General features: G+C 73.6%; 50 protein-coding genes and 2 tRNA genes (2 of these 52 only partly in view). 17 read left to right on the top strand and 35 right to left on the bottom strand.

The genetic code is table 11. The features are described 5' to 3' along the window. A protein-coding gene (locus OU787_RS15830; RefSeq protein ID WP_030457572.1) for a N,N-dimethylformamidase beta subunit family domain-containing protein crosses the window boundary here: on the top strand, positions 1-1,388 show its 3' portion. Its footprint begins 154 nt before the window's first position; only the last 1,388 of its 1,542 coding nucleotides appear in the window; the start codon falls outside the window, past its left edge; the stop codon is at positions 1,386-1,388. Positions 1,389-1,446: 58 nt separating this feature from the next. After that, on the top strand, positions 1,447-2,346 hold the full coding sequence (locus tag OU787_RS15825; protein WP_030457571.1) for a phosphoribosylaminoimidazolesuccinocarboxamide synthase: 900 nt from the start codon (positions 1,447-1,449) through the stop codon (positions 2,344-2,346). A 31-nt stretch (positions 2,347-2,377) separates the two neighbouring features. On the opposite strand, the gene OU787_RS15820 is transcribed toward OU787_RS15825, so the two are convergent. From OU787_RS15820 to OU787_RS15790, 7 genes are all read right to left on the bottom strand, one after another. Continuing rightward, positions 2,378-2,992: a response regulator transcription factor gene (locus OU787_RS15820; protein ID WP_030457570.1), complete on the bottom strand. Its 615-nt coding sequence runs from the start codon at positions 2,990-2,992 to the stop codon at positions 2,378-2,380. Continuing rightward, a complete protein-coding gene (locus OU787_RS15815) occupies positions 2,989-4,230 on the bottom strand; it encodes a sensor histidine kinase (protein WP_268659720.1) in 1,242 nt (413 codons plus the stop codon). Before OU787_RS15815 ends, OU787_RS15820 begins: the two co-directional genes overlap by 4 nt. Before the next feature lie 47 nt (positions 4,231-4,277). Beyond that, on the bottom strand, positions 4,278-5,090 hold the full coding sequence (locus tag OU787_RS15810; protein ID WP_268659719.1) for an ABC transporter permease: 813 nt from the start codon (positions 5,088-5,090) through the stop codon (positions 4,278-4,280). Then, positions 5,087-6,076 (bottom strand): ABC transporter ATP-binding protein, encoded by a 990-nt coding sequence (locus OU787_RS15805; protein ID WP_268659718.1) that lies wholly within the window; start codon positions 6,074-6,076, stop codon positions 5,087-5,089. Before OU787_RS15805 ends, OU787_RS15810 begins: the two co-directional genes overlap by 4 nt. 217 nt (positions 6,077-6,293) lie before the next feature. After that, positions 6,294-6,369: transfer RNA gene (locus OU787_RS15800), tRNA-Gly, on the bottom strand. Between the two features lie 52 nt (positions 6,370-6,421). Further along, positions 6,422-6,494: transfer RNA gene (locus tag OU787_RS15795), tRNA-Gly, on the bottom strand. Between the two features lie 151 nt (positions 6,495-6,645). Further along, positions 6,646-6,963: a histone-like nucleoid-structuring protein Lsr2 gene (locus OU787_RS15790; RefSeq protein WP_014136949.1), complete on the bottom strand. Its 318-nt coding sequence runs from the start codon at positions 6,961-6,963 to the stop codon at positions 6,646-6,648. 422 nt (positions 6,964-7,385) lie between these two features. On the opposite strand from OU787_RS15790, the gene purS reads away from it, so the two are divergent. Genes purS through purL form a run of 3 tightly spaced genes read left to right on the top strand, consistent with a single transcriptional unit; the run spans position 7,386 to position 10,569 of the window. Continuing rightward, positions 7,386-7,640 (top strand): phosphoribosylformylglycinamidine synthase subunit PurS, encoded by a 255-nt coding sequence (purS, locus tag OU787_RS15785; protein WP_268659717.1) that lies wholly within the window; start codon positions 7,386-7,388, stop codon positions 7,638-7,640. Next, on the top strand, positions 7,637-8,314 hold the full coding sequence (purQ, locus tag OU787_RS15780; RefSeq protein WP_268659716.1) for a phosphoribosylformylglycinamidine synthase subunit PurQ: 678 nt from the start codon (positions 7,637-7,639) through the stop codon (positions 8,312-8,314). The genes purS and purQ overlap by 4 nt, the downstream gene beginning before the upstream one ends. After that, entirely contained in the window at positions 8,314-10,569 is a 2,256-nt protein-coding gene (gene purL / locus OU787_RS15775; RefSeq protein WP_268659715.1) for a phosphoribosylformylglycinamidine synthase subunit PurL, read from the top strand. Before purQ ends, purL begins: the two co-directional genes overlap by 1 nt. A gap of 173 nt (positions 10,570-10,742) precedes the next feature. Here the strand turns inward: purL and OU787_RS15770 are convergent, their stop codons facing one another. Beyond that, positions 10,743-11,804: an iron-containing redox enzyme family protein gene (locus tag OU787_RS15770; protein WP_268659714.1), complete on the bottom strand. Its 1,062-nt coding sequence runs from the start codon at positions 11,802-11,804 to the stop codon at positions 10,743-10,745. Between the two features lie 476 nt (positions 11,805-12,280). Here OU787_RS15770 and OU787_RS15765 point away from each other — a divergent pair, with 476 nt between their 5' ends. Continuing rightward, entirely contained in the window at positions 12,281-13,093 is an 813-nt protein-coding gene (locus tag OU787_RS15765; RefSeq protein ID WP_268659713.1) for a maleylpyruvate isomerase family mycothiol-dependent enzyme, read from the top strand. A 3-nt stretch (positions 13,094-13,096) separates the two neighbouring features. Here OU787_RS15765 and OU787_RS15760 read toward each other — a convergent pair whose 3' ends face one another. From OU787_RS15760 to OU787_RS15745, 4 genes are read right to left on the bottom strand one after another with little or no spacing between them, the layout of a single operon-like run. Then, on the bottom strand, positions 13,097-13,963 hold the full coding sequence (locus OU787_RS15760) for a nucleic acid/nucleotide deaminase domain-containing protein (RefSeq protein ID WP_268659712.1): 867 nt from the start codon (positions 13,961-13,963) through the stop codon (positions 13,097-13,099). A gap of 17 nt (positions 13,964-13,980) precedes the next feature. Next, the gene (locus tag OU787_RS15755; protein ID WP_268659711.1) at positions 13,981-14,673 is read right to left on the bottom strand and encodes an SUKH-4 family immunity protein; all 693 of its coding nucleotides are present in this window, start codon (positions 14,671-14,673) and stop codon (positions 13,981-13,983) included. Positions 14,674-14,710: 37 nt separating this feature from the next. Beyond that, complete coding sequence (locus OU787_RS15750; protein ID WP_268659710.1) at positions 14,711-15,658, bottom strand: nucleic acid/nucleotide deaminase domain-containing protein; 948 nt, start codon at positions 15,656-15,658, stop codon at positions 14,711-14,713. Then, entirely contained in the window at positions 15,655-16,452 is a 798-nt protein-coding gene (locus tag OU787_RS15745) for a WXG100-like domain-containing protein (protein WP_268659709.1), read from the bottom strand. The genes OU787_RS15750 and OU787_RS15745 overlap by 4 nt, the downstream gene beginning before the upstream one ends. Before the next feature lie 829 nt (positions 16,453-17,281). On the opposite strand from OU787_RS15745, the gene OU787_RS15740 reads away from it, so the two are divergent. After that, positions 17,282-18,313 carry a hypothetical protein gene (locus tag OU787_RS15740; protein ID WP_268659708.1) on the top strand — a complete coding sequence of 344 codons (1,032 nt, stop codon included), beginning with the start codon at positions 17,282-17,284 and terminating at the stop codon, positions 18,311-18,313. A gap of 270 nt (positions 18,314-18,583) precedes the next feature. On the opposite strand, the gene OU787_RS15735 is transcribed toward OU787_RS15740, so the two are convergent. The 3 genes from OU787_RS15735 to fbaA all read right to left on the bottom strand — a co-directional run bounded on the left by OU787_RS15735 (position 18,584) and on the right by fbaA (position 21,341). Further along, a complete protein-coding gene (locus tag OU787_RS15735) occupies positions 18,584-19,423 on the bottom strand; it encodes a DUF3152 domain-containing protein (protein ID WP_035953559.1) in 840 nt (279 codons plus the stop codon). 300 nt (positions 19,424-19,723) lie between these two features. Then, a complete protein-coding gene (locus OU787_RS15730) occupies positions 19,724-20,149 on the bottom strand; it encodes a DUF3151 domain-containing protein (RefSeq protein WP_030457556.1) in 426 nt (141 codons plus the stop codon). Positions 20,150-20,318: 169 nt separating this feature from the next. Continuing rightward, complete coding sequence (fbaA, locus tag OU787_RS15725) at positions 20,319-21,341, bottom strand: class II fructose-bisphosphate aldolase (RefSeq protein ID WP_030457555.1); 1,023 nt, start codon at positions 21,339-21,341, stop codon at positions 20,319-20,321. Positions 21,342-21,609: 268 nt separating this feature from the next. On the opposite strand from fbaA, the gene OU787_RS15720 reads away from it, so the two are divergent. Then, positions 21,610-22,338, top strand: coding sequence for a DedA family protein (locus OU787_RS15720; protein ID WP_268659707.1), 729 nt, complete (start codon positions 21,610-21,612; stop codon positions 22,336-22,338). 98 nt (positions 22,339-22,436) lie between these two features. Here the strand turns inward: OU787_RS15720 and pyrE are convergent, their stop codons facing one another. The 14 genes from pyrE to OU787_RS15650 form a co-directional block, all read right to left on the bottom strand. Beyond that, the gene (pyrE, locus tag OU787_RS15715) at positions 22,437-22,973 is read right to left on the bottom strand and encodes an orotate phosphoribosyltransferase (RefSeq protein WP_123554101.1); all 537 of its coding nucleotides are present in this window, start codon (positions 22,971-22,973) and stop codon (positions 22,437-22,439) included. Between the two features lie 31 nt (positions 22,974-23,004). After that, positions 23,005-23,886 (bottom strand): CoxG family protein, encoded by an 882-nt coding sequence (locus tag OU787_RS15710; RefSeq protein WP_268659706.1) that lies wholly within the window; start codon positions 23,884-23,886, stop codon positions 23,005-23,007. 217 nt (positions 23,887-24,103) lie between these two features. Beyond that, a complete protein-coding gene (locus OU787_RS15705) occupies positions 24,104-25,789 on the bottom strand; it encodes a spermidine synthase (protein ID WP_268659705.1) in 1,686 nt (561 codons plus the stop codon). Between the two features lie 79 nt (positions 25,790-25,868). Next, positions 25,869-26,456, bottom strand: coding sequence for a DUF2617 family protein (locus OU787_RS15700; protein ID WP_051816437.1), 588 nt, complete (start codon positions 26,454-26,456; stop codon positions 25,869-25,871). 377 nt (positions 26,457-26,833) lie between these two features. Continuing rightward, positions 26,834-28,084, bottom strand: coding sequence for an MFS transporter (locus OU787_RS15695; RefSeq protein ID WP_268659704.1), 1,251 nt, complete (start codon positions 28,082-28,084; stop codon positions 26,834-26,836). Beyond that, positions 28,074-29,048: a glycosyltransferase family 2 protein gene (locus OU787_RS15690; RefSeq protein WP_030457548.1), complete on the bottom strand. Its 975-nt coding sequence runs from the start codon at positions 29,046-29,048 to the stop codon at positions 28,074-28,076. The genes OU787_RS15695 and OU787_RS15690 overlap by 11 nt, the downstream gene beginning before the upstream one ends. A 9-nt stretch (positions 29,049-29,057) precedes the next feature. Further along, positions 29,058-30,023 (bottom strand): dimethylarginine dimethylaminohydrolase family protein, encoded by a 966-nt coding sequence (locus tag OU787_RS15685; RefSeq protein ID WP_268659703.1) that lies wholly within the window; start codon positions 30,021-30,023, stop codon positions 29,058-29,060. After that, on the bottom strand, positions 30,020-31,348 hold the full coding sequence (locus OU787_RS15680; protein WP_268659702.1) for a hypothetical protein: 1,329 nt from the start codon (positions 31,346-31,348) through the stop codon (positions 30,020-30,022). The genes OU787_RS15685 and OU787_RS15680 overlap by 4 nt, the downstream gene beginning before the upstream one ends. Beyond that, positions 31,345-33,243, bottom strand: a complete 1,899-nt coding sequence (locus OU787_RS15675) for an alpha-galactosidase (protein WP_268659701.1) — start codon at positions 33,241-33,243, stop codon at positions 31,345-31,347. Before OU787_RS15675 ends, OU787_RS15680 begins: the two co-directional genes overlap by 4 nt. Positions 33,244-33,438: 195 nt before the next feature. Beyond that, a complete protein-coding gene (locus tag OU787_RS15670; RefSeq protein WP_268659700.1) occupies positions 33,439-34,608 on the bottom strand; it encodes a pyridoxal phosphate-dependent aminotransferase in 1,170 nt (389 codons plus the stop codon). 69 nt (positions 34,609-34,677) lie between these two features. Next, positions 34,678-35,994: a DUF4419 domain-containing protein gene (locus OU787_RS15665; RefSeq protein WP_268659699.1), complete on the bottom strand. Its 1,317-nt coding sequence runs from the start codon at positions 35,992-35,994 to the stop codon at positions 34,678-34,680. Positions 35,995-36,125: 131 nt separating this feature from the next. Then, on the bottom strand, positions 36,126-36,686 hold the full coding sequence (locus tag OU787_RS15660) for a YbjN domain-containing protein (protein WP_030457543.1): 561 nt from the start codon (positions 36,684-36,686) through the stop codon (positions 36,126-36,128). A gap of 179 nt (positions 36,687-36,865) precedes the next feature. Next, the gene (clpB, locus tag OU787_RS15655; protein ID WP_268661871.1) at positions 36,866-39,469 is read right to left on the bottom strand and encodes an ATP-dependent chaperone ClpB; all 2,604 of its coding nucleotides are present in this window, start codon (positions 39,467-39,469) and stop codon (positions 36,866-36,868) included. An 84-nt stretch (positions 39,470-39,553) separates the two neighbouring features. Continuing rightward, positions 39,554-40,501, bottom strand: coding sequence for a LysR family transcriptional regulator (locus tag OU787_RS15650; RefSeq protein WP_268659698.1), 948 nt, complete (start codon positions 40,499-40,501; stop codon positions 39,554-39,556). Positions 40,502-40,571: 70 nt separating this feature from the next. On the opposite strand from OU787_RS15650, the gene OU787_RS15645 reads away from it, so the two are divergent. From OU787_RS15645 to OU787_RS15615, 7 genes are all read left to right on the top strand, one after another. Further along, the gene (locus tag OU787_RS15645; RefSeq protein WP_030457540.1) at positions 40,572-41,672 is read left to right on the top strand and encodes a C4-dicarboxylate ABC transporter; all 1,101 of its coding nucleotides are present in this window, start codon (positions 40,572-40,574) and stop codon (positions 41,670-41,672) included. A gap of 701 nt (positions 41,673-42,373) precedes the next feature. Next, positions 42,374-43,621 (top strand): LuxR family transcriptional regulator, encoded by a 1,248-nt coding sequence (locus OU787_RS15640; protein WP_268659697.1) that lies wholly within the window; start codon positions 42,374-42,376, stop codon positions 43,619-43,621. Continuing rightward, positions 43,614-44,687, top strand: coding sequence for a helix-turn-helix transcriptional regulator (locus tag OU787_RS15635; protein WP_268659696.1), 1,074 nt, complete (start codon positions 43,614-43,616; stop codon positions 44,685-44,687). The genes OU787_RS15640 and OU787_RS15635 overlap by 8 nt, the downstream gene beginning before the upstream one ends. Next, positions 44,680-45,714, top strand: a complete 1,035-nt coding sequence (locus OU787_RS15630; RefSeq protein ID WP_268659695.1) for a LuxR C-terminal-related transcriptional regulator — start codon at positions 44,680-44,682, stop codon at positions 45,712-45,714. Before OU787_RS15635 ends, OU787_RS15630 begins: the two co-directional genes overlap by 8 nt. After that, positions 45,711-46,664, top strand: coding sequence for a LuxR C-terminal-related transcriptional regulator (locus OU787_RS15625; RefSeq protein WP_268659694.1), 954 nt, complete (start codon positions 45,711-45,713; stop codon positions 46,662-46,664). The genes OU787_RS15630 and OU787_RS15625 overlap by 4 nt, the downstream gene beginning before the upstream one ends. After that, a complete protein-coding gene (locus tag OU787_RS15620) occupies positions 46,661-47,674 on the top strand; it encodes a LuxR C-terminal-related transcriptional regulator (protein ID WP_268659693.1) in 1,014 nt (337 codons plus the stop codon). Before OU787_RS15625 ends, OU787_RS15620 begins: the two co-directional genes overlap by 4 nt. Next, the gene (locus OU787_RS15615; protein ID WP_030457534.1) at positions 47,671-48,636 is read left to right on the top strand and encodes a LuxR C-terminal-related transcriptional regulator; all 966 of its coding nucleotides are present in this window, start codon (positions 47,671-47,673) and stop codon (positions 48,634-48,636) included. The genes OU787_RS15620 and OU787_RS15615 overlap by 4 nt, the downstream gene beginning before the upstream one ends. Before the next feature lie 15 nt (positions 48,637-48,651). Here OU787_RS15615 and OU787_RS15610 read toward each other — a convergent pair whose 3' ends face one another. Continuing rightward, positions 48,652-49,260, bottom strand: a complete 609-nt coding sequence (locus OU787_RS15610; protein WP_157852057.1) for a hypothetical protein — start codon at positions 49,258-49,260, stop codon at positions 48,652-48,654. Between the two features lie 438 nt (positions 49,261-49,698). On the opposite strand from OU787_RS15610, the gene OU787_RS15605 reads away from it, so the two are divergent. Further along, entirely contained in the window at positions 49,699-49,842 is a 144-nt protein-coding gene (locus OU787_RS15605) for a hypothetical protein (protein ID WP_268659692.1), read from the top strand. 16 nt (positions 49,843-49,858) lie between these two features. Here the strand turns inward: OU787_RS15605 and OU787_RS15600 are convergent, their stop codons facing one another. The 5 genes from OU787_RS15600 to dnaK all read right to left on the bottom strand — a co-directional run bounded on the left by OU787_RS15600 (position 49,859) and on the right by dnaK (position 55,349). After that, positions 49,859-50,884, bottom strand: a complete 1,026-nt coding sequence (locus tag OU787_RS15600) for a helix-turn-helix domain-containing protein (protein ID WP_268659691.1) — start codon at positions 50,882-50,884, stop codon at positions 49,859-49,861. Between the two features lie 204 nt (positions 50,885-51,088). Next, positions 51,089-51,619 carry a heat shock protein transcriptional repressor HspR gene (locus OU787_RS15595; protein ID WP_030457531.1) on the bottom strand — a complete coding sequence of 177 codons (531 nt, stop codon included), beginning with the start codon at positions 51,617-51,619 and terminating at the stop codon, positions 51,089-51,091. Between the two features lie 7 nt (positions 51,620-51,626). After that, entirely contained in the window at positions 51,627-52,778 is a 1,152-nt protein-coding gene (gene dnaJ, locus OU787_RS15590) for a molecular chaperone DnaJ (RefSeq protein WP_030457530.1), read from the bottom strand. 136 nt (positions 52,779-52,914) lie between these two features. Next, positions 52,915-53,505: a nucleotide exchange factor GrpE gene (grpE, locus tag OU787_RS15585; RefSeq protein WP_030457529.1), complete on the bottom strand. Its 591-nt coding sequence runs from the start codon at positions 53,503-53,505 to the stop codon at positions 52,915-52,917. After that, positions 53,502-55,349, bottom strand: a complete 1,848-nt coding sequence (gene dnaK, locus OU787_RS15580; protein ID WP_030457528.1) for a molecular chaperone DnaK — start codon at positions 55,347-55,349, stop codon at positions 53,502-53,504. Before dnaK ends, grpE begins: the two co-directional genes overlap by 4 nt. 302 nt (positions 55,350-55,651) lie before the next feature. On the opposite strand from dnaK, the gene OU787_RS15575 reads away from it, so the two are divergent. After that, positions 55,652-56,413 carry the start of a (Fe-S)-binding protein gene (locus tag OU787_RS15575; RefSeq protein WP_268659690.1) on the top strand. The gene runs 1,452 nt beyond the window's last position, so 762 of the gene's 2,214 nt are visible here — the first part of the coding sequence; the start codon lies at positions 55,652-55,654; its stop codon lies beyond the right edge, outside the window.

The raw sequence follows: 56,413 nt of genomic DNA, 5'->3' as shown, positions 1-56,413 counted from the left end.
CCCCCGGGCAGCGCCCGGTGGACGGACCGGCCCGGCCGCGCCCGGCCGTCAGCGGCCCGCGCAACTCCGACGACGTGCGCCAGCAGATCAAGGGCTTCGCCTCGGCGGGCACCGCCCGGCCCGGCGGCGCGGTGGACTTCCGGGTCACGGTCAACCCGCCGCAGGAGTTCCAGGTCGACGTCTACCGGATCGGCCACGACGGCGGCGACGGCGCCCGGCAGGTGTACTCCAGCCCGCTGATCTCCGGCCTGGCCCAGCCCGCCCCGATGGTCGCCGACCGCACCGTCTCCTGCCACCACTGGTGGCAGTCCTGGCGGCTGCAGGTCCCCGCGGACTGGCGCTCCGGCGCGTACGTCGCCGTGCTGACCACCGCCGACGGCGGCCACCGCAGCCACATCCCGTTCACCGTGCGGGACTTCGACCCGGCCGACCTGCTGCTGGTGCTGCCCGACGTGACCTGGCAGGCGTACAACCTGTTCCCCGAGGACGGGCACCTGGGGGCCAGCCTCTACCACGCCTGGGACGGCGCGGGGCGCCTGGCGGGGGAGGGGGAGGCGGCCGTCACGGTCTCCTTCGACCGGCCGCACGCCGGGGCCGGGCTGCCGCTGCACGTCGGGCACGCCTACGACTTCATCCGCTGGGCCGAGCGCTACGGCTACGACCTGGGATACGCCACCGCCACCGACCTGCACGCCGGACTGGTGGACGCCTCCCGCTACAAGGCGCTGGTCTTCCCCGGCCACGACGAGTACTGGTCGGAGCCGATGCGGCGGGCCGCCGAACGGGCCCGGGACGGCGGCACCTCGCTGGTGTTCCTGTCCGCGAACGCCGTGTACTGGCGGGTCGAGCTGTCGGCCGGGGCGAACGGCGAACCGTCCCGGCTGCTGAACTGCCGCAAGCGCCAGCGGGTCGCGCCCGACCACCCCGCCGCCGGGGTGCCCGGAGCGGCGTCCGCGCTCTGGCGGGACGCCGGCGAGCCCGAGCAGCACCTGCTGGGCATCCAGTACGCGGGCAGCGTGCCCGCCCCGGTGCCGCTGGTGGCCCGCAACACCGGCCACTGGCTCTGGCAGGGCACCGGGCTGGCGGACGGCGACGAACTGCCCGACCTGGTCGCCGGGGAGGCCGACCGCTACTACCCGAAGGTCCCGCTGCCCGCGCACACCGAACGCGTCCTGCTCGCCCACTCCCCGTACCGGGACGCCGCCGGGCGGCCCGGCCACCAGGAGACCTCGCTGTACCGGGCACCCAGCGGCGCGTACGTGTTCGCCGCCGGGACGTTCGCCTGGTCGCCCGCGCTGGACCGGCCCGGGCACACCGACGAGCGGATCCAGCGCGCCACCGCCAACCTGCTCGACCACCTCTGCAAGGAGGGGCGCACCGGCTCCTGAGCGGACGGGCGTGAAAGACTCGGTCGCAGAGCCCCCCAGCTGTGAGGACTGACTGACCGTGAGCGGATTCGTCACCAAGCCCGAGCCGGTCCAGGTGCCCGGCCTGGTCCACCTGCACACCGGCAAGGTGCGCGACCTGTACCGGGACGCCGACGGCAACCTGGTGATGGTGGCCAGCGACCGGACCTCCGCGTACGACTGGGTGCTGCCCAACGAGATCCCCGACAAGGGCCGCGTCCTCACCCAGCTCTCGCTGTGGTGGTTCGAGCGGATCGCCGACATCGTCCCCAACCACGTGGTCTCCACCGAGCTGCCCGCGGGCGCCCCCGCCGACTGGGCCGGGCGCACCCTGGTCTGCCGCAGCCTCGACATGGTGCCGGTGGAGTGCGTCGCCCGCGGCTACCTGGCCGGCTCCGGTCTGGAGGAGTACCGGGTCTCCCAGACCGTGTGCGGCGTCGGCCTGCCCGCGGGCCTGGACAACGGCTCCGAGCTGCCCGGCCCGATCTACACCCCGGCGCTCAAGGCCGAGGTCGGCGAGCACGACGAGAACGTCCCCTACGAGGAGACCGCCCGCCGGATCGGCGCCGAACTCGCCGCCACCCTGCGCCAGACCACCCTCGCGGTGTACTCCCGGGCCCGCGACATCGCCCGCGAGCGCGGCCTGATCCTGGCCGACACCAAGTTCGAATTCGGCCTGCTGGACGGCGAGTTGGTGATCGGCGACGAGGTGCTCACGCCCGACTCCTCGCGGTTCTGGCCCGCCGACGAGTGGGAGCCCGGCCACGACCAGCCGTCCTTCGACAAGCAGATCATCCGCGACTGGCTGACCTCGCCCGCCTCCGGCTGGGACCGCAGGAGCGAGAACCCGCCGCCGCGGCTGCCCGACGAGGTGGTCGCGCACACCCGGCAGCGCTACATCGACGCCTACGAGAAGCTCACCGGCCTCGACTGGAAGTGACCTCCCGGTACGGCTGGCCGTGGGGGCCGCCTCACAGCCAGCCGTGCTCGCGGGCGATCCGGACCGCCGCGTGCCGGTTCTCCGCGCCGAGCTTGCCCGCCGCCGAGGACAGGTAGTTGCGCACCGTGCCCGGCGAGAGCGCGGCCCGGTCGGCGATCTCGGCGATCGAGGAGCCGTTCGCGGCCAGCTCCAGCACGTCCGTCTCGCGCGGGGTCAGCGGGGAGTCGCCCGCGCTGATCGCCTCCGCCGCCAGCTCCGGGTCCACGTAGCGGCCGCCGGCCCGGACGGTGCGGATGATCCCGGCCAGGTCCGAGGCCGAGACGGTCTTCGGCAGGAAGCCGCGCACCCCGACCTCCAGGGCCCGCTTCAGGTAGCCCGGGCGGCCGTGCCCGGTCACGATCATCACCCGGCACTCCGGCAGCCGGTGGCGCAGCTCGGCCGCCACCTCCAGACCGTCCAGGCCCGGCATCTGCAGGTCCAGCACCGCCACGTCCGGGCGGTGCGCGGCGGCCATCGCCAGCGCCTCCGGGCCGGAGGCCGCCTCGGCGACCACCGTCAGGTCGTCCTCCAGGGCGAGCAGCGCCGCCAGGGCGCCGCGGATCAGGTGCTCGTCGTCCGCGAGCAGCACCCGCACCGGATCGGTCATGACGCCAGTTCCCTTGCTGTGATCGGTAGTTCGGCGGTCAACCGGAACCGCCCGGGGCCGCTGCCGGCCGTGCTCAGGGTGCCGCCGTGCGCGGCCAGCCGCTCGCCCAGGCCGCGCAGGCCGCTGCCCGCGCCCTCCGCGCGCGGCGGCGGGACGGCCGGGACGCCGTCGTTCTCCACCTCCAGCACCGCGGTGCCGCCCGAGACCCGCAGCCGGAAGAGGCAGTGGGCGGCCTCCGAGTGCCGCAGCACGTTGGTCGCCGCCTCCCGGACCACCCAGCCCAGCACCGACTGCGCCTCGGCGGGCAGGCCGCCCGCACCGGACAGCTCGGTGCGGCAGTCGACGTTCGCGGCCCGCAGCACCGAGGCGGCGCCGGCCAGTTCGGTGTGCAGCTCGACGGTGCGGTAGCCGCGCACCACCTCGCGCACCTCGCGCTGCGAGTCCTGCGCGATCCGCTGCACCTCGGTCATCTGGTCCACCGCCTGCGGCTGCTGACGGCGGGCCAGCCGCACGGCCAGCTCGCTCTTCAGCGCGATGGTGGCCAGGTTGCGGCCCAGCACGTCGTGCAGGTCCCGGGAGAACCGCAGCCGCTCCTCGGCGACCGCGAGGCGGGCCTGGGCCTCCCGGGCGGCGTCCAGCTCCCACACCACCTTCGCGGTCCAGGCCGAGCCGCGGGCGGTGCAGGCGGCGATCGACGACCCGAGCAGGCAGCCGGTCAGCAGCCCGGCCACGAACCCGGGGGAGGCGCCCGTCAGCAGGAGCGGCAGCGCGACCAGCAGCAGACCCGCCACGGCGGCCGCAGCCGTCTCCAGGACCGACAGGGCGACCGCGGTGGCGGCGATCCAGAAGGTCATCGTCAGGATCGAGACCGTCAGCGGGAACGACGCGCCCTCCGCCTCCACCGGCGGCCCGAGCAGCAGCTCCGCCACCGAGACGGTCGCCGAGGCCGCGCCCGCCACGGCCACCCAGGCGTACGGGCGGGGCCGCCGCCCCAGGTAGGCGGCCATGCCGACGCGGACCAGCACCCCGTTCAGCGCCGCCGCCGCCAGCGAGCCGGCCACGGCCACCGCCGACTCGGCGTCCGTCACCCCGTCGCGGCCGAAGCTCCCGGCCACCACGCCGAGCGTCACCACCGGCTGCACCAGCGCCACCGCGTACAGCGACCAGCGCACGTACAGCTCGGTGCGCTGCGGCTTGGACAGCGCCCGCCAGCGGCGCACCGGTCGCGGCCTGCTCATCCGCACGGGGCGGCCCTCCGTCGTTCCTGGGTGGTCGTCGGACGAATCTAGCGGCGCGGCTCCCAGCGGAACCAGCGGCGGGCCGCCCAGGCCGCCGCGCCCGCCCAGGCCGCGGCCAGCAGCAGCGGCAGCGCGGCCGGGCCCCAGCTGCCGAGGAAGCCCCCGGACGGGCCGGTGCCGTCGGTGCCGAGCCAGCCGATGTGCAGGAGCTGGAACGCGGGAGTAGTCGGGAGCAGGCGGCAGACGTCCGCCACGGCGTCCGGCATGGACTCCAGCGGGATCATCAGGCCGGAGCCGAACTGGGCGGCCAGCAGCAGCGGGAGGGTGGTGATGCCGGCCGTCTCGACGGTCTTGGTGACCGCGCTGGACAGGGCGGCCAGGCCGGTCAGCAGCAGGGCGGACAGGGCCAGTCCGGCCAGCACCAGCAGCGGGTTCGCGGGGGCGCGCAGGTCGAGCAGGGCGAAGCCGCCGACGCCGAGCAGCAGGCACTGGAGCAGCGCCAGCCCGATCGAGGGGACGGCGGTGCCGAGCAGGACCTCGGCGTCGGCGGCCTCGCCGGTGCGCAGCCGCTTCAGCACCAGGTCGTTGCGGCGGGCGGTGTAGGCGGTGGTCAGGTTGGTGTAGACGACCACCAGCAGGACGATGCCCATCGAGCCGGTGACGAGGTTGCCGTTCACGTCGAACCCGGGGGTGCGCTCGGCGGCGGCCCGCAGGACCGAGCGGAGCGAGCCGACCAGGACGAACGGCAGCACCAGGGCCAGGAACACCGCCGTGCGGTTGCGGCGCAGCAGCACGGTCTCGGCCCGGCCGAGGGCCAGCAGCCGGGAGAACGGGGTGAGGGCGGGCGCGGTGGCGCTCATGCGGCACGTCCGATCTGCGACGGGGCGACGGGGGCGGCGGCCGGGTCGGCGGAGGCCGCGACGGCGAGGAACGCCTCCTCCAGGGAGGCGCTGCGGGCGTCCAGCCGGGCCAGCTCGACCCGGTGGCGGGCGGCCCAGCCGAGCAGCTCGGTCAGGGTGCCCTGCAGGTCGGGGGTGCGCAGCAGCACCCGGCGGCCGTCCAGTTCGGGGACGGCGCCGGGCAGGACCGGCAGGTCGAGCGCGGCGTGCGGGCCGGTGCGCTCGGGGAGTTCGAAGCCGATCCGGGCGGGGTGGGCGGCCAGCACCTCGGCGACCGTGCCGCCGGTGACCACCCGGCCGTGGTGCATGATCGCCAGCCGGTCGGCGAGCTCCTCGGCCTCCGCCAGGTAGTGCGTGGTGAGCACCACCGTGGTGCCGGCCGCCCGCAGTTCGCGGATCAGCCGCCACACCGAGGCCCGGGCCTCCGGGTCCAGGCCGGTGGACGGCTCGTCCAGGAACAGCACCTCGGGGCGGCCGAGCAGGGCCATCGCCAGGTCGAGCCGGCGGCGCTCGCCGCCGGACAGCTGCTTGACCCGCACGGTGCGCCGGGGCAGCAGGCCGACCAGGTCGAGCGCCTCGTCGACGGCCCGGGCGCCGGTGGTCAGGCCGGCCCAGCAGCGGCCGGTCTCGGCCAGGGTCAGTTCGCCGGGGAAGCCGCCCTCTTGGAGCATGATGCCGATCCGCGGACGCAGCGCGGCCCGTTCCCGGAGCGGGTCGAGCCCGAGCACCCGGACCTCGCCGCCGCTGGGCGCGGCCAGGCCCTCCAGCACCTCCAGGGTGGAGGTCTTGCCCGCGCCGTTGGTGCCCAGCAGGGCGAACAGCTCGCCGGGGGCGACGTCGAGGTCCAGGCCGCGGACGGCCTCGAAGCCGCCGGGGCCGGACGGTCCGTAGCGGCGGTGCAGCCCGCGGGCCGTGACGGCGGGGCGGGGGCGGCTGGTGTCGGTCATGGCCCCAGCCTCCCGGCGGCCGGGGCCCGCCAGTAGTGCGGGCCGTCACCGGGCGCCGGTGCGTCCGCACGGGTCGGCGGTGACAAATGTCATCGGGTGCCGGGCCGGACGGGAGAACGGGCGGGGGAACGGATGGGGGAGCGGGCGGGGGATCCGCCGGCGGAAACCGGGGCGGGAACGCCGAAGGCCCCCCTCGGTGGAGGGGGGCCTTCGGAACTGGAGCGGACGACGAGATTCGAACTCGCGACCCTCACCTTGGCAAGGTGATGCTCTACCAACTGAGCCACGTCCGCAGGATATGGAGTTGTACTGCTGTACTGCACCAGTCTGTTCACGCTGACTGCGAGCGGACGACGAGATTCGAACTCGCGACCCTCACCTTGGCAAGGTGATGCTCTACCAACTGAGCCACGTCCGCACGGTGCCTGGGCACCGGCCGCCCCGTTCGGGTTCCCCCGGTTGCGGCGACGAGAATTACTCTACAACATCGATCGGCCTGCTCGCCCCACCCTTCCCCGGCGGCGCGGCCGGGGAAGGCCGGCGGGCCCGGAACGGGCCCGTGGCGACGGTCAGTTGCTCTCGGCGAACGCCTCGTACACGTGCTTCGGGATGCGGCCGCGGGCGGGCAGCTCGTGCCCGTTGGACTGGGCCCAGGCGCGGACGGCGGCCGGGTCGGGGGTGAGCGCGGTGCGGCGGAAGGACTTTCCGCTGCGGCTCTGCCGGCGGCCGGCGGCGACGAACGGGGCGAGGGCCTCCCGGAGCTTTTCCGCGTTGTCGGCGGACAGGTCGATCTCGTACGACTTCCCGTCCACGCCGAAGTGAACGGTTTCCGCGGCGGTGCCGCCGTCCAGATCGTCGGAGAGCGTGACGACTACACGCTGAGCCATGGGTGTCAATCCTCTCGGGCAATTCGGCCGTCGGGGGTCTCGGATGCCCCGCCGGTCCGCTGGGCCGGGATCGCGGCATCCGCCGGAGGGCAGGGGAGCCCACGCCGAGATGCGGCGCGTTCGGCTGCCGGTCGCCCTATTCTGCACCCGGGGGCCGGTGAAATCGTAGAGTTGGGGATTCCTTTTTTCGGGATATTCACGTGCTTCCGCCGGAGGCGGATACCCGGGTCGATACCCGTCCGCCGGAGACGGGATTAAACCGGCGAAATCGGATGCGTCCCGGAGGGGGCGGGAGCCCGCGGCCCTTGGGGCGTAAGGGGTGTGGGTCTACGCGCGTTGCCGCTGGTGGCCCGCAAGACGCCCCCGCCACCCAGGTAGTCTGGAGTTCCCCCGCCTTCACGCAATCACCACCGGGAGTGCCAGTGGCACGCGTCGTAGTCGACGTCATGCTCAAGCCGGAGATCCTCGACCCCCAGGGCCAGGCGGTGCAGCGTGCACTGCCGCGTCTCGGGTTCGCCGGGATCGCCGACGTCCGCCAGGGCAAGCGTTTCGAGCTGGAGCTGGAAGGGCCGGTCGACGACGCCGCGCTCGCCCGCATCCGCGAGGCCGCCGAGACCTTCCTCGCCAACACCGTGATCGAGGACTTCACCGTCCGCGTCGAGGAGGAGGGGCAGTGACCACCCGAGTCGGCGTCGTCACTTTCCCCGGTTCCCTCGACGACCGCGACGCCCAGCGCGCGGTCCGCCTGGCCGGCGCCGAGCCGGTCGCCCTCTGGCACCGTGACAAGGATCTCCACCAGGTCGACGCCGTCGTCCTGCCCGGCGGATTCTCCTACGGCGACTATCTGCGCTGCGGTGCCATCTCCCGCTTCTCGCCGGTGATGGACACCATCATCGAGCAGGCGAAGCTCGGAATGCCGGTCCTCGGTATCTGCAACGGCTTCCAGGTGCTGTGCGAATCGCACCTGCTGCCCGGCGCGCTCACCCGGAACGACTCGCTGCACTTCATCTGCCGCGACCAGAAGCTCCGCATCGAGAACGCCTCCACCGCCTGGACCCGGGATTACTCGGCCGGCCAGGAAATCGTCGTTCCGCTGAAGAACGGCGAGGGCCGGTTCGTGGCCGACGAGCACGTCCTCGACGAGCTGGAAGCCGAGGGCCGGATCGTGGCCCGCTACCTCGAGGTGAACCCGAACGGTTCGTACCGCGACATCGCCGGCATCACCAACGCGGCCGGCAATGTCGTCGGCCTGATGCCGCACCCGGAGCACGCCGTGGAGCCGCTCACCGGTCCGACCACCGAGGGCCTGGGCTTCTTCACTTCCGTCCTGAAGCAGCTGGTGAACGCCTGATGAGCCTCGACACCGTCAAGAACGCCGAGCAGACCCCGGACGCGGCCCAGCCCTGGGCCGAACTCGGCCTCAAGGAGGACGAGTACGCGCGGATCCGGGAGATCCTGGAGCGCCGCCCGACCGGCGCCGAGCTCGCCATGTACTCGGTGATGTGGTCGGAGCACTGCTCGTACAAGAGCTCCAAGGTCCACCTCAAGCAGTTCGGCGAGAAGGCCCCCGAGAACGACGCGATGCTCGTCGGCATCGGCGAGAACGCCGGCGTCGTCGACGTCGGCCAGGGCTACGCGGTCACCTTCAAGGTCGAGTCGCACAACCACCCGTCGTACATCGAGCCCTACCAGGGCGCGGCCACCGGCATCGGCGGCATCGTGCGCGACATCCTGGCGATGGGCGCCCGCCCGGTCGCCGTGATGGACCCGCTGCGCTTCGGCGCGGCCGACCACCCGGACACCCGGCGGGTGCTGCCCGGGATCGTCGCGGGCATCGGCGGCTACGGCAACTGCCTGGGCCTGCCGAACATCGGCGGCGAGGTCGTCTTCGACTCCTGCTACCAGGGCAACCCGCTGGTCAACGCGCTCTGCGTGGGCGTGATGAAGCACGAGGACATCCACCTCGCGCAGGCCTCCGGCCCCGGCAACAAGGTCATCCTGTACGGAGCCCGCACCGGCGGCGACGGCATCGGCGGCGTCTCGGTGCTCGCCTCGGAGACCTTCGACGCGACCGGCCCGGCCAAGCGCCCCGCCGTCCAGGTCGGCGACCCGTTCCAGGAGAAGCTGCTCATCGAGTGCACCCTGGAGATCTTCAAGGAAGACCTCGTCGCGGGCATCCAGGACCTCGGCGGCGCCGGCCTGTCCTGCGCGACCAGCGAACTCGCGAGCGCCGGCACCGGCGGCATGCGGATCGAACTGGACACCGTCCCGCTGCGCGACCACACGCTCTCTCCCGAGGAGATCCTCATGAGCGAGTCGCAGGAGCGCATGTGCGCGATCGTCGAGCCCGGCAAGGTCGAGCGCTTCCTGGAGATCTGCGAGAAGTGGGACGTCATCGCCACCGTCATCGGCGAGGTGACCGACGGCGAGCGGCTGGAGATCTTCTGGCACGGTGAGCTGGTGGTCGACGTGCCGCCGCGCACCGTCGCCCACGAGGGCCCGACCTACCACCGCCCGTTCGCCCGCCCGTCCTGGCAGGACGCCCTGCAGGCCGACGCCCCGACCGCCGAGCGGCTCGCCCGCCCGGGATGCGGCGACGAGCTGAAGGACGCGCTGCTCAAGGTCGCCGGCTCGCCGAACCAGGCGTCCAAGGCGTGGATCACCGACCAGTACGACCGCTACGTGCTGGGCAACACGGTGCTCGCCACCCCCGAGGACTCCGGCATGATCCGGATCGACGAGGAGACCAACCTCGGCGTCTCGGTCGCCACCGACGGCAACGGCCGCTACGCCAAGCTGGACCCGTACACCGGCGCCCAGCTGGCCCTGGCCGAGGCGTACCGGAACGTCGCGGCCGGCGGCGCCAAGCCGCTCGCGGTCTCCGACTGCCTCAACTTCGGCTCCCCCGAGGACCCGGACGTGATGTGGCAGTTCGCCGAGGCCACCCGCGGCCTGGCCGACGCCTGCCAGGTGCTCGGCACCCCGGTCACCGGCGGCAACGTCTCGCTGTACAACCAGACCGGCGACGTCGCCATCCACCCGACCCCCGTGGTCGCGGTGCTCGGCGTCATCGACGACGTCACCCGGCGCACCCCGGTCGGCTTCGCCGAGGAGGGCCAGCTGCTCTACCTGCTCGGCGACACCGCCGACGAACTGGGCGGCTCCGCCTGGTCGCAGGTCGTGCACAACCACCTCGGCGGCCTGCCGCCCAAGGTCGACCTGGAGCGCGAGCGGCTGCTCGGCGAGATCCTGATCGCCGCCTCCCGCGACGGCATGGTCGACGCCGCGCACGACCTCTCCGACGGCGGCCTCGCGCAGGCCCTGGTGGAGAGCTGCCTCAAGGGCGGTAAGGGCGCCCGCGTGGTCGTCCCGGAAGGCATCGACCCGTTCGTGTTCCTGTTCTCCGAGTCCGCCGGTCGCGCCGTGGTGGCCGTCCCGCGCAGCGAGGAGCTCCGGTTCAACGACATGTGCGGCGCCCGCGGCCTGCCCGCCACCCGGATCGGCGTGGTGGACGGCGAGGCGCTGGAGGTCCAGGGCCAGTTCACCGTCACCCTGGCCGAGCTGCGCGACGCCCACACCGGCGTCATCGAGGCGCTGCTCGCCTGACGCACCGTCACCCCGCGGGCGGTCGGACCGGATGATTCGGTCCGGCCGCCCGCCGGTGTCCGGAGCGGTGCGCTCCGGGCCGGTGACGGGGCAGCCGTTCCCCGGCACCAGGTGCGTGGAGGTGCGTGGCGGAGCCGACGGGTGCGGGTGGGGACGACCGGCGCGTCCGTCGCTCAGGCGGCTGCCAGCGCCGAACCGGCGCGCATCCGGGTCAGTAGCGCGTCGAGGTAGTCCTGGGAGGTGTTCAGCCGCATCGCCGCACCGAGTGCGATCTCGCGGCCCACCCGCGGGTCGGCTTCGACCAGCGGCCCGACCACGTTCTTGAACCAGCCGGCGGCGTGCCCGGCGTCCACGCCGATGTGCAGGTCGTGGTAGACGATGCCGACCTCGTCGAGTCCCGCGCGCCGCCAACTGTCCACCACGCAGCGGAAGCGGCGCGGGGCCAGGTACTCGGTGACGCCGAAGTACCCGACGGCCTTGTAGTAGTGACGGCGGGACAGGGCGAGGCAGGCCGACAGGTTGCCGGAGACACCGGCTTCCGGGAGGAAGGTGCGCGTGATGTACTCCCTGTCGACACCGATCGCGGCCAGCGCTCGGGCGAACAACAGGGTGTGGACCCGGGCGGGATCTCCGTTGCCCATCTCGTCCCAGTAGTTGGCGGCGATCTCCATCTTCTCGTCGCCGTGCCGACCGATCTGCATGACGGCGAGGATGTCGTCGAAGCGGGGGTCGAGGTTGGTCTCCTGCGCGAGCAGCAGGCGCAGTTCCTCCCGTCCGCCGTGCTCGGGCAGGAACTCGTGGTACAGCGGATGCCAGCCGGCCGGGTGCTCGCTCACCATGGTCTTGAGCCAGCGCACGTACTCGACACCGGTGACCGGGTAGCCGGAAACGCTCTCCTCCGGTATCCGCCGCAGCTGGTCGTCGAGCATCGCCCGCTCCAGCAGGGCCGCCACGTCGCGCAGCAGGGGTTGCCATTCGTGGTCGACCCCGACGACGGGGGCCGCGGAGAAATCGCGGTCGTAGACGCGGGCGAGGACGGCGTGCAGTTCCTCCAGCGCCTGGCGGTCGCTGTCCTCGTACGCCCGGCCGGCCAACAGCCGGCAGCTTTCGGCGAGTTCGCCGCGGAACGCGTAGTCCTGGGCCAGCCGGTCGAGTTCGTCGGCGGTGCAGTTCTCGAATGCGCGCAGGACCGCGAGCGGGCCCGCGTTCAGCAGTGCTCTCCAGTCGTCTGACATGTAGTTCCGTCCCCCTTGTCGTGTGCTCGGTTTCGGTCTCGGCCGACGCGGTCCGCCGGTGGCGGCGCGGGTGGGAGATCAGGCTTCGGAAAGAGCTCGTTGATCCGGCGTCAGCGTATCCTTCTAGGGCGAACGGTCGATGCCGCAATATCGTGGCGGTTCTGTCCGCAGGGGGTTTCGACCTTTCCAGTCGGCGAGTTGTCGCCGCCTGCAACCGGCTTGACCAGCGTGTTTGCCGGTCCGGCTGATTTCGGAACCGGTGACGTCGCTGGAAAAAGGTGTCCTTTTGTCCAGGGCCGTTCCCCGCCGTCCGGGGTGATTCACCAGCCGGAAGTCCGAGGGGCGGGGCGGCGGAGCAACCGGCCGTGCCGTCGCCGCGCACCCGGCGCCTGTGACGCGGTGCTCGGTGTCACCGGCGGGCGGCCGAACCGGATGATTCGGTCCGGCCGCCCCGCGGGGTTTTGTACGCTGCGGGCATGCCCACCGTGAAGCCCCGAACCTACGACCCGGTGAAGGTGCGCGCCGCGCTCACCGGGCAGCTCGACGCGATCGCCGCCGCCGTCCGGGAACTGGACGACGAGCGGCTCGCCCGCCCCACCCGGCTGGGGGAGTGGCGGGTGCGCGAACTCGTCGCCCACCTCGGCATGGTGGCCAGCTGGGTGCCGCTGCACCTGCACGACCCGCTGCCGCCGCAGGCCCCGATCACCCCGCTGTACTGGGCGTCGCAGACCCGCACCGCGGCCGCCACCATCGACGCCACCGCGGTCGAGCTGGTGGCCGAGCAGTTCGCCGGGGACGCCGCCCAGGTGTCCGGCGAACTCAACCGGCAGATCGGCGAGTTGTGGAAGGCCCTGGACAGCGAGGAGGGCCGGGAGCCCGGCCGGATCATCCCGATGCGGTTCGGCCCGATGCCGCTGGCGGACTTCCTGGTCACCCGGCTGGTCGAGACGGTGGTGCACGCCGACGACCTGGCCGACGCGCTGGGCCTCGACGCCTTCCCGCACGACCGCTTCGCGCTGGCCTCCACCGCCCGGCTGCTCGCCGACGCCTTCGCCGTCCAAGTACCGGGCGGCGCAGTCGAGTTGCGCATCCCGCCGTACGCGGTGGTGCAGGCCGTCGAGGGCCCCCGGCACACCCGGGGCACCCCGCCCAACGTGGTCGAGACCGACCCGCTGACCTGGATCCGGCTCGCCACCGGGCGGGTGCCCTGGGCCTCGGTGCTGGACGTCGCGCTCAGCGCGAGCGGCGAGCGCAGCGACCTCTCCGCGTACCTGCCGGTGCTGGGCTGAGCGCTACTTCCCCTCGGTGAGCGCGGCAGCCAACTCGCGGACGCCCGACTCGCGTTCGGCCGCCGTGTCACCGTAGTCGTAACTGTGGCTGAACTCGGCGGCCGGGAAGGTCCGGGCCATCCACACGCTGCAGTAGTGGCCCGGCATGAAGCAGGCCTGCAGCTCGGTGTAGACCTCCAGCACGTCCTCCGGGGCGAGGCCGGCGGTCGAGAGCCGGTGCCACAGCGCCTCCTCGGCGTGCAGGGCGAGCGAGCCGTCGGCGGTGACGATCTGCGGCTCGCCGCCCTGCCCGCGGATCTTGAACGCCGCGTAGCCCGGCACGCCGCGGGTGTGCCGGATGTCCTCCAGCACCCGCGGCCACCACTGCTCGTCGCTCTCGAACGCGCGCAGGTCGGTGCCGCGCATCCGGCTCTCCGCCGCCGAGAACAGCCGGAAGACCTCGTCCGGGTTCCCGGCCGCGCCCAAGGCCCGCAGGTTGTCGTCCAGTTCGCACAGGTTGTCGAGGAACGCCGCCAGGCCGCCGTTCACCGGCACCGACGGCCCCTGGAAGGTCACGTACACCGCCCAGACCCGGCCCTGCCCGTCCAGGCACAGCTCCGCGCCCCGGTCGTTGCCGAGCCGCGCCCACCCCGCCTCCGGCCGGTCGTCCACCGCGAGGCCCACACCGCGGGCCCAGTCGGCGAGCCGCAGCGGCTCGTCCTCACGGGCGGCACTGAAGTACGGCCCCACCTGCAGCGGCACCCCGGCGGAGGCCAGCAGCGCGACCGCCTCCGCCGGCGCGGCAGTGCCGGCGAACTCGGTGGGTGCGGGGCGACGCAGGCCGGACGGCCCGAAGCGGTCGAGCAGGCGCTGGGTGAGGTCGGTGGTCATGGCTCCGTCGTTTCGGTTCAGTAGCCGTAGCGGAATTCGTGCAGGATGTTCTGCCAGACCGGCTGGTCGAGCAGGCCGGGTTCGACCGCGCGCAGTTTGGCGGACAGCTCGTCGAAGACCTCGTCGTCGCTCGGCAGTTCGAGGTCGGGGTCCTCCTCGTACCCGTCCTCGTCGAGGGCGGCGGGGTACAGCTCGGCGAATTCCGGCAGGTGGGCCCGGCACCAGTCGATGTCCTCCGGGTCCAGCCGGGCGACGGCCGTCCACATCTCCCGCCCGCCGAAAGCGAGTTGGCAGCGGGCCAGGGAGTGCAGGCTGCGGTGGGCGGGGCGGCCGTCGACGGTCGGCGGCTGGTGCGCGCCGAGGGCGTACACCTCGCCGGTGGCGCCGTCGAGGGCGAAGGTGCCCGCGATGGAGGAGCCGATCACCACCATGGCGGCGCCGTCGTCCGGCAGGCCGGGCCAGTGCTGGGCGGGGCTCTCCGGCGCGCACGCCTCGGGCAGGCCGACGAGCAGCGGCTCCACGGGGTAGACGATCGCGCTGGGCGCGTCCGGCAGGCCGATCCCGCTGAGGAAGGCGCGGGCGGCCGGGTCGGTGATGACGGCGGGCAGCTCGGCCTCGGGGACGCGGCGGAGCCCGTCGGCGCCGTAGACCTGCTCCAGTTCGGCGCGGGTGACGGGTCGAATCGGAGGCAGGGGCACGGCGGAGGTCATGTGGCCACCCTAACTCGGGTGCCCCGGGGCCAGGGCGTCATGGGTGGAGCTGGCGCCGGCGCTGCTTGAGGCGGGCCAGGTAGTTCGTGTGGTCGGTGTGGTCGTCGCTGTAGTCGAAGCTGTGACTGACGTCCGTGAGGCCCGGGAACGTCGTGTGGATCCAGGCGCCGCAGTTGGAGCCCTTCGCGTTGCAGGGGGCTCTCTCGGTGTACAGGGAGCGGATGTTGGGGCCTTGGAGCTGGTCCAGGATCGGAGCGGCGATGCGTTGCTCGGAGTGCGCCTTCATGAAGTCGCTGCGGGCGACCAGGATGAAGTTCCGTTCGCCGTCCTGGTAGTGGAGCGAGGCGTAGTTGCTCCGTGCCTTGTCCACGGGGGCCCGCTTGGAGACGGGGGTGCCGTAGTCGCCCTGGGCCTGCCGGGCCCGTTCGGTGGCCCGGGCCAGTTCGGAGCCGCCGGTGCGGACCTTGCGGGAGTTCACCGCGGGCGAGCCGACCGGCGGGACGCTCTTCGGGTCCACCTTGAACCGCGGGTGGTTGCCGTTCGGGATGAAGTCCTTGATCCCGCTGTCGTCCTGGGTGTCCTTGTCGACCCGGGTCTTGGAGCCGTCGGCGTGCAGGCGGTGCAGGTCGCCCTTGTGGTCGAGGAGGTACACCGGGGTGGTGTCGTGGCCACTGATGATCTTCTTGTAGTCGTCGGCGAGCTTCTTCTCCAGGGCCTGGTGGTTCTCGTTCATCTTCTTGAGGCCCTTGGAGACGTCCTTGGCGTGGTCGGCCAGGCTGTCGAGCGCGGTCTCGATCGCGCCGAGGGCCCGGTCCGCCATGTCGGAGACGATCTGGCCCAGCTTGTCGCCGCCGCGCCCGCTGACCGCCCGGGTCCTGGCCCGGGTGGTGCGGGCGTGGTGGTCCTTCATGGTGGTGAAGTGCGCGTCGAACTGGCGGGACAGGGTCTCGGCGGCGTCGAAGTCGTGCTTGACGGTGTCGCTCATCGCCCGCTCCGGTGGGTGCTCGGGGTGTGGGAGGGGGCTCGGTCCGGTCGGCCGGCGTTCTGGGCGGCACCCATGAGGGTGTTCTCGCCGAACTGCTTCGCCGCGCCGAGCGGGTCGTCCGCGTAGCCCTTGACCTGGTCGACGGACTGTTGGACGCCGTCCTTGAAGCCGGACTTGCCGGCGTTGGCGGCCTCGCCCCAGTTGATGCCCTGCTGGGCGCCGAGGGCGTTGCGGGCGAGTTGGACGACGAGGTCCTGGGCGATGCTGCCGAGGGCGGCGAAGACCGGGCCTTCGACGAGGGAGAGCAGTTCGGAGAGCAACTGCTGCTCGGCCTCCTTGAGCAGGCGCCGGACGATGACGCGGGTGGCCTGGGTGGCGCCGAGCGCACCGGCCTCGGACAGGCCGAAGGTGAACGGGGCGGCGGCCTGGGCGGCGATCACCTCGGCGGCCAGGATGCCGAGTTGGACCACGGCGGCGATCTTCGCGCCGGTGATCACCAGGGCCGCGCCGTCCAGGCCGGTGGCGAACAGTTCGATCGCCTGGCCGACCTGGGGCATGTGGGTGCCGATGACCTTGTCCCAGTGGGCCTGGAACGCCTCGGCGCCAGCGCCCTCGGTGATGCCGAGGAACTCCTGGGCCGCGCCTTCGATCTGTCGGCCGTCGGAGGCCAGGGAGGCGGCGAGGTCGCGGAGTTCGTCCGCCATCTCGCGGTACTCGTCCTCGTCGACGTTGGGCCAGTTGATGCCGATCAGGTCGAGCACCCAGGCAAGTTCGTCGGGCAGTACCACGCCCATGTCGAATATCCTTCCCCCGAATTCTGCTCGTACGACTATCAGTTGGTATGTGAGAGTCGGTCAACTCCTGGCCGGTGACCGTTACCGGCTGGGTACGCTCTCGGCGGACAGTCGTTCGGAAACGGGGGCAGGGCATGAGTACGGACGGTCGAGCACCGGCGCTGAACGCCGGACGCCGGATGGCCGGAACGGCGCTGCTCGGCTGGCTGGACGACCCGCGCGCGCCGCGCCTATGCCGGATCACCGGCGGCCCGGGGTCCGGCAAGAGCCACCTGCTGGCCTGGCTGCTGGCGCTCGGCACCGCCCCGGACACCCCGCCCGGGCGGCGGGTGCACGCCGCCCTGCCGGCCGAGGGCCTCGACGTGCGCGGCGCGCTCTGGCTGCTCGGCAGCCAGCTCGGCTACGTCGCCCGCACCCCCGAGGAGCTGTGCGCCGCCCTCGACGAGGACGGCCGACGGACCGTCATCTGCGTGCCCGAGCTGGACCTGGCCCCGGACCCGGCCCGGCTGGCCGCCGAACTCCTCGACCCGCTGCTCGGACTGCCGCACTTCCGGCTGGTGGTGGACGGCGGCGCGGAGGTGTCGTTCGCCGGCGTCGCCGAGCCGGCCGTCCTCGACCTGGACGACCCGCGCTGGACCGACCGCGAACGCTTCGACGCCTGGTGCGCCCGCGCGGGCCACGATCCGGCCGGCTACCCCAGCCCCGGTCGGGCCGTCGGCCTCCCGGCGGGGCGGCCGACGGACCCCGCCGGCCTGCTCGCCCGGGTGCCGCGCACCGGCGACGGCACGCTCGACCTGCCCGCCGCCGACGAGGACGTGCTCACCGGCCTGTGGATCGCCGCCGCCCGGGCGGCGACCTCGGCCCGCTCGCCGCCGACCCGCTGCTGCACGTACGCGCCCGGCCCGCCGCTGTCACCGCCGCGCTCACCGGCCGCACCGACCCGGTCGCCACCGCGTGGGACGCCGCCGGACCGGCCCTGATCGACCTCCCCGACGTCGCGGGCCGGGCCCACACCCTGCGGGCCCGGCTGCTCACCACCGCCCCCGACGCCGCCGCCCGGCTCGCCACCGTGCCCGCCCCCTGGTCGGCCCGCTGGGCCCGCTGGGAGCCGGGCGCGGCCATCGGCACCACCCGGGGCGACGAGTGGCTGGTCGCCGACCGCAACGGCACCGTCCGCCGGTACTCCGCCGCCACCGGTGCCGTGGTCGGCCTGGTCCCGGTGGCCGAACCCCGGCCGCTCCAGGCGCTCACCGTCACGGCGGGCGGCACTCTGGTCCTGCTCGACACCTGGGGCGGCACCGAACTCCTCGCCCCCGTCCACCCGGCGCCCGGCCTCGAACCGTACGCCCTGGACGAGGCGCTCGCCCGGCTGGGCGCGGCCGCCGCCGTGCCCACCGCGGTGGCCGCCACCGCCCTCGCCGAGGACGCGCCGGCCCTCGGCGACGCGGTCGGCGCGGTCCACTGGTACGGGGCGGGCGAGGTCCACAGCGCCTCGCTGCACACCGGCCCGGTCACCGCCCTCGCGGCCCTCGCCCTCGGCCCGGAGGGGGTGCCGCTGCTGGCCGGCGGCGGCTACGACGGCACCGTCCGGCTCTGGGGGCCCGGCGAGGAGCCGATGGCCGCCCCCGTCGACCGCCGCCCCGCCCCCGTGACCGCCGTCGCCCTCGCCACCGGCCCCGACGGCCTGCTGCTGGCCGCTGCCTGGGCCGACGGCCTGGTCCGGATCCGCCGCCCCGAGCATCCGGGTGGCCCGCTCGACCTCCGCCTGGGGTCACCCGCCCGCGCCCTCGACTTCCACGGCGGGGCCCTGCTGGCCGCCCTCGACGACGGTCTGCTCGCGGTCGATCTGCACCAGCTCTGAGAACCGTCGGCCTCTCGGCCTCTCGGCCTCTCGGTCCGGGGCCGTGCCGGGCGGGGCGCGGGACAGGACCACCGGCTGTGACGAACTCCCTTGGCGCGCATGATGCTTCGGCAGTTCGCGCGGCGTTGGCCGGGCAGACCGGGGCGCTCCGGAGGGTGGTGCTGGGCCTGGGGGGAGCGGGAGCTGGGGCTGCCGACCAGGCTCGGGGCCTGGCGGGTGCGGGAGCGGGCGGACGGTTCTCGGCGGGCGGACAAGCCGGAGGACGGCCGGTCAGGGGACGGACGGGCCGCTCAGGTAGCTGCCGTCGGCGTCGTAGGGCCAGGCGTTGGCGGTGCAGCCCTTGAGGCCGTAAATCTGCTGCATCATCGCGGGGGCGGGCTTGCCCTTGCCGGGGCAGGTCTCGTGGCCGTGGCCGATCCGGTGGCCGACCTCGTGGTTGATGATCAGGGCCCGGTAGTCGGCCAGCGGGCCGTCGAACTCGGGTGAACCGGTCAGCCAGCGCTTGGAGTTGACCACCACCTGCTTGCCGACGTCGCAGTTCACCTCGCCGCGGGTGTCGAGGCCGCCGGTCGCGCAGATGGCGTCCGCGGTGTCGGGGGAGGCGATCTTGACGGTGAAGTCGTAGCTGCCGGAGGAGACCAGCTGGAAGCTGTCGCGCTTGTCGGTGGTCCAGCTGCGCGGGTCGGCGAGCACGGCCTGGACGGCGGCCGCGGCGCCGTTCGGGTCGATGCCGATGCCGTCCTCCACCTCCACCCGGTAGCGGCGCAGGGTCGCGCCGCTACCGACCCGGCCGCCGGAGGCGGTGGCGATGGTGAAGTCGCCGCTGCCGTGCCCGACGATCTGCGGCGGCGCGCTGGAGGCGGGTGGCGACGCGCTCGGCGGAGGCGTCGGGGATGGTGTCGGGGACGGCGTGGGGGAGGGGGAGTCGGTCAGCGGCGGGGTGACGGGACGGGCCTGCAGGGACGCGTCGTCGGCCCGCCCGGCGACGGCGGGCCGCAGGGCGACGTATCCGGCGGTGCCCAGCACCCCGAAGGCCAGGACGCAGCCCACGGCGAGGACCGCCCGGCGGCGGGCACGCCGACGGCGGATGCTCCTGCGGGCTGCGCGCATCTGGTTCCCCCCGGGGCGGTGACAGTGTGGACGGCCCACCCGGGAGCGGGCCGCATCGAGAACATACGCGGTATGGCCCCGTTTGGTTCCGGGCCGGCCCCCGGTCCGGTCGTCCGGGCAGCCGGGGCCTGCCCGAACGTCCGCCGAGGCCTGCCCGATCGTTCCTTGGCCCGCCCACGGAACGGCCCGCCCACGGAACGGCCCGCCCACGGAACGGCCCGCCCACGGAACGGCCCGCTCATGGGAACGGGCCGCCCCCCTGGTGGGGGGCGGCCCGTCCGGTCGGCACGGGGCCGTCGCTCAGTGCTCCTGCTTGAGCACGGTGTACGCCTCGGCGCTGCTGTCCTTCAGGAACTGCCAGCAGCGGGCCTCCTCCTCGGTCTCCTTGATCGCCCCGGCGGCCCGGGCGAGCGCCGCCAGGCAGCGCAGGAAGCCGCGGTTGCCGCGGTGCTCCCACGGGACGGGGCCGTGTCCGCGCCAGCCGCTGCGGCGCAGCGCGTCCAGGCCGCGGTGGTAGCCGGTGCGGGCGTAGGCGTAGGACTCCACCGTCCGGCCGGCGGCGAAGGCGTCGTCCGCGAGCATCGCCCAGGCCAGGCAGAACGCCGGGTACTCGGCGGCGACCTGGGTCGGCGAGGCGGACTCCTCGGCGAGCATCCGGTAGGGCTGCTCCTCCTCGGGCAGGAGGGTCGGCTCGGGGCCGTCGAGCAGGTTCTTGTGCATCTCCATGGTGTGCCAGTCTGCCACCCGCCCCGGCCGGTCCGACCGGGTCCGACCGGAACTTCCGCTCCGGAGGCGGACGGCGGTGGGCGGTCCGGGCCCGGGAACGGCGGAGCCCCCGCGTCCCGGGGCTGGGACGCGGGGGCTCCGGCGGCGGGCGCGTGGGCGCGCGGGCGCCTTACTTCATGCGCTTGCCGGCCGAGCGCAGCTGCTGCGCGGCCTCGGTGACGCGGTGGGCCATGCCGGCCTCGGCCAGCTTGCCCCAGGTGCGCGGGTCGTAGGTGCTCTTCTTGCCGACCTCGCCGTCGACCTTCAGCACGCCGTCGTAGTTGCGGAACACGTGGTCCACGACGGGGCGGGTGAAGGCGTACTGGGTGTCGGTGTCGAGGTTCATCTTGACGACGCCGTTCTCCAGCGCGGTCAGGATCTCCTGCTCGGTGGAGCCGGAGCCGCCGTGGAAGACGAAGTCGAACGGGTCCTGCTTGCCGTACTGCTTGCCGATCTCGGCCTGCAGGTCGGCGAGCAGCTCCGGGCGGAGCACGACGTTGCCCGGCTTGTAGACGCCGTGCACGTTGCCGAACGAGGCGGCCAGCAGGTAGCGGCCCTTCTCGCCCAGGCCGAGGGCCTCGGCGGTGCGCACCGCGTCGGCGACGGTGGTGTACAGCTCGTCGTTGATCTCGTGGGTGACGCCGTCCTCCTCGCCGCCGGTCGGGGTGATCTCGACCTCGAGGATGATCCGGGCGGCGGCGGCCTGGGCCAGCAGCTCCTGGCCGATGGCCAGGTTGTCGGCCAGGGTCTCGGCCGAGCCGTCCCACATGTGCGACTGGAACAGCGGGTTCTCGCCGCGGGCCACGCGCTCGGCGGAGATCGCCAGCAGCGGGCGGACGTAGCCGTCCAGCTTGTCCTTCGGGCAGTGGTCGGTGTGCAGGGCCACGGTGATGTCGTACTTGGCCGCGACGATGTGCGCGAACTCGGCCAGCGCGACGGCGCCGGTCACCATGTCCTTGTTGTACTGGCCACCCAGGAACTCCGCACCACCGGTGGAGATCTGGATGATGCCGTCGCTCTCGGCCTCGGCGAAGCCGCGCAGGGCGGCGTGCAGGGTCTGCGTCGAGGTGACGTTGATGGCCGGGTAGGCGAACTTGCCCGCCTTGGCCCGGTCGAGCATCTCGTTGTAGGCCTCGGGAGTTGCGATGGGCATGCGAATCCGCTCCTGTCGGTGTGGGGCGATCGGACGACGCTGTCCGAAGGCTCGATACGCCTGTGGTTCACGACATCGATGCGGTACGAGCGATAGAGGGTGGCAGCTCGACCGCGGGCCGGACACCTCGGCCATCCTCCCAGACTCCCCCTCCGGACACACCCAGCGGCCCGCCACTTGGGACGGCCGACCGGTGGAACCCCCGCGCGCCGCCGCCCGCGGGCCGCCGGTTAAGGCTTCGCAAAGCAGTACGGGCTATCCTGCGCGCGTGGAACACATCCAGCTCGCCGTCAATGTCCTTGACGCCAAACAGCTCGTCGCCTCCGTCGGCGCCATCGGGATCCTGGCGATCATCTTCGCCGAGACCGGCCTGCTGGTCGGGTTCTTCTTCCCCGGTGACTCGCTGCTGATCCTGGCCGGTGTCGCCGCCTCCGGTGCCGCCGAGAAGGTGCTCGGCCCCGGGGCCCAGATGAACATCGCCGTCCTGCTGATCGGCGCACCGCTGTGCGCGATCGTCGGGGCGCAACTCGGGCACCTGCTCGGCCGCAAGGTCGGCCCGAAGATGTTCGACAAGCCGAACTCGAAGATCTTCCGGCCCGAGTACGTGGGCAAGGCGGAGGAGTACTTCGAGAAGTTCGGCCCGGCCAAGGCCGTGGTGATGGCCCGCTTCATCCCGATCGTGCGGACCTTCCTGAACCCGGTCGCCGGCACCCTGCAGATGCCCGCCAAGACCTTCTTCGTCTGGAACGTCGTGGGCGCGCTGCTGTGGACCGAGACCATGCTGCTGATCGGCTACTTCACCGGCGACCAGCTCGCCCCGGTGATCGACAAGTACCTGCTGCCCGCGATGGCGCTGATCATCCTGATCTCGGTCTCGCCGATCTTCGTCGAGGTGATCCGCGACCGGAAGAAGAAGAAGGCCGCCGCGGCCGAGGGCGGCACCGCCGCCGCGCAGCAGGGCGAGCCGGTCTCCAGCGGCCGCCACCGCAAGCACTGAGCCGCGGCCCCGGCCCGGCAACGGCGAGGGCCCCGACCACCACCCGGTGGTCGGGGCCCTCGCCGTTGTTCCACGTGGAACGCGGGCCGGCCGGAGGCTCAGAGCCCCAGGTCGTCCAGGGTGTACGCGGTGACGTACGGCAGGCCCGCCCCGGCGATCGCCGGGGCCGCGCCGCGCTCCACGATCACCGCGACGCCGACCACCTCGGCGCCCGCCTCGCGCAGCGCCTCCACGGCGGTCAGCACCGAGCCGCCGGTGGTCGAGGTGTCCTCCACCGCCAGCACCCGGCGGCCCTTCACGTCCGGGCCCTCGATCCGGCGCTGCAGGCCGTGCGCCTTGCCCGCCTTGCGGACCACGAAGGCGTCCAGCTTGCGGCCGCGGGCCGCCGCCGCGTGCAGCATCGCCGCGGCCACCGGGTCGGCGCCCAGGGTCAGGCCGCCCACCGCGTCGAACTCCAGGTCCGCGGCCGCGTCCAGCATCACCTTGCCGACCAGCGGCGCCGCCTCGGCGTCCAGCGTGATCCGGCGCAGGTCGACGTAGTAGTCGGCCTCCAGGCCGGAGGAGAGGGTGACCTTGCCGTGCACGACGGCCTTGTCCTTGATCTGCGCCAGCAGGGCGTCCCGGTCGTTGCTCATGGACAGCCAGTTTAGGGGGCCGCCGACGGGCTCAGCGCCGCCGCAGGGCCCGGACCAGCACCACCGCGCCGCCGATCAGCGCCACCCCGCCGCCGATCATCCACGGCAGCGCGCTGCGCTCGCCGTGCGCGCCGGGCAGCAGCGTCGGCTCCGAGCCGCCCCAGCGGGAGGCCGCCCGGGCCCGGGCGCTGTGGGCCGGCGGGGCGGGCGCGTACCGGCCGTGCGGCGGGGCGTGGTCGACCTCCTCCGCGGAGCGGCCGACGATGCTGCGCCGCACCGGGGCGCCCTCCTGGTCGTAGCCGGGCTCCGGGCGCGGGGCGGCGGGCACCGGGGCGGGCAGGTCGTCCGCGTCGTCGAAGGAGATCAGGTCGGAGAGGTCGTCGTCGAGGTCCTGGCCGCGCTCGCGCTCGTCCAGGAAGACCACCGTCGCGCCGTCGGTCGGGTCGTCGTCCGCCTCCTCGCCGTCCCGGTCGGCGGGCTCGGACACCTCGGCGACCAGCGCCGCCACCGCCCGGTCGATCAGCCGGCGGCCGGTCGCCTCCAGCGCCTCGGCCTCGAAGCCGGCCAGCCGGCCCGCGGCGGTCAGCTCGGTGGCGAACCGGATCGCGGTCTCGCCGGTGCGCTCGGCCAGGGTGATCCGCAGGCCGGCGGCCACCGGGGCCGCGCCGCGGATCTCCTCGCCGCTCAGCCGCACGGCGAGCGCGCCGTCCTGCCAGTCGCCCACGGTCAGCCGGCCGGCGAAGGTGATGGTGGACCCGGCGACCCGGATCCTGAGCCGGCTGTCGGCCCCCCCGGGGGCGGACGCCGACGCGACCGCGCTCAGCCCCGGCACGCAGCGGGCCAGCAGCTCACGGTCCAGCAGCGCCTCCCGGACCACCTCGGCGGGCACCGGGACGACAACCTCATGCTCCATACCGGCGAGCCTACCGACCGCCCGCCGCCGTGCCGAGCCCTCCACGCGAAGCCGGGCCGACCAACCCGCCAATGGGCGCAGCGCGCACCGGGCCCGGCCGCCCCGGCGGCCCCGCGCACGGCCAGAACTACCCGGTGGCGGAGGCCGGTTCACGGCCCGAACTGCCTGGTGGCGGAGGCCGGTTCACGGCCCGAACTGCCCGGTGGGGGAGGCCGGTTCACGGCCCCAGCAGGGTGTGCGGCGGCGGCAGCGGGGAGGGCCGGCCGGCGGCCAGCCGGGCCTCGGCGGCCCGCAGCGCGGGCACCGTCAGCGAGCGCGGGGCCGGGACGTCCGGGGACAGGCCCAGCGCGGGGGCGGTGCGGGCGGCCAGCAGGAAGGCCGAGGCCGGGCCCGGCTCCCCGCAGTCCTCGCCGGACGGCCCGCCCGCCCGGTACGCGACGGCCGACAGGCCCGCGGCGGCCAGCCCGGACTCGTCCGCCCACAGCCCGCCGCCCGGGGCGTCCGGCGCCCCGCCGCGGACCGCCAGCCGGCCCTCGGGGGCCAGCCGTCCGGCGGCCAGGCCGAAGAACTCCAGCGAGCGGTACTTGCCGCCCGAGACGGTGCCGTCCAGGTCCGAGACGATCACGTCGAACCGCTCGGCGGACCCGCGCAGCCAGCCCATCGGCTCGGCCTGGACCAGCCGCACCCGCGGGTCGTCGAAGGCGTTCCCGGTGAGCGCGGCGAACGCGGCGTCCCGGCGGGCCAGCCCGGACAGCTCCGGGTCCCGCTCCACCACCAGCACGCTGCGCACCGCCGGGTGCAGCAGCACCTCGCGCAGCGCCAGGCCGTCGCCGCCCAGCACCAGCACCCGGCCGCTCGGCCCGGCGGCCAGCGCGGGGCGCACCAGCGCCTCGTGGTCGCGGTACTCGTCGGGGCCGCAGACCGCCAGCCGGCCGTCCAGGAACAGCTCCAGCGGCGGCGCGCCGCGCTGCGCGGGCACCCGGGGGGCCTCGTCCGCGCCGCCGGCCAGCACGATCTCCTGGTAGCGGCTCTGGGTGGCGAACCGGATCGGGCCGCCGTACAGCGCGTGCCGGGCGGCCCGTTCGATCGCGCCGGTGCAGGCGGCGGCCAGCGCGAGCAGGGCCAGCACCAGGCCGCAGCCGGTCCACAGCAGCAGCCGGGTGCGCGGGGCGGGCTCGGTGCGGAACAGCCAGAGCACCACGGCGGCGCCCGCCACCGCGTTCACCGCGCCGGTCAGCAGCGCCCCGGCGGTCTGGCCGAGGGCGGGCAGCAGTACGAACGGGAAGGCCAGGCCGCCGATCAGCGCGCCCACGTAGTCGGCGGCGAACAGGTCGGCGACGGCGCGGCCGGCGTGCTCCTGCCGGATCCGCTGGATCAGCGTCATCAGCAGCGGGATCTCGGCGCCGATCAGCAGGCCGATCAGCACGGTGGCGGCGATCAGCGCCACCAGGGTGGCGCGCGGCTGGTGCAGCCAGGCCCAGCCGCAGTACAGGGCGAGCGCGGACAGGCCGCCGACCAGCGACAGCGCGTACTCGACCAGCGCGAAGGAGGTGGCCGGGCGGCGGGTGAGGCCCTTGGCGAGCAGCGAGCCGACGCCCATGGCGAACACCATCACCGAGAGCACCACGGAGGTCTGGGTGACCGAGTCGCCCAGCAGGTAGCCGCCGAGGGCGACCAGTTCGAGTTCGTACACCAGGCCGCAGGCCGCGCAGACGAACGCGGCCAGCAGGACCAGGATCCGGGCCGGACGGGGAGCCACCGCCGTCGGTACGGCGCCGCCGGCCCGGACCGCGCCGCCGGGGCCCGCGGCGCGCGGGGCGGTGGGCCGGGGGTCGGCCGCGGGCGGGGGCGGGGCGGCGTCCGGACCCGGCTGCGCGGGCCGTCCGACCGGGTGGTTGATCATGAATGAACGCTAGGCGAGAGCCCGGGTGAATGGCTGCACCCATCCGGGGGACAGGGCGGGGTGCCGGGTTGACGCCCGCTCACCAGCCGACCTGCGCCGGTTCCCCGGGCCCGGCCGGGCCGTCGGCCGGTGCGCTGCCCGGCAGCGAGAGCGAGGAACGGGTGCACACCAGCCGGCCCTCCTGCGGGTAGGCGTGCCACGTCCGCCAGTGCACCCGGCGGTCCTCGCAGTGCGCGACCAGCGCGGTGAAGGCGCTCGGATCGCCCGGGAAGACCCCCGCCAGCGCCCGCGGGTGCCCCTCGACCAGGGCCAGCAGCTCCTGGGCCCGGGCCTCGAACACGTACGGCGGCAGCTCCTCGATCCGGGCGGCGAACTCGTACTCCCAGCCGGCCACCTGCTCCGCCACCCGGGCGGGCAGCGGGGTGCGGCGGCCCGGCAGGCAGGCCACCGTCTCCAGGCAGTCGCCCGGGCCGGCCGCCAGCACCACCTGGTGCGAGGCGCCCAGCAGCCGCAGCTGGAGGGTGCCCCGGAGGCCGTCCGGGGCGCCGGGGGCGCCGTCGAGTCTGAGGTCGCGGACGGCCAGCGCGGGCAGCGGTTCGCCGCCCAGCTGCCAGGCCAGGTCGCCGGCGCGGGTGTCCGTGTAGGAGGTCTGCAGGGTGGTGAGCATGCTCGGCTCCGCGTTTCAGCTCCGTGCGCGCCCCCTGGGACCGGAGTCCGCCCCTCATCCGTGAGGCTGTTCGAGACTGTCCGATCCGGGGCGCGGCCGACCGTGGAAGGAAGGATTCCGGCTGGAGATTCAGCAGCAGAGAAGCACGAATTCTCCGGGTCCGTCAGGGATTTACCCATTTTTGGCACTCATTCACCGTTCTGGGGCCTGTGCCCGACTGGGTGTGATCGGTCCCGGGTTGCACTCTGTTCACCGCACTCCCCTGCGCGGGTGTCACGCGCCGTGCGCGCCGGTGGTGCACCCCGCACACCCCCGCGCCCACCCGTCCCCGCCCGCCCCCGGCCGTCGCCGGGCGCTCCCGGATTCCCCCGCCGCGGTCACGGCTCCCGGGAGAGGGCCCACCAGAGGGCGCCGTAGCCGGTCACGACGCCCGCGACGCACAGCGTGGCCGGGGACGGGGCGACGACCGCCGAGAGGGCCCCGGCCAGGAGCTGGCTCGCGCCCAGGGACAGGGTGGAGAACATCAGGTCGACGCTGAGGACGCGCCCGCGGAGGCCGTCCGGGGTGGCCGACTGCAGGGCGTAGGAGGACAGCGTGGAGTTCATGCTGCCGCCGACGTGGGCCGCCACGACCAGCAGCACGGCCGCCGGGAACCAGGTGACCGCGGAGAAGCCCGCGTAGGCGGCGCCGAACAGCAGGGTCGAGGCCGGGGTAAGGAGCCGGATCCGCTCCTCCCGTCCGGACAGCAGCCGCCGCCCCAGCACCGGGCCGATCAGCGCGCCCACCCCGCGGGCGGCGTACAGCAGGCCGACGCCGAACGCGCCGACGTGGAACACGGTCGCCGCCAGGGCGGGGAAGAGGGCCAGCACCCCGTTGCCCAGGGCGGTGCCCGGCTTGGCGAGCAGCAGGGCGACGATCCGGCGGTCCCGGCGGGCGAACGACGCCGTCTCGCGGAGGTCGTCCCGGACCAGCCCCCGCACCCGCCGGCGCGGCCGGTCGCCCCGGCCGTCGTCGAAGGGCCGGCGGACCCGGCCGACCAGGGCCGCGGAGACGGCGAAGGAGAGCACGTCCAGGGCGAAGCACCAACCGATGCCGAGGACGGAGGTGAGCAGCGCGCCCAGCGAGGCGCCCGCGGCGAGCATGACGCCCCAGGCGCCGCCGCCGAGGGCGTTGGCCGTCAACAGGTCGGACCTCGGCACCAGGTGGGGGAGCGCGGCGCTCGCGGCGGGGCCGTGGAACGCCTTCACGCCCGCGACGCCGCCCAGCGCGACCAGGGCGATCCACACGGTCGACCCGCTCCGGACCAGGAACAGGGTGGCGACGAAACCGGCCGAGAGCAGGTCGCAGAGCACCATCAGCCGGCGGCGGTCGACCCGGTCGACGACCACCCCGGCGTACGGGGACAGCGCGGCGATGACCAGGGTGTCGGCGGCGAGGACGAGCGCCCCCCACAGCGGACCGCCGGTCAGCTCCTGGAGCAGGGCCAGCAGCGGGACCACCGCGAACCAGTCGCCCCCGAGGCTGACCAGCTGGGAGAGGTAGACGCGGCGGAAGTCGGCCTCCTGGCGCAGCAGCCGGACGGCCCGCCGGGGAGCCGTCCGGGGCGCGGCCGCCGTGCTACTGCCCATCGGCGCTGAGGACGGCGCGCAGTTCGTCGGTCCGCCCGGCGAGCAGGAGGCCGAGCCGGTGCCGGTCCGGTCCGGGGAGCTGCTCCAGCACCCGGGGGTCCACCCGGGAGAGGAAGCCGCGGCCGAGTTCCAGGGCGGTGGCCATCGCCCGGTCGGTGTTCTCCAGCAGCGCGCGCATCGCGACCCGCAGGTCGCCCAGGCACATGTCCCGTTCGTAGGCCGGCAGCAGTTCGGGGGCGCGGGTGCGGACGAGGTCGCCGGTGACCGCCGTCATCCGCATCCGGGCCGCGATGTTGTCGGGCTCGTGGAGGCGCTGGGTGATGGAGCGCTCGCCCTCCTCGCGGATGCGCCAGTGGTAGACGACCTCCGCGAGCACGTCCACGGCCCCGGCCTCGATGTGGGCCCGGACGGTGACGGGCGCGTCCTCGTACTGGGGGAGGGCGAAGGCGAGGCGGTGGCGGTCCCAGAAGGAGCGGCGGAACACCTTGTTCCAGATCATCCGGTCGAGGATCAGGGCGTGGTCGCGGGTGATGTGGGTGCGGCGGCGCGGAGCGGCGAAGACGTCGGCGTACCGGGGGTGGCGGTGGGTGCCGGTGGAGTCGAGGCGGCGGACGTCCCCGGAGGCGAAGTCGGAGCCGGTGTCCTCCAGGGACTCCACCAGGAGCCGGTAGGCGGCCGGCGGGACGACGTCGTCGGAGTCGGCGAACGCCAGGTAGTCGCCGGTGGCCCGGCGGGCGCCGGTGTTGCGGGCGGCGCTGAGGCCCCGGTGGGGGCCGGTGAGGAGGTGGAACCGCCCGTCCCGGGCGACCCGTTCGGCGGCGATCCGGGGGCTGGCGTCGGTGGAGCCGTCGTCGACCAGGACGACCTCGGTGTCCCGGAGCTCCTGCGCGGCCAGCGACTCCAGGAGGGCCGGGAAGTAGGGGGCGACGTTGTGGAAGGGCACGACGATGCTGAGAGTCGGCACGGGGTTACCTCAGTCCTGGGAGGTGCGGGCGAGGATGCCGGTGGCGCAGGCGGGGCCGCCCGCGCCCTTGGCGAGTTCCGGGATCGGCACGCGGGCGGCGCACTCGACCCCGTGCCGGGCCAGCAGGGCCGCGGTGTCCGGGCAGCCGTCCGGCAGGAGGACCGCCCGCGGCGCCACCGTGACGAAGTTGAACGCCAGCCGGGTGCGGACCTCGTCGGACTCGGGGACGTCGAGCACGGTGAAACCCAGGTCGCGCAGGTGCCTGACCTCCCCGGGGCGCAGGAGCGAGGTCCGGGCGGCCAGCAGGTCCGCGTCGAGCACCTGGAGGACGCCCAGCAGGTGCTGCACGCCGGGCGGCACGGACAGCCGCAGCACCCGCGCGCCCTGGGCCCGGGCCTCGTCCTCGACCTGCCGGGCGCCCGCCCCGTTGGTGCGGACGCCGAGGCCCACGGCGACGAGGTCGGGACGCAGCCACGCGGCGTCGGCGCCCTCGAAGAGGCCGTCGGCGCCGATGGTCCGGGCCACCGGCACGCCGAGCCGGGCGCACAGCCGGTGGGCCTGCAGTTCCTCGCCCGCGCGGACGCTGCTCGCCATCCGCGGGATCACGGCGCCGGCCCGGGTCATCCACAGCAGGTCGCGTGCGTACACCGCGTTGGCGCCGCGGTACGGGTTGCCGCCGGGGGGTGCCGGGGCGGGCAGCTCGTGCACGGTGACGCCCAGCGCGCGGTAGGCCCCGGCGAGCCCGTCCAGGTCGCGGCGGAGCGCGTCGTGGTCGATCCGTTCCAGGTGCTGGAGGGCGTCCGGCGGTCCGGCGGTGAGGAGCGCGGCGGGCGGGAGGTGCAGGGCGACGTCGGTGAGCGGGTCGCAGTCGCGGCTCACCCGCAGGGGCGCCCAGGCCCCGCCGGGGGCGAGGTCGTCCTCCTGTCGGCCGGGGCGGGGGCGCCAGCCCGGGCCGTGGTGGGCGGCGGCGGTCACGTCCACTGCTCCTCCTGGCCCTTGCGGTAGCCGAGTTCGTCCGCGACGGCCCGGACGTCCGGGTGGTCGACGGCGGGGAGCACCAGCCCGGCCCGTTCGCGCCAGCGGGCCGGCCGGGGGCGGGCGGTCGCCATCACGACCGGGAGCGGTACCGGCCCGGGCGGTTGCGGGAGGCCGGCGAAGGCGAAGACCGACCGGAGGGTCCGTTCCCGGGTGGCGGGGTCGAGGATCCGCTCGAACGGCACGCGCAGGACGGCGTCCGCGGTGCCGGGCCCGAGCCCGTCCAGGACCGCCCGGTGGGCCCCGGCCCACTGGTGCGCGCACACCCGTTCCAGCGGCTGGTCGACGAGGTCCGCCCAGCCGGGCGGGAGGTCGAAGTTCCACCAGCGCCGGGCCGCCGCGCCGAGTTCGGAGTACCCGGCGATCGACAGGGGGTGCTGCCCGGAGACGTCGTACGAGAAGAACCCCCGGTCGCGCCAGCCGTCGTAGAGGCCGTTGACGCTCGCGGCGGGGTTGCGGGTCAGGTGGACCACCCGGATGCGGGCGTCGGGCAGCAGCCGGCGCAGCAGCGGCAGCCGGTAGGCGTCGACGGACGACTTGATCACCAGGGGGTGCCGGCGCAGGGCGTCGGCGTCGGCGGCCGGGCGGGCGCGCGGGACGACGAACGGCGGTTCCTCGATGCAGTAGCCGTCGTGGGGCGGGCGCAGGTCGCCCCCGGCGGCCGGGCCGCGCAGCGCGGGCGGCAGGTCGTAGCAGGACGGGTCGAGGCGGGGGTGGCCGGCCCGCAGGCGGTGCAGGACGGCGGCGAACAGCGCATCGGGGTCCTCAGGGCGGGCGCAGGCCCGGACCGCGTGGTCGACGGCGTCCCGCACGGCCGGGTACCCGATCTCCTCCAGCGGCCACTGCAGGGCGAGCCGGCGGGTCACGACGGCCGCGTACCGGGTCCGGTCGGCGGGGTCGTGCGGGGGCCGGTGGCCGCCCGAACCGAGCAGGGACACGAAGTCCCGGGAGAGTTCGGCCCGGTCGAACGCGGTGTCCGGGGCCAGCGCGTCGGAGCCGTCCGGGCCGCGGTCGAGCCGGTTCAGCTTGTACAGCGCGGTGTGCTCGCCTCCGAGGGAGAGCACGTCGGACCGGTCGGAGAGCACCTGGTGCAGGAGGCTGCTCCCGCCCCGGGAGGAGGCCACCACGGCCACCGCCTCGGTGACCAGGGAGAGGTCCGCGCCGGCGGCGGGCTCCTCGGGCACGGCGCGGCGGAGGGCGTCCAGGGTGCGCCGGGCGGCGGCCAACGACCTTTCCCGGTCGGGGACTTCGGGACTCCGGGTCATGCGGCCGCCCCGTTCCCGGCGGGCCGGGCGAAGCGGATGCCGCCGCCCGGCGGGACGTCGATGCCGAGCGGGCCGCCGGGGTGCGGGCGCGGCGCGGCGAGCGGCACGCCGGAGGGCGACAGCACGGTGTGGGAGAGCCCGGCGGCCCGGGCGTCCACGGTCAGCCGGGTCGCGTAGCCGCCGTTGAGGACGAGGGACGGCCGGTCGATCCGGCACGCGGTGGACGGCTGGAGGACGAACACGACGTCCTGCTCGGCGGCCGCCGCCCGCAGCACGCCGTGCGAGGAGTCGTGGACGGTCCGGTGGCCGAGGAAGCCGCTCATGTTGTCGGCGTAGAGGCGGTGGTACCAGCGCAGGACGTCCCGGCCCTGCTCCGGGAGGCGGGTGAAGTCCGCCCCGTAGGCCGGGATCCCGGCGGCCAGCATGGTGATGACGGACACCGCGACGTCCTGCGGCGTGTCGTCGGGCCCGAAGGTCTGGTAGTCGTTGAGCGCGGCGGGGGTGTACGCCTGGACGTGCAGGGTGCGCAGGAAGTTCGTCCGCGGGTCGAAGGGCGCGTCGCCGGCCCGCATGCAGGTGCCGTACGGGGTGAGGAGCGCCGTGCCGTAGTTCTGCTTGAGCTCGACGATGTGGTCGGGGGAGACCTCGCGGGTGCGCCGGTCCGCGTCCGCCAGCATCAGCCGCAGGCCGGTGAGCATCGATTCCAGGTCGTGCTCGTGGTGCGGGCTCTCGCACCGCAGGTCGGGTATCCAGTTGAACAGGTCGTACTTCGCCCCGTGGAAGCCGTACTCCCGGGCCAGCCGCACGCAGATGTCGGCCATCGTCCGGCGGGCCTCGGCGTTCATGAAGCACAGCGAGTGGAACTGGGTCTCGCCCAGGACGGGTTCGCCGGAGCGCGGGGCGATCAGCAGGCGGCGGCGGTCGGCGAAGCAGGCGGCGGCCGGTCCGACGGCGTGCGGGGCGCACCAGATGACGGCGCGTCCGCCCATCGTGTCGATGCGGCGCACCAGTTGGGGGAGGTCGGGGAACTTGGCGGGGTCGGGCGTCCAGTCGCCGATGTTCAGCGGGGTCTCGTAGGCGGTGTCGAGACCGGGGCCGAACCAGCCGTCGTCGATGATGAAGTTCCGCACCCCGAGGTCGAGTCCGATCCGGACGTTCTCCAGGACCATCTCCTCGCCGATGTCGTCGCTGGCCCAGTCGGTCCAGCTGCACCAGAAGGGGTCGAAGGACGCGGGCACCAGCCGGTCCGCCGGCCCGAAGGCGGACCTGGTCCGTTCGGAGAAGTCCCGCAGGACGTCGAGCCACGGCGAGCGGTCCTGTCGGGGACCGGAGCGGAGGTAGACGTACTCGGTCAGGGAGCCGTCGGCGGCCAGGACGGACCCGGGCAGCGGGTACTCCTCCGTACCGCGGCGGATGCCCACCTCGACGCCGCCGGTGTGGACGTTCAACGCCCGGTCGGAGACGGGCTCCAGCAGGCGCAGGTCGGTCTCGACGAGGTCGCCGACGACGCCCATCGCCAGTTCCACGTTCCCGTCCCGCCCGGTGAACAGGTAGAGCGGGACCTTGACGTCGTCGATCTTCGACCGGGCGAGCCGGCCGTGCTTCCAGAAGCCGGTGGCGTGCATCAGGTTCATGAACCACCGGCCGCTGTCCGGCGGGACGACCTGGTCGAAGTTCCCCATCGGGGCCCGCAGCAGGTACTCGACGGAGGCGATCCGCTCGCCGTCCGGCGGGCGCACGGTCACCCGGTGGGGCGCCGCCGCACCCACGCTGACCCCGGGGCTCTCGGGGGTGCGGGCGGTGTCGACCGCTTCCCCGAGCACGAAGGGGCCGAACCCGCTCTCCCGCCCCGACTCGAACCGGACCACCAGGCGCATCTGCGGTAACACCTTCATTGCTGTTCCCTCCTGTCGGATCGTGTGGCGAAGCCAACCATGATCAAACGGGAAGCGTCAACGAATCGGCAGATTTGGCGGGAGAAATCAACGCTAGCGAACGTAAGCAAACATTCCGACTGTCGGTGCCCGGCCCCGAACACGCAAAAGGCCCCGGTGACGGCGTGCTGCCGTCACCGGGGCCGGGCGGGTCCGCTACCGGGCGCGCAGGCCGTGCAGGCGCTCCACCGCCTCCTCCAGCACCTCGGTCCGCTTGCAGAAGGCGAACCGGACCTGGCTGAGGCCGGCCTCGGTGTCGTCGTAGAAGACCGCGTTCGGGATGGCGACCACGCCGCAGCGCTCGGGGAGGGCGCGGCAGAACGCGGTGCCGTCCTTCTCGCCGAGCGGGGTGATGTCGGTGGTGATGAAGTACGTGCCCTGCGGCTCGAAGACCCGGAAGCCGGCGGCGGCGAGGCCCGCGGCGAGCAGGTCGCGCTTGCGGTGCAGGTCGGCGCTGAAGTCGGCGTAGTAGCTGTCGGGCAGGCGCAGGGCCTCGGCGACGGCGTACTGGAACGGGCCGGCCGAGACGTACGTCAGGTACTGCTTGGCGGTCCGGACGGCGGCGACCAGGGCGGGCGTGCCGGTGACCCAGCCGACCTTCCAGCCGGTGAAGGAGAAGGTCTTGCCGGCGGAGGAGATGGTGACGGTGCGCTCGCGCATGCCGGGGAGGGCGGCGAGCGGGTGGTGGGCGCCGGTGAAGACCAGGTGCTCGTAGACCTCGTCGGTGACGACCAACAGGTCGTGCTCGACGGCGAGTTCGGCGACGGCGGCGAGTTCCTCGGGGGTGAGGACGGTGCCGGTCGGGTTGTGCGGGGTGTTGACGAGCAGCAGCCGGGTGCGCGGGGTGATCAGGGAGCGCAGCTCGTCCAGGTCGGGCCGGAACGCGGGGGCGCGCAGGGTGAGCGGGACGCGGACCGCGCCGGCCATGGCGATGCAGGCGGCGTAGGAGTCGTAGAACGGCTCGAAGGCGATCACCTCGTCGCCGGGCTCCAGCAGCGCCAGCAGGGCGGCGGCGATCGCCTCGGTGGCGCCGGCGGTGACCAGCACCTCGGTGTCCGGGTCGTAGGAGAGGCCGTAGAACCGCTGCTGGTGCTCGGCGATCGCGGCGCGCAGCTCGGGCACGCCCGGCCCCGGCGGGTACTGGTTGCCCAGGCCCTCGCGCAGCGCCCGCACGGCCGCCTCGCGGACCTCCTCCGGCCCGTCGGTGTCCGGGAACCCCTGGCCGAGGTTGATCGAACCGGTCGCGGTGGCCAGGGCCGACATCTCGGCGAAGATCGTCGTACCCATGCCCTCCAGCCGGCGGTTCAGCAGCGGCCTGGTGCTCATCGGTGGCTCCTCACAGACAGGGTGGTCGGGCCCCATCATCCAGCCGCGCGCAGCACCCGCCAAGGCCCCTCAGCCCGGGACGCCCCGGAGCGCGTCGGCGAGCGCCCTGCCGATGGCGTCCCGGGCCACGACCTCGGGCCCGTGGCACTCGGCCGGGTACCAGAGCCCGCCGGATTCCAGCAGCGCGGTGCAGGCGTCGCCGTCCGGGTCGCCGAAGACCAGGGCGCGGGGGGCGGGCAGCGGGCGGTACTCCGCGGTGAAGCCGGTCACCTGCCCGCCCGTGAGCAGGGTGACGTCGGTGCGGCCGGTGGCGGCGCGGACGTCGTCGAGGGTCCAGTCGGCGGGCAGCGGCGGGGCGGTGCGGACGAGCACGGCGAAGCCGAGCCGGGGGCGGACCCACTCCTGGTCGCGCTCGATGCCCAGGACGCCGCCGACGAAGGCCATCCGGTGGGTGCCGCCCGGCAGTTGCCACTCGAACGGGACCACGGACAGGTGGGCGGGGAAGCACCCGTCCTCGATCCGCTCGGCCGTGGCCGGGACGGGGTCCCCGCGGTCGTAGCGGTGGGCGAAGAACCGGGTGATCCAGCCGGTCACCGCGGCGGAGCCGGAGCGGGACTCCCACTTGTAGATCGAGCGCCAGAACCCCTGGTCGACCGGCCCGCCGGCCGCGGTGGCGGCGATCTCGGCGAGCACCGGCCGCAGCGCGTCCAGCCAGGGCCGCAGGCCCGCGAAGCGTTCCGCCAGCCCGTCCACCCGGTCGGCCAGCAGCCGCCAGTCCCGTGCGGTGCCCTCCAGCCGGATCCGCGGGATGCCGCACAGGGTGACCCAGCGGAAGTCGTAGTACGGGCTGACCACGTCCATCAGCGCGACCAGGGCGGCGCAGGACTCGGCGGGGCCGGTGGTGGAGAAGTCCGGCCGGAACAGCTCCGCGGTGTCCGCGCCGATCCGCTCCCGGAGCGGCTGCTGGACGAGGTGCAGCGAGCGCTGCCAGTCGGCGAAGCCGGTCAGCGCGTCGTCCCGGACGGTGAGGGTGGGCTTCGTGCCGGGGATGTCGGTGAACAGCCCGGCGTGGGCGTCGGCGTTCAGCCGGACATGGACGGCGACCTCGTGCACCACCGCGTACCAGAGCAGGTCGGGGGAGAGGCTCAGCGGCAGGTGCGCGCCGAAGCACAGGTGCAGGGCGCGGATCAGCAGGCTGGCGGCGGAGTCCGCGGACCGGGGCGCCTGCGGGTCGCCGAGCAGCCGGTCGGTGGAGCGGTGGTGGACGGTGTGCGGCTCGCCGACGGCGGCCCGCAGGAAGGCGTCGTTGCCGAGTTCGGCGAGCCGGACCGCCAGGGCGTCCGCCGCGGGGTCCGCGGCGAGCGGCAGGTCGATCTCGACGGCCATCGCGGCCTCCCTGGAGCGGGCCCGGGCGCGTCCTCCGGGCGGGGCGTCGTGGTGCGGGTGGGGCCGTTCATGCGGACGGGCCCGCCGCCTGCGGGTGCAGGGGCGGGCCCGTCCGGGGTGCGGGGTGGGGCTCAGGCCTCGTCGGCCGGGCCGTCCTCGGGGGCGGCCTCGTCGTCGGCGGGCTTGGCCTGGTCGCCGAGCTGCTCGGCCATCCACTGCTCGAAGCCGACGGCGGCCTGGGTCCAGTTGGCGGTGGTGCCGACGAAGTACTCCAGGTTGACGCCGCTGCCGACGATCATCTGGGACTCACCGATCAGCCGGACGATGCCGTCGTCGTGGGTGTGGGTGTAGACCTTGGGCCACAGGGTCTCGCGGTTCCACTCGTCGATCAGGGCGAGGATCTCGGGCTTCTGCTCGAGCGGGAACGGGCGGTCGTAGAACGCGCGGACCGCGAACAGCTCCTTGTGGTCGCCGCGGAACATGTAGTAGACGCGGAAGTTCTCCCAGGGGGCGGTGAGGTCGCCCTCCTCGTCCACCACGTGCTTGAGCTGCATCTGGTCGAGCAGCTGGGCCACCAGGTTCTGGTCCGGGACGATCACCGGCGGCCCGGCCGGAGCGCCACCGGGCTGGCCGCCACCCTGCGGCGGCTGAGGCAGGCCGAAGGACGGGATGGACGACGGGTCGATGCTCACGGGGGTGTCCCTTTCACGGTGCACGGTCGGCTGCCGATGGGGGGCCGCCTTTCCTGGCCTCCATCCTGCCTCATTCGGGGCCCGCGGCACAGGGTGCGGCCCGCCGCGTGATCATGTCCCGGCGGGCCGTGCCGCCGGTGCCGCCGACCGCGGCGGCACCGGCGTCCGGTGACGGATCGTCACTTGTCCAGCGAGGTGCGCGGCCCGACGCTCAGCCGGTCGGAGACGCCGTCGTGGTCGACCACGACCGTCTCGCCGTCGTGCACCCGGCCGGAGAGGATCTCCTTGGCCAGCTGGTCGCCGATCGCGGACTGCACCAGCCGGCGCAGCGGCCGGGCGCCGTACGCCGGGTCGTAGCCGGTGAGCGAGAGCCAGTCCCGGGCGGCCGGGGTGACGTCCAGGGTGAGCCGGCGCTCGTGCAGGCGGCGGGCCAGCGCGGCGACCTGGAGGTCGACGATCCGGCTGAGCTCCTCGGTGCCCAGCGGGTCGAAGACCACGATGTCGTCCAGCCGGTTCAGGAACTCCGGCTTGAAGGACTGCCGGACCGTCTCCAGCACCAGCTCCTTCTTCCGCTCCTCCGGCGTGTTCGGGTCGACCAGGTACTGCGAGCCGAGGTTGGAGGTGAGGATCAGGATCGCGTTGCGGAAGTCCACCGTGCGGCCCTGGCCGTCGGTGAGCCGGCCGTCGTCCAGCACCTGGAGCAGCACGTCGAACACCTCGGGGTGGGCCTTCTCCACCTCGTCCAGCAGGACCACGCTGTACGGGCGGCGGCGGACCGCCTCGGTGAGCTGGCCGCCCTCCTCGTAGCCGACGTACCCGGGCGGGGCGCCGACCAGGCGGGAGACCGAGTGCTTCTCGCCGTACTCGCTCATGTCGATCCGGACCATGGCGCGCTCGTCGTCGAAGAGGAAGTCGGCCAGGGCCTTGGCCAGCTCGGTCTTGCCGACGCCGGTCGGGCCGAGGAACAGGAACGAGCCGGTCGGCCGGTCCGGGTCGGCGATGCCGGAGCGGGTGCGGCGCACCGCGTCGGAGACGGCGCGGACGGCCTCGTGCTGGCCGATCAGGCGCTTGCCGAGCTCCTTCTCCATCCGCAGCAGCTTGGCGCTCTCGCCCTCCAGCAGCCGGCCGGCCGGGATGCCCGTCCAGGACGCGACCACGTCGGCCACGTCGTCCGGGCCGACCTGCTCCTTGACCATGGTGGTGCTGGGCTCGTCCGCCGCGCGGTCCTGCGCCTCGGTCAACTCCCGCTCGGCGGCCGGGATCTCGGCGTACAGCAGCTTGGAGGCGCGCTCGAAGTCGCCGTCGCGCTGGGCGCGGTCCAGGGCGCCGCGCAGGTCGTCGAGGCGCTCCTTGAGCTCGCCGACCCGGTTGAGCGACTTCTTCTCCTGCTCCCAGCGGGCGTTGAGGGTGCTCAGCTGCTCCTGCTTGTCGGCGAGGTCGCGCCGGAGCTTGCCGAGCCGCTCGACCGAGGCCGGGTCGGACTCCTTCTCCAGCGCCAGCTCCTCCATCCGCAGCCGGTCGACCGAGCGCTGCAGCTCGTCGATCTCGACCGGGGAGGAGTCGATCTCCATCCGCAGCCGGGAGGCGGCCTCGTCGACCAGGTCGATCGCCTTGTCCGGCAGGAAGCGGGCGGTGATGTACCGGTTGGACAGCGTCGCCGCGGCGACCAGGGCGGCGTCGGTGATCTCCACCTTGTGGTGCGCCTCGTAGCGGCCCTTGAGGCCGCGCAGGATCGCGATGGTGTCCTCGACGGTCGGCTCGCCGACCATCACCTGCTGGAATCGGCGCTCCAGGGCCGGGTCCTTCTCGATCCGCTCGCGGTACTCGTCCAGCGTGGTGGCGCCGACCATCCGCAGCTCGCCGCGGGCCAGCATCGGCTTGAGCATGTTGCCCGCGTCCATCGCGGAGTCGCCGCCGGCGCCCGCGCCGACCATGGTGTGCAGCTCGTCGATGAAGGTGACCACCTGGCCGTCGGAGGCCTTGATGTCGTTCAGGACGGCCTTCAGCCGCTCCTCGAACTCGCCGCGGAACTTCGCGCCCGCGACCATCGCCGCCAGGTCGAGCGCGACCAGGCGCTTGCCGCGCAGCGACTCCGGCACGTCGCCCGCGACGATCCGCTGGGCCAGGCCCTCGACCACGGCGGTCTTGCCGACGCCGGGCTCGCCGATCAGCACCGGGTTGTTCTTGGTGCGCCGGGAGAGCACCTGCACCACCCGGCGGATCTCCTGGTCGCGGCCGATCACCGGGTCGAGCTTGCCGTCCCGGGCGGCCTGCGTCAGGTCGGAGCCGTACTTCTCCAGGGCCTTGTAGGTGCCCTCCGGGTCCGGCGAGGTGACCCGGGCGCTGCCGCGGACCTCCTTGAACGCGGCCAGCAGCGCCTTGGCGGTGGCGCCCTGCTGCTTCAGCAGTTCGGCCACCTGCCCGCCCTCGGCGGCCAGGCCGACCAGCAGGTGCTCGGTGGAGACGTACTGGTCGTCCAGGTCGGCGGCGCGCTTCCCGGCCTCCTCCAGCACCGCGAGGGTGTCGCGCGCGAGGTTCGGCGCGGCGACGGTGGAGCCCTGGGCGGCCGGCTGGGCGGCGGCCTGCTGGCGGGCGGCGGCGGTGACGCGCGCGGCGTCCGCCCCGACGGCCTCCAGCAGCGGGCGGGCCAGGCCCTCCGGCTGGTCGAGCAGGGCCAGCAGGATGTGCACCGGCTTGACGTCCGGGTTCCCCGCGGCGCTGGCCTGCCGGATGGCGGAGGACAGCGCCTCCTGCGTCTTGCTGGTGAACTTACTGGCGTCCACTGCGGGCATACCCCTCTCGTCTCGGGACTGGTGCGAGTCTGCTGGATACAGCATGCACTAAGTTGAGTCTATTCCGCTCAGGTTTTACGAAGGGTTTCCGCTCAGTCCTTCCGGACGGCCCCGGCGGGCCGGGCCGCCCGGGTCAGTCCGAGCGAGCTGGCGGGCCGGTCCGGCCGGGCGCTGGCCGGCCGGCCAGACCGCGCGCAGCGGGCGCTGCAGCTCCAGCCCGTCCAGCGGCACGGCCACCAGCCGGCGGGTGGCCAGCTCCTCCTTCACCGCCAGCTCGCTCAGGCAGACCGGGCCCGCTCCGGTCATCGCGGCCGCCTTCAGCGCCGTCGAGGAGGCCAGCTCCAGCCGGGGCGCCGCCGGGCCGCCGTACGGGGCCAGCGCCTCCTCCAGCACCTCCCGGGTGCCGGAGCCGACCTCGCGCAGCACCAGCGGGGTGGCGGCCAGCTCGGCGCCGGTGACCGGGGCGCGGCGGCGGGCCCAGCGGTGCTCGGGGGAGACCACCACCACCAGCCGGTCGGCGGCCACCACCGCGCCGGACAGGCCGGCCGGGGTGGAGGTGCCCTCGACGAAGCCCAGGTCGGCCTCGCCGGCCAGCACCTGGGCGGCGACGTCGTGCGAGTTCGCGGTGCGCAGCGTGACGGCGGTGCCCGGGCTGGCCTCGTTCAGGGCCAGCAGCCAGCCCGGCATCAGGTACTCGGCGACGGTCAGGCTGGCCACCACCCGCAGCCGGGCGTCCCGGCGGCCGCGCAGCGCGTCGATCCCGGCGTCCAGCGCCTGCGCGGCCTCCACCACCTGCCGGGCCCACTCGACCACCAGCCGGCCCGCCTCGGTGGGCCGGGAGCCGCGCGGCGAGCGCTCCAGCAGCGCCACCCCGATCTGCCGCTCCATGCCCTTGATCCGGGCGCTGGCGGCGGGCTGGCTGACGCCCAGCTCGGCGGCGGCCCGCCCGACGCTGCCCAGCCGGGCCACGGCGAGCAGCAGCTCCAGGGCGCCGAGTTCCGGGACGTGCGGGGAGAGAGCCATAGGCCCAGGCTATGTCCTCATAGCGGACGGCTCGCTACCCGCGTCCCCGGCACCGGCGGAGGGTGGAGCCATGGCAACCCTCCTCGCGCCGCGCACCACCCTGCGCTCCCTCGACCTCTCCCGGCTCGGACCCAACTGGTACGCCGCCGTGATGGGCACCGCGATCACCGGCAACGCCGCCGCCGCGCTGCCGGTGGACGTCCCCGGCCGCACCGCCCTCGCCGAGGCGGTCTGGACGCTCTCGCTGCTGATGCTGGCCGCCCTGCTGGCCGGCCGGGCCGTCCACCTGGCCCGGCACCGCGAGCAGGCCCGGCGCACCCTGCTGGAGGACCCGTCCGCCGCCGTCTTCTACGGCTGCCCGCCGATGGCCCTGCTGGCCGTCGGCTACGGCGCGCTGACCGTCGGCGGCCCGCTGCTCGGCACCGGCCCGGCCCTCGCGCTGGACGTGCTGCTGTGGACGGTGGGCACCGGGTACGCGCTGGTGGTGGCCGCCGGGCTGCCCTACCTGATGATCACCAGGCACCGGCTGTCCGCGCTGGAGGCCAACCCGACCTGGCTGCTGCCGGTGGTCGCGCCGATGGTGTCCGCGGCGCTCGGCCCCGCCCTGGTGCCGCACCTGCCCGCGGGCGCGGCCCGGCAGGCGCTGCTGTACGGGTGCGTGGCGATGTTCGGCGCCAGCCTGCTGGCCACCCTGGCGCTGCTGCCGGTGGTCCTCGGCGGACTGCTGCACAGCAAGCTGCCCGCCCTGGTGCTCACCCCGTCGCTGTTCCTGGTGCTCGGGCCGCTGGGCCAGTCCACCACCGCCGTCCACCAGTTCGCCGACGCGGTGCCGCTCGCGCTGCCCGGCGCGGGCCCCGGCGCGGCGGCCGCCGCCCGGGGGCTGGCCGAGGTGTACGGCGTCACGGTGATGGGATTCGCGCTGCTGTGGCTGGCGGTGGCACTCGTTGCCAACCTGCGTGCACTGCGTGCCGAAATGCCGTTCGCAATGACCTGGTGGGCATTCACCTTCCCGGTCGGCACCCTCGTCACCGGAGCCACCGCACTGGCCCGGCACACCGGATTCGGCGGATTCACCGCCCTCGCCGCCGCGCTCTACCTGCTGCTGCTCACCGCCTGGGCGGTGGCGCTGGCCCGGACCGCGGCCGGACTGCGGGCGGGCCGCCTGCTCTGACGTGCGCCCGGAGCACTCCGGGGACGGCCCGGGCGGCCCTGACGGTGGCGGGTGCCGGGATGCCGGGTGACCGCGCCCGGGAGCCGGGCGGCATTCGGTGCGACGGATTCCGGATCGGTGGATTCGGCGGAGGATTGCCGAATTCCGGTCCGGGGCAGTGACATTCCGGGCCGCCGCGACGCCACCGTTCCGGACGCCCGCCGCCGGACGCCGAATGGCTGCTCAGGGGAGGGGGGCATTCCGGGAAAGGCGCGATTCGGGGCGCGGGAGCGAGGTGTTTGCTGCAGGTTCCTGCACTTGCGGGAACCTGCAGCCGGAGAGCACTTGTTCGGAGTTCGCCCCGCTGTGAGGGTGGAGTCACGCCAGGTCGTCCGGGGCAGCCGCAGCCCGAGTCGGCGACTTGCTCTTCGCGTGGGGGCGACAGGTGCGTTCGTATCTGCGCAACGGGGGGAAGAGCACCGGCCGGGACGCCACGTGTGGTGGTGGCTACCGTGACCGGATCGGTGAGGCGTTGCTGCTCCGCCTCACCGAAGCGCCAATGACGCCGGCGTAACACGAGCGGGTCCTCCGGGATCCGGGTGCAGACCGCACCCGGCCCGGGGGACGCGCCCGGTCCGCGGGGGTGACTCCCGCCGTCGCACCCGACGGCCCTGCTGGAATCATCATCCGCAAGCGGAGGAAGACGGCAGGGAGTGCTCGACGTGGCAGCGGACCACCCGAAGTCCGATCCGGACGCCGGTCGGCCCGGCACACCCGGCGGGCTATCCGACGCACCGTCAGGTGCGCCTTCCGGCCCGGCCGGAGCGCCGACCGACCCGCTCGACGGTCCGTCCGCGCCGCCCGTACCGCCCGCGCCGCCCGCCGACCCGGGCCCGGCAACCGTCGACACCGACCTCCCGCCCGCCGGCACCGATCTTCCGTCCGCCGACGCAGACCTCCCGTCCGCCAACGCCGACCTCCCGTTCGGCCCGGAAGCCGGACTGCCCGAGGAGGAGGCCACCCAGCTCTACCTGGCCGTCCTCGCCGCCGGCGGCCGGATCCCGCTGGACGCGCCGCCCCCGCCCGGCACCGGCCGCACCCCCGAACGCCAACGGGCCCTGCTGGACCAGCTGGTGGCGATCGGCCTGATGCTGCCCAACCGGATCGACGGCTGCTACGTCGCGGTCAGCCCGCGCGCCGTCGCCGAACGCCTCGGCGCCGACCTGCGCTCCCGCGCCACCCGCCTGCTGCTCGACGCCGGCCGGCTGCCCGCCGCGCTCGACCCGCTCGCCCGCGCCTACGACGCCGTCCCCCGGCCCGCCGACCGGACCGGGCAGGCCGTCTACGTCGACGGCCAGGAGGGCATCCGGCTGCGGATCGCCCAACTGGTCTCCGACTGCCGCCTCGAACTGCTCAGCGCCCAGCCCGGGCTCCGCCCGCCCGCCGTCCTCGAACTCGCCCACACCCAGGACCGGCGGATGCTCAGCCGGGGCGCCACCCTGCGCGCCCTCTACCAGCCCGTCGCGCTCACCGCGGACAGCGCCGTCCGGCACGCCACCACGATGACCGAGCACGGCGCCCAACTGCGGGTCCTGGACGAGCCGTTCCTCCGCCTGATCGTCATCGACCGGCGGGTCGCCGTGATCCCCGCCGCCGAGGACCACAGCCGCGCCGCGTTCGTCGAGGACCCCGCCGCGATCGCCTACCTGGTGGCCGGCTTCGAACGCGACTGGGCCCGCGCCGAACAGGTCCACTGGCACGGCCTCGACGCCCGCACGCTCACCCGCACCATCACCGACCGGGTCGGCCGCCTGCTCGCCCAGGGCCTCACCCAGCGCGCCGTCGCCACCCGCCTCGGCCTCTCCGAACGCACCGTCGCCGGCCACATCTCCCGGCTGCGCGACCTGTACGGGGCCGGCACCCTGTTCCAGCTCGGCTGGCTGATGCGAGGAGGCAGCGGACGTGGCTGACCCGATCCCCGCTCCCGCCCCGGCCCCCGCACCCGTCCCGACCTCCACCGTCCAGGCGCCCGTCCGCCCCGCCTGCGGACCGGCGGCCCGCCCCGTCCCCGCGCCCGCGGGCGCCTGCGGGCCGATCGACGCGGCGGCCTGGCGCCTCTACCTGGACGTGCTGGAAGCCGGCGGCCGGATCGCGGCCGACGCCGTCCCCGCGCAGCGGCAGCACGTCCTCGCCGGGCTGCTGCGCACCGGCCTGCTGGTCTCCGACGGCCTCGACGGCTCCTACCTGGCCGTCAACCCCCGCTTCGTGGCCGACACCCTCAGCACCGAGATGAACACCGAGGCCGCCCGCCTGCTCAACCTGGCCGAACGCCTGGCCGCCGACCTCGACCCGCTGATCGCCGCCTACGACAGCGTGCCCCGCCCGGCCGAGCCCGTCCCGGCCGACCACCAGCTCACCGGCCGCGAACACATCCGCCAGCGGATCGCCCAACTCGGCTCCACCTGCCGGGAAGAGGCCCTGACCTCGCACCCCGGACCGCTGGTGCCCGCCGCCCTGGAACTCTCCCTGAGCCAGGACCTCCCGATCCTGCACCGCGGTTGCCGCATCCTCACCCTCTACCAGCCGACCGTCCTCACCGAACCCGCCACGGTCCGCTACGCCGACACCGTCACCCGGGCCGGCGGCGAGGTCCGGCTGCTCGACGAGCCCTTCCAGCGCGCCCTGGTCTTCGACCGGACCACCGCCGTGGTGCCCGCCGCCGACGACCCGGACCGGGCCGCGGTGATCTCCGACCCCGCCACCGTGGCCATGATCGTCGCCAACTTCGAACGCGACTGGACCCGGGCCGAACGCGTCTCCTGGCACAGCCTCCTCGACAGCGCCCCCACCCGCACCGCCGTCGACCAGGTCGGCCGCCTGCTCGCCCAGGGCCTCACCCAGAAGGCCATCGCCTCCCGCCTCGGCCTGTCCGAACGCACCGTCGCCGCCCACATCGCCCACCTGCGCGAGCGCTACGACGCCGAGACCCTGTTCCAACTCGGCTGGCTGATGCGGAGGGGCAAGCACGATGCCTGACGCCCACCCCGCGCCACCCGCCCCCGCGCCACTCGCCCCCGCGCCACCCGCTCCCGCGCCACCCGCTCCCGCGCCACCCGCTCCCGCGCCACCCGCTCCCGGCCCGACCGAGAAGGCGCTCTACCTGGCCGTGCTGCGGGCCGGCGGCCAGGTCTCGGTCCGCGAGGCGACCGAGCAGGACGCCGCCGCCACCGCCCGGCTGCTCGCGCTCGGACTGCTGGTCCAGCACGACGAGAGCGAGCAGCTCACCGCCGTCAACCCGCGCACCGTCAGCGGCCGGCTGAGCCGCGAACTGCGCGAGGCGGGCACCCGGATGTTCGCGGCCGCCGAGCACGTCCCCACCGAACTCGACGTCCTCGCCGACGCGTTCGACAGCGCCGTCCGCCACCAGGACCACGGCCGGCAGATCACCCACGTGCTGGACGTGGACCGGATCCGGCACCGCCTGCTCCAGATCGAGGCCGACTTCCGCGAGGAGGTGCTGGCCGCCCAGCCCGGCCACCGCCCGGTGGTGTACCTGGAGAAGAGCGCCCGCGCCGAGAAGGCCCTGGCCGCCGGTGCCCGGATGGACATCCTCTACCAGCCGACCGTGAAGTCCGACCCGGCGGTGATCGACTACGCGGTGCGGGCCACCGGCTGGGGCATGCGACTGCGCTCCCTGGACGAGGACTTCACCCGGATGCTGATCTTCGACCGCCGGACGGTGATCATCTCCGCCTCCGCCGACAACCGCACCGCCGCCTTCATCGAGGACCGCGCCGTGGTCGACCACCTGGTCGGCCTCTTCCACCGCGACTGGGACCGCGCCGAACGCGTCCCCTGGCACGACCTCGCCGGCACCGCCGTCCCCCCGCCCACCGAACAGATCGGCCGCCTGCTCGCCACCGGCCTCACCCAACGCGCCGTCGCCTCCCGCCTCGGCGTCTCCGAACGCACCGTCGCCGAACACATCGCCCGCCTCCGCGAGCGCTACGACGCCGAGACCCTCTTCCAACTCGGCTGGCTGATGCGGGAGGCGGACCGGTGAGCCCCCGCCTGCCGAACGAAGCCGACCGCGCCCTCTACCGCGAAGTCCTGTCCCAGGGCGGCCGGGTGATGTTCCGCGAGGCGATGCAGCAGGACCCGGACGCCACGCTCCGGCTGATCGAACTCGGGCTGCTGGTGCACCACGTGGTCGACGAGTCGCTGACCGCCGTCAGCCCGCGCACCGCCGCCGGGCGGCTCGGTGCCCGGATGCGGGCGGAGGGGGCCGGGCTGCTGCTGCGCGCCGAGGAGGCTCCCGCCCTGCTCGAGTCGTTCAGCCAGGCGTACGAGGCGGCGCTCGGCCGGGTCGAGCGGTCCAGCGTGGTGCGCCACGTCCACGACATGACGCAGATCCGGCACGGCATCCTGCAGATCGAGGCCGAGACGCACGAGGAGATCCTGGCCGCCCAGCCCGGCGGTGCCCGGCCGCAGCAGTTCCTGAAGCAGTCCCTCGAGCTCACCAGGGGACACTTGGCCGCCGGGATCGCCCTGCGCACCCTCTACGAGCCAGCCGCCCTCACCGACCTGCCCACCGCCTCGTACGCGGCCGACGTCACCGACCTCGGCGAGCGGATCCGGGTCCTGGACGAGCCGTTCACCCGGCTGCTGGTCTTCGACCGCAAGGTGGCCGTGCTTCCGGCCTCCGCCGACAACGCCAGCGCCGCGTTCGTCGAGGATCCGGCCGTGGTCGCCGTGCTGGTCGAGCGTTTCGAGCGCGACTGGTCGCGGGCCGCGGTCGTCGACTGGCACGCCGCCGCGGGCCGTCCGCGGCCGACCGGCGTGCCTGCCGCGCTGACCGGCCTGCTGGCGGCCGGACTGACCCAGAAGGCGATCGCCTCCCGCCTCGGCCTCTCCGAGCGCACCGTCGCCGCCCACATCGCCCGGCTGCGCGAGCACCACGAAGCGGAGACGCTGTTCCAGCTCGGCTGGCTGATGCGGGGAGGCGACCGATGAGCCCCCGCCTGCCGAACGACGCCGAGCGCGCCCTGTACCGCGAAGTGGTCGCCCAGGGCGGGATGGTGCTGCTGCGGGAGGCGATGGAGCAGGCCCCGGACGCCACGCTCGGCCTGATCGAGCTGGGGCTGCTGCTGCACCACGACCACGGGCAGATGCTGACGGCCGCGCACCCGCGGGCGTTCGGGGAGCGGGCGAGCGCGGAGCTGCGCAGCGCGGCCAACGGGATGCTGCGGGCGGCCGAGCACGCCGCGTCCCGGCTGGAGGACCTGGTCCAGGCGTACGACGCGGCGCCGCGGCGGGGCCGTCCGTCCCGGCCGTTGCGGTTGGTGGCGGGGCAGCAGATCGCGCACCACATCGCCCGGATCGAGTCCGAGATGCGCGAGGAGACCTTGGCGGCGCAGCCGGGCGGGGCCCGGCCGGTCCGGGTGATGCAGCAGACCCGGGCCCGTTTGCTGGGCTTCCTGGCCACCGGCATCGAGTTGCGCACCCTCTACCAGCCGGGCGCCCTCGCCGATCCGCCCACGGTGGACTACGCGGCGACGCTCACGGCGGCGGGCGAGCGCTTCCGGGTGCTGGACGAGCCGTTCCAGCGGATGGTGATCTTCGACCGGCGGGCGGCGGTGGTCTCGGCCGCCGCGGACGACCGGCAGGCGATGATCATCGAGGACCCGGCGGTGCTGGCCACCCTGGTGGACCGCTTCGAGCGCGACTGGGCGCGGGCCGAGCGGGTCGACTGGCAGGCCGCCGCCGGCCGCCCGCGTCCGACCGGTGTCCCGTCCGAACTCACCGACCTGCTCGCGGCCGGGCTGACCCAGAAGGCGATCGCCTCCCGGCTGGGCCTGTCGCCGCGGACGGTGGCCGGGCACATCGCCCGGCTGCGCGAGTTCTACGATGCGGAGACCCTGTTCCAGCTCGGCTGGCAGCTGCGCGGGGCGTCCGGACGACCCGCCGCACCGCCCGGGGAGCAGCCCCCGGGGCGGACGGCCGAGAAGGAGGGTGGGCTGTGAGCGAGGCGAACGCGGCCGCACTGCCGAGCGAGTCGGAGCGACGGCTCTACCAGCAGATCCTGGACCAGGGCGGACGGGTGGCGTTCCGCGAGGCGGTGGAGCAGGACCCGACCGGGGTGCTGCGGCTGATGGAGCTCGGGCTGCTGGTGCACGACGCGGCCGAGCAGTCGCTGACGGCGGTCGACCCGCGGGCGGTCAGCGACCGGATCAGCGCCGAACTGCGCGCCGAGGGCACCCGGATGCTGCTGCGCGCGGAGGAGATGCCCGCGCTGCTGGAGGACCTCACCCACGCCTACGACGCGACCCCGCGCCGGGCCGACCGCTCCAGCGTGGTGCAGCACGTCGACCGGACCGAGCAGATCCGGCACCGCGTCCTGCAGTTGGCGAGCGAGGCGCACGAGGAGGAGCTGTCGCTGCACCCGGGCGGCGCCGGGCCGGCGGACCTGCTGGAGGAGTCGCTGGAACGCACCCGCCGCTTCCTGGAGCGCGGGGCGAGCATCCGCACCGTCTACGAGCCGACCGCGCTGCTGGACGGGCCGACGGTGCGCTGGGCGGAGCAGGTCACCGGCTGGGGAGGCCGGTTCCGCACCCTGAGCGAACCGTTCAGCCGGATGCTGGTCTTCGACCGCCGGATCGCCGTCGTCCCGGCGTCGGCCGACAACTCCAGTGCCGCGTTCATCGAGGACCCGGCGGTGGTCTCGTTCCTGGTCGCCGCCTTCGAACGGGACTGGGAGCGGGCCGACCGGGTCCAGTGGCGCTCTGCCGAGCACGAGGGCGAGAGCGTCGTCCCGGTCCACGAACAGGTCGGCCGGCTGCTCGCCCAGGGCCTGACCCAGAAGACGATCGCCTCCCGGCTGGGCCTCGGCGAACGGACCGTCGCCGCGCACATCTCCCGGCTGCGCGAACTCCACGACGCGGAGACCCTGTTCCAACTGGGCTGGCAGATGCGGGGAACCGACTGACCGGGTGACGGGACGTCAGCCGGTGGCGATCTCCGGGGACCAGAAGCCGTACGGGCCGGCGTGCTCGCGGCGCGGCCGCGGGAACTGGTCGCCCGGCGCGGTCCAGAAGCCGCCGCGCAGCGACAGCGCCATCCCGGCCCAGTCCAGCGCGGTCTCCACGGTGTGGTGCAGCGCCTCCTGCGACCAGGTGTCGTCGAAGACCAGCGGGAGCACCGGCGAGACCTGCTCGATGGTGGCGATCAGCGGGTTGTGCGTGATCGCCTCGTCCACCAGCAGCACGATCGGCTTGCGCAGCGCCGAAGCCCACCCGAGCTCCAGGCTCACCCCGGCCGACAGCGGCGCACCGACGTACGCGAACACCAGGTCCGCGCTCTGCATGGCCCGGAAGTCCGAAGGCACCCGCTGCTCCGGCGCCCGCCCCGCCACCGTCCACGCGTCACTGTGGTGCGCGCTGTACACCGCCGCCCCGCTGTCCAGCAGCGTGCTCCGCAGCGTGGTCAGCCGAGTCCGGCTGGCCAACGTCACCACGCTGTCCGCCGGCCCGGTCAGCCGCATCAGCGGCGCGGCCAGGAACACGCGTGCGCGCCGCCCTTCGGCGCGGTGCTGCAGGTGGTGCTCACTCATGTCGACTCCGGGGGGAGGGCCTGTCTGAAGTGTGGGTTCTGGCAGGCGGTTCGTTGTTTGGGAATGCTGCTGGGCATCCGGTATCGTCTCGACCGAATATTGGCGCGCCCATGCCATTTGCCGCTTCCTCGATGTACCGGGCCCGACTCCATCGATCGATGGTGGACTGATCGTCGCGGTCGCAAGGTACGACCGTCCACCGGTGTCAGGTGTCATCTCCCTGCATGGCAGGGAGATGACACCGTCGGCCACTTGGGGAAGGATGTGCCATCTGCGACAGTTGTCGCTGGAGTTCTGGCGGGATTGGGTATGGCTTGATCGGAAGTCATGCGCTTCACTCGTCAGCAGGAGAAGTCGGCCGACCGGTAAACGGATCAGCTCGAGAAGGGGAGTGGCGCTATGCGTAGGATGTTCCGGTTTATGGTCTCGGCCGCGCTCATGGCGATGGTAGCGGTGATCGGCGCTACTCCGGCCTCCGCCACCGACGTGCTGTGGACGGCCTCCAAGCCACAGGTCGTGACGGCGGAGCCGGCTCCCGAGGCCGCGCGCGCGATGCTCGCCTCCGACGTGCTCTGGACCTGATCGATTCGGCTCGAGGTCAGTCCTGGGGCCCCTCGGAGTCGAACAGCGGCATGGTGCGGTGTCCCTGGGCGAGCTTCCAGCCCAGTTGGAAGAGCGTCTCCGCGTCGTACTCCTCGCGCAGTTCGGCGATGTGCCGGGCCAGTGTCCGTTCGCTCAGCCCGAGATTCCGAGCTATCACCCGGTGCCCCACCCCCTGAAGCAGCATGCGGATGATGTTCTGGCGGAGCAGCGACACGACTTCGGGCGGCACTTCATTGCTGCCCGGAAAAGGAATGGCCCGCTCCCAGCATATCTCGAAGGAATCCACGAGATAGGCCACCACTGCCTCGTCCATGACGATGGCGGCGCGCTCATTGTCATTGTCGAAAGGGATGATGGCGATGCTGGAGTCGATGACGATCAGGCGAGTGAACGGCTCGCCCAGAGTGCGGACCTCTCCGCCCTCTTTGGTCATCGCGGCCACGTATTCTCGGGCCGGCGCAGAATAGCGGGTGCTGGGCTGGTAGATCGTTCGGCGTGCCACACCACGGCGCAACATGTCCACGTCGAGCGCGATGGCCGCAGCAGGTGAGAATGAGCGGGCCCCGCCTCCCGGCTGGGCGCTGAGGACCTCCTGGGCGGCTTGGTCCATGAATTTCGAGAGTCGGCGGTTGATTTCGGTCTTACCGGAGACGTGCTCGATGTTCCCGCCGTCCTGGCGGGTCGAAATCCTCCCTCCGTAGACGAGGGTCAGGTCGTGGAGATCCGAAGATACGCTCGCAGCCCTGGTCATCAGTTCGAGGGCGCTGCGTTGCCAGGAAGCGCTCAGTCCGTCGGCGAGTTGCTGAGGGTCGACTGCCACCAGTACCTGGGGGTCGTTGACATCGGATATCAACAGGCCGATGTCCACCAGCTCCTGCAGCGGTTCTCCGCAGTGGGCCGCCACAGAGCCAGGAGAAACGCGTCCACCGGAGTTGATGATGGACTTGTAGAGATCGCGGGCGCTGGCCGTCACGACACCGAGCCCCGCGTTGGTGAGGCCCGGCACCTGAGCCTTGCTCATCTGTTGCCTCCTGCCCTAGCTCGAACGACAGCCGCGATTCTTGTGTGCGGGTGATCCTAAGCGGTGCGTCCTGGCCGACGGAGCCGTTTGCTCACCGTTCGGGAAGCACGGATGGGATGACTGGTGCACTCTCTCACCATGCCGAAGCCGCCGGCACCCCCCGAATGGTAGGGCGACGGCGGCTCGGTGCGTCCCGGCGGGGTGTCAGCGCTTGGGCCGCCAGACCACCAGCGCGCTGGACTGCTGGACCTGCTGGTAGGGGACCAGGTCGCGGCGGTAGGAGGCGTGGACGGCGGCCTCGCGCTGCTGGAGGGTGGCGGCGGCGCCCTCCAGGGCGTCGACGAGTTCGCTCACGCGGGACTGCAGGGCGGTGACCTGGTTCTCGAGTTCGATGATGCGCTTGATTCCGGCCAGGTTGATGCCCTCGTCCTGGGAGAGCCGCTGGACCTCGCGCAGCTGCTGGATGTCCCGGGCGGAGTAGCGGCGGCCGCGGCCGGCGGTGCGGTCGGGGCTGACCAGGCCGAGGCGGTCGTACTGGCGGAGGGTCTGCGGGTGCAGGCCGGAGAGCTCGGCGGCGACCGAGATGACGTAGACCGGGGTGTCCTCGGTGAGGACGTAGGGCGGGGCGGCGGCGCGCGGGCGGCCGCCGCCGGGCAGGCCCTCGCCGAGACCGGGGCCGGGGCCGATCCGGCCGGTGCCGTCGCCGCCGTGGCTACTGTCGGGGTGGGGACTCATCGGGGTCTCACGCTCCCTCCGCCGCCTTGAACAGGGCGGCTCGCGGGTCGTCCGAGGCGGTGGCCTCGCGGTACTGCTCCAGTGCGGTCAGCGCGTCTCCGTCGACGTGCTTGGGCACCGTGACCTCCACGGTGACCAGCAGGTCGCCGCGGGTGCCGTCCTTGCGGGTGGCGCCCTTGCCGCGGGCCCGCATGGTCAGGCCGTTGGCGCTGCCGGGCGGCAGCTTGAGCTTCACGGCCGGGCCGTTCAGGGTCGGCACCTCGATGGTCCCGCCGAGGGCGGCTTCGGGGAAGCTCACCGGCACGGTCACCGTCAGGTTGTCGCCCTTGCGCCCGAACACCGGGTGCGGGTCGACGTGCACGGTGACGTACAGGTCTCCGGGCTGGCCGCCGCGCTCGCCCTGGGCGCCCTTGCCCTTGAGCCGGATCCGCTGGCTGTCCTGCACGCCGGCGGGGATGCGGACCTGCATGGTGCGGGCGGAGGAGGCCCGGCCGCTGCCGTGGCAGACGGTGCACGGGTCGTCGACGATCATGCCGCGGCCCTTGCAGTCCCGGCAGGGCTCGGAGAGCGCGAAGGCGCCCTGGCCGCGGCTGACGGTGCCAGCGCCGACGCAGGTCGGACAGACCCGCGGGGTGGTGCCGGCCTTGGCGCCGGTGCCGGCGCAGGCGCGGCAGGCGGCCTGGGAGGTCATCCGCAGCGGCACGGTCGCGCCGTCCACGGCCTCCTCGAAGTTCAGCGTGACCTCGGTCTCGACGTCGGCCCCGCGGCGCGGCTGGGCGGCCTGCCGGCCGCCGCGGTTGAACAGGCCGCCGAACACGTCGCCGATCCCGCCGCCGCCCGTGCCGCCGCCGCCGTTGAAGAGGTCGCCGAAGTCGAAGCCGCCGGACGCGCCGCCCGCACCGCCGGGCCGGAAGCCGCCGCCCGCGAACAGCGAGCGGGCCTCGTCGTACTCCTTGCGGCGCTTCTCGTCCGAGAGCACGTCGTAGGCCTCGGAGATGTCCTTGAAGCGCTCCTCGGCCTTGGCGTCGCCCTTGTTCGCGTCCGGGTGGAACTCGCGGGCCAGCTTGCGGTAGGTCTTCTTGATCTCTGCGGGGGTGGCGTCCTTGGGCACGCCGAGGACCTTGTAGTAGTCCTTCTCCACGTAGTCCTTAGCGCTCATGGCCTTTGACCGCCACCTCCCGGGAAACCGAAGTTCTGTTGCCTGTCGGCACCGCGGTGCGGTGCCCTGATACGGCGCTGCGGAGCCGGCCGCCGTACTGGACGACGTACGACTCCGCAGCGCACGGGGACTCTACTCAGCTGTCGGACGAACCGTCAGCCTTGTCGCCGTCCGGCTCGCCGGTGGTCTGGGTGCCCGGCTGGGGCTCCGCGACCGCGACCATCGCCGGGCGGATGATCCGCTCGCCGATCCGGTACCCGGGCTGGAGGATCTGCACGCAGGTGTCCTCCGTCACGTCCGACGAGTAGCTGTGCATCAGCGCCTCGTGGATCGTCGGGTCGAAGGGCTCGCCCTCCTTGCCGAACTGCTGCAGCCCGAGCTTGGCGACGACCGTCTCCAGCGACTCGGCGACCGACTTGAAGCCGCCCGTCACCTCGCCGTGCTCGCGGGCCCGGCCGATGTCGTCCAGCACCGGGACCAGCGACTCCAGGATGTTGGAGACGGCGATCTCGCGGACGGTGGAGCGGTCGCGCTCGACCCGCTTGCGGTAGTTCTGGTACTCGGCCTGGAGCCGCTGCAGGTCGGCGGTGCGCTCGCCGGCCTCGCGCTTGGCGGCGGCCAGCTCGTCGGCACCGGCGCCCGCGACGGCCTCCTCGGCTGCCTTGAGCACTGCCTCCTCGGCGGCGGAGTCGTCGCCGGGCTGCTCGCCCTGCGGCTTCTCCGTCATGCCGCACCGCCCTTGGGCTTCTCGTCGTCGACGATCTCGGCGTCGACCACGTCGTCGTCCTTGGCGCCCGCCTCGCCGGCACCGGCCGCACCGGCCGCCGCGCCCGCGCCGTCGGCCTGCGCGTACAGCGCCGCGCCGAGCTTCTGGGCGGTGGTGGAGACCTTCTCGGTGGCGGTGCGGATGGCCGCGATGTCCTCGCCCTTGAGGGTCTCCTTGAGCTCGCCGATGGCGGTCTCGACCTCGGTCTTGACGTCGGCCGGGAGCTTGTCCGCGTTGTCCGCGATGAACTTCTCGGTCGAGTAGACGAGCTGCTCGCCCTGGTTGCGGGTCTCGACGGCCTCGCGGCGCTTGGTGTCCTCCTCCGCGTAGCGCTCGGCCTCCTCGCGCATGCGGTTGACCTCGTCCTTCGGCAGCGAGGAGCCGCCGGTGACGGTCATCTTCTGCTCCTTGCCGGTGCCGAGGTCCTTCGCGGCCACGTGCATGATGCCGTTGGCGTCGATGTCGAAGGTGACCTCGATCTGCGGCAGGCCGCGGGGCGCCGGCGGCAGGCCGGTCAGCTCGAACATGCCGAGCTTCTTGTTGTACGCCGCGATCTCGCGCTCGCCCTGGTAGACCTGGATCTGCACGGAGGGCTGGTTGTCCTCGGCGGTGGTGAAGATCTCGGAGCGCTTGGTCGGGATCGTGGTGTTGCGCTCGATCAGCTTGGTCATGATGCCGCCCTTGGTCTCGATGCCGAGGGACAGCGGGGTGACGTCGAGCAGCAGGACGTCCTTGACCTCGCCCTTGAGCACGCCGGCCTGCAGGGAGGCGCCGATGGCGACGACCTCGTCCGGGTTGACGCCCTTGTTGGCGTCCTTGCCGCCGGTCAGCTCCTTGACGAGCTCGGCGACGGCCGGCATGCGGGTCGAGCCGCCGACCAGGACCACGTGGTCGATCTCGGACAGCTGGATGCCGGCGTCCTTGATCACGTTGTGGAACGGGACCTTGCAGCGGTCCAGCAGGTCCGAGGTGAGCTGCTGGAACTGGGAGCGGGTGAGCTTCTCGTCCAGGTGCAGCGGGCCCTCGGCGGAGGCCGTGATGTAGGGCAGGTTGATCGAGGTCTCGGAGGACGAGGACAGCTCGATCTTGGCCTTCTCGGCGGCCTCGCGCAGGCGCTGGACGGCCATCTTGTCCTTGGACAGGTCGACGCCGTGGCCGGACTGGAAGACCTTCACCAGGTGGTCGACGACCCGCTGGTCCCAGTCGTCGCCGCCGAGGTGGTTGTCGCCGTTGGTGGCCTTGACCTCGACCACGCCGTCGCCGATCTCCAGCAGCGACACGTCGAAGGTGCCGCCGCCGAGGTCGAAGACCAGGATGGTCTGGTCGTCCTTGTCCAGGCCGTAGGCCAGGGCGGCCGCGGTCGGCTCGTTGACGATGCGCAGGACGTTCAGGCCCGCGATCTCGCCGGCCTCCTTGGTGGCCTGGCGCTCGGAGTCGTTGAAGTAGGCCGGGACGGTGATCACCGCGTCGGTGACCGTCTCGCCCAGGTAGGCCTCGGCGTCCCGCTTGAGCTTCTGCAGGACGAAGGCGGAGATCTGCTGCGGCGTGAAGTCCTTGCCGTCGATGCCGATCTTCCAGTCGGTGCCCATGTGGCGCTTGACCGACCGGATGGTCCGGTCGACGTTGGTGACCGCCTGGCGCTTGGCGACCTCGCCGACGAGCACCTCGCCGTTCTTGGCGAAGGCGACGACGGACGGCGTGGTCCGAGCGCCCTCGGCGTTGGTGATGACCGTGGGCTCACCGCCCTCAAGAACACTGACGACGGAGTTCGTCGTACCGAGGTCGATGCCGACCGCGCGTGCCATCGTGAATACCTCCGGGGAAGAAGTTGAGCAGTACGGGCTCAAGGATGCACGACCGATCCGGCGGCGTCAACAGCTTTGAGTCCGTGTCGCTCAACTTTACTGAGCGCTTATGTCGCGCCGGGCGGGTGGGCTGGTCCGGGCGGGTGAGTCTGGACTTAGTGACTGCCGCCATACCTTGAACATCTTCTGGTGGGGTGTTAACGCGCGGTAATGTCCGGCGGGTCAGCCCTCCAAGTTACCGACCAGTACACTCTGTGGAGGACTGGTACCACTGGGAACAAGCCGCTGGAGACGGAGAGCCGATGCAGCTAGCAGCGATCGTCATCTCGCTGGTCACCTTCGTGATCGGCACCGCGCTCGCCGCCCGTGCGGCGCTGTACATCTACAAGGTGGTGCGCACCGGCTCCGCCGACGGCACCCGCTTCGGTCAACCCGCGCAGCGGGTGGCCACCGTGGCCAAGGAGTTCCTGGGCCACACCCGGATGAACCGCTGGGGCGTCGTCGGCGTCGCCCACTGGTTCGTCGCGGTCGGCTTCTTCTCGCTGGTGCTCACCCTGGTGAACGCCTTCGGGCAGCTCTTCGACGCCGAGTTCGCGCTCCCGGTGATCGGCCACTGGCTGCCGTGGAACATCTTCGTCGAGCTGATCGGCACCCTGACCACCCTGGGCATCCTGGTCCTGATGGCGATCCGCCTGCTCAGCCTGCCCTCCCGGGCCGGCCGCAAGTCCCGGTTCGCCGGCTCGATCGCCTGGCAGGCGTTCTACGTCGAGTACACGATCCTCGGCATCGGCCTGTGCATCATGATGCTGCGCGGCCTGGAGGGCGCCCTGGAGGGCCTCGACTCCTACGACCCGGCCTACCTGGTCTCGTACCCGATCGCGGCCGCCTTCCACGGCACCGCGCACGGCACCCTGGTGAACCTGGTCTACCTGTTCGCCATGCTGAAGATCTGCATCTCCTTCGCCTGGGCGATCACCATCGGCGTCAACCCCTCGATGGGCGTCGCCTGGCACCGCTTCCTGGCGTTCTTCAACATCTACTTCAAGCGCGAGGAGGACGGCGCC

Source organism: Kitasatospora sp. YST-16 (assembly GCF_026802215.1).
Taxonomy (GTDB): domain Bacteria; phylum Actinomycetota; class Actinomycetes; order Streptomycetales; family Streptomycetaceae; genus Kitasatospora; species Kitasatospora cineracea.
The sequence above is the reverse complement of the archived record's forward strand: the minus strand, read 5'-3'. Positions and strand labels throughout refer to the sequence as shown.

What these genes read in the sequence shown, in the direction of transcription:
- dnaJ (WP_030457530.1), bottom strand. Translation starts at nt 52,778, where the DNA reads ATGAGCGCTAAGGACTACGTGGAGAAGGACTACTACAAGGTCCTCGGC.
- OU787_RS15595 (WP_030457531.1), bottom strand. Translation starts at nt 51,619, where the DNA reads ATGAGTCCCCACCCCGACAGTAGCCACGGCGGCGACGGCACCGGCCGG.
- fbaA (WP_030457555.1), bottom strand. Translation starts at nt 21,341, where the DNA reads ATGCCCATCGCAACTCCCGAGGCCTACAACGAGATGCTCGACCGGGCC.
- OU787_RS15765 (WP_268659713.1), top strand. Translation starts at nt 12,281, where the DNA reads ATGCCCACCGTGAAGCCCCGAACCTACGACCCGGTGAAGGTGCGCGCC.
- grpE (WP_030457529.1), bottom strand. Translation starts at nt 53,505, where the DNA reads ATGACGGAGAAGCCGCAGGGCGAGCAGCCCGGCGACGACTCCGCCGCC.
- OU787_RS15600 (WP_268659691.1), bottom strand. Translation starts at nt 50,884, where the DNA reads ATGAGCAAGGCTCAGGTGCCGGGCCTCACCAACGCGGGGCTCGGTGTC.
- OU787_RS15805 (WP_268659718.1), bottom strand. Translation starts at nt 6,076, where the DNA reads ATGACCGACACCAGCCGCCCCCGCCCCGCCGTCACGGCCCGCGGGCTG.
- OU787_RS15790 (WP_014136949.1), bottom strand. Translation starts at nt 6,963, where the DNA reads ATGGCTCAGCGTGTAGTCGTCACGCTCTCCGACGATCTGGACGGCGGC.
- OU787_RS15675 (WP_268659701.1), bottom strand. Translation starts at nt 33,243, where the DNA reads ATGAAGGTGTTACCGCAGATGCGCCTGGTGGTCCGGTTCGAGTCGGGG.
- OU787_RS15815 (WP_268659720.1), bottom strand. Translation starts at nt 4,230, where the DNA reads ATGAGCAGGCCGCGACCGGTGCGCCGCTGGCGGGCGCTGTCCAAGCCG.
- OU787_RS15645 (WP_030457540.1), top strand. Translation starts at nt 40,572, where the DNA reads ATGGCAACCCTCCTCGCGCCGCGCACCACCCTGCGCTCCCTCGACCTC.
- OU787_RS15680 (WP_268659702.1), bottom strand. Translation starts at nt 31,348, where the DNA reads ATGACCCGGAGTCCCGAAGTCCCCGACCGGGAAAGGTCGTTGGCCGCC.
- OU787_RS15700 (WP_051816437.1), bottom strand. Translation starts at nt 26,456, where the DNA reads ATGCTCACCACCCTGCAGACCTCCTACACGGACACCCGCGCCGGCGAC.
- OU787_RS15665 (WP_268659699.1), bottom strand. Translation starts at nt 35,994, where the DNA reads ATGGCCGTCGAGATCGACCTGCCGCTCGCCGCGGACCCCGCGGCGGAC.
- OU787_RS15695 (WP_268659704.1), bottom strand. Translation starts at nt 28,084, where the DNA reads ATGGGCAGTAGCACGGCGGCCGCGCCCCGGACGGCTCCCCGGCGGGCC.
- pyrE (WP_123554101.1), bottom strand. Translation starts at nt 22,973, where the DNA reads ATGAGCAACGACCGGGACGCCCTGCTGGCGCAGATCAAGGACAAGGCC.
- dnaK (WP_030457528.1), bottom strand. Translation starts at nt 55,349, where the DNA reads ATGGCACGCGCGGTCGGCATCGACCTCGGTACGACGAACTCCGTCGTC.
- purL (WP_268659715.1), top strand. Translation starts at nt 8,314, where the DNA reads ATGAGCCTCGACACCGTCAAGAACGCCGAGCAGACCCCGGACGCGGCC.
- OU787_RS15650 (WP_268659698.1), bottom strand. Translation starts at nt 40,501, where the DNA reads ATGGCTCTCTCCCCGCACGTCCCGGAACTCGGCGCCCTGGAGCTGCTG.
- OU787_RS15745 (WP_268659709.1), bottom strand. Translation starts at nt 16,452, where the DNA reads ATGGGCGTGGTACTGCCCGACGAACTTGCCTGGGTGCTCGACCTGATC.
- OU787_RS15755 (WP_268659711.1), bottom strand. Translation starts at nt 14,673, where the DNA reads ATGACCTCCGCCGTGCCCCTGCCTCCGATTCGACCCGTCACCCGCGCC.
- OU787_RS15820 (WP_030457570.1), bottom strand. Translation starts at nt 2,992, where the DNA reads ATGACCGATCCGGTGCGGGTGCTGCTCGCGGACGACGAGCACCTGATC.
- OU787_RS15605 (WP_268659692.1), top strand. Translation starts at nt 49,699, where the DNA reads ATGGCGATGGTAGCGGTGATCGGCGCTACTCCGGCCTCCGCCACCGAC.
- OU787_RS15710 (WP_268659706.1), bottom strand. Translation starts at nt 23,886, where the DNA reads ATGGAGCATGAGGTTGTCGTCCCGGTGCCCGCCGAGGTGGTCCGGGAG.
- OU787_RS15670 (WP_268659700.1), bottom strand. Translation starts at nt 34,608, where the DNA reads ATGAGCACCAGGCCGCTGCTGAACCGCCGGCTGGAGGGCATGGGTACG.
- OU787_RS15620 (WP_268659693.1), top strand. Translation starts at nt 46,661, where the DNA reads ATGAGCCCCCGCCTGCCGAACGACGCCGAGCGCGCCCTGTACCGCGAA.
- OU787_RS15705 (WP_268659705.1), bottom strand. Translation starts at nt 25,789, where the DNA reads ATGATCAACCACCCGGTCGGACGGCCCGCGCAGCCGGGTCCGGACGCC.
- OU787_RS15760 (WP_268659712.1), bottom strand. Translation starts at nt 13,963, where the DNA reads ATGACCACCGACCTCACCCAGCGCCTGCTCGACCGCTTCGGGCCGTCC.
- OU787_RS15770 (WP_268659714.1), bottom strand. Translation starts at nt 11,804, where the DNA reads ATGTCAGACGACTGGAGAGCACTGCTGAACGCGGGCCCGCTCGCGGTC.
- OU787_RS15735 (WP_035953559.1), bottom strand. Translation starts at nt 19,423, where the DNA reads ATGCGCGCAGCCCGCAGGAGCATCCGCCGTCGGCGTGCCCGCCGCCGG.
- OU787_RS15610 (WP_157852057.1), bottom strand. Translation starts at nt 49,260, where the DNA reads ATGAGTGAGCACCACCTGCAGCACCGCGCCGAAGGGCGGCGCGCACGC.
- OU787_RS15630 (WP_268659695.1), top strand. Translation starts at nt 44,680, where the DNA reads ATGCCTGACGCCCACCCCGCGCCACCCGCCCCCGCGCCACTCGCCCCC.
- OU787_RS15750 (WP_268659710.1), bottom strand. Translation starts at nt 15,658, where the DNA reads ATGAGCGACACCGTCAAGCACGACTTCGACGCCGCCGAGACCCTGTCC.
- OU787_RS15810 (WP_268659719.1), bottom strand. Translation starts at nt 5,090, where the DNA reads ATGAGCGCCACCGCGCCCGCCCTCACCCCGTTCTCCCGGCTGCTGGCC.
- OU787_RS15730 (WP_030457556.1), bottom strand. Translation starts at nt 20,149, where the DNA reads ATGGAGATGCACAAGAACCTGCTCGACGGCCCCGAGCCGACCCTCCTG.